Origin of the sequence: Streptomyces sp. NPDC016640, assembly GCF_043076215.1 — a bacterium.
GTDB lineage: Bacteria > Actinomycetota > Actinomycetes > Streptomycetales > Streptomycetaceae > Streptomyces.
The window spans coordinates 339,985-397,655 of record NZ_JBIBRG010000005.1; the positions used below are offsets into that span (position 1 = coordinate 339,985).

The window sequence follows — 57,671 nt, forward strand, 5'->3', positions numbered from 1 at the left end:
AGGCGCAGAAGCGGGAACTGCTGCGCAAGCTGCAGGAGAAGCAGCAGGAGAAGCAGCAGGAACGGGACGAGGGGCCGGAATCGCGGCTCGGTTAGCCGGACGGGGGCGGCCAGGCGTCGCCCCAGTCGGTGTCGCGGGCCTCGCGGTACAGGTCGCCGTGGCGTTTGGTGACGGTGGCGCGCCGCAGGGACGGGTCCGCCTCGCAGAGGTCGAGGAGGACCTGTCCCTTGCGGATCTGCGGCTTGCGGACGACCCGGGAGGGGGCCGGGGCGACCGGGAGGCGGGTGGCTGCGACGTAGGCGAACTTCTCGTCCTCGTGGGCGAGGGAGCCGCCCTTGACCTGGCGGTGCAGCGAGGAACGGCTGACCCGCGCGGCGAAGTGGCACCAGTCGGTGCCGGGCACGATGGGGCAGGCGGCGCTGTGCGGGCAGGGGGCGGCGACGTGGAAGCCGGCGCGGACCAGGCGGTCGCGGGCCTCGATGACGCGGGCGTAGCCGTCGGGGGTGCCCGGTTCCACGATCACCACGGCCTGTGCCGCCTCCGCGGCGGCTTCGACGAGGGCGGCGCGGTCGGGGGCGGTCAGCTCGTTGAGGACGTAGGAGACCGTGACGAGGTCGGTGCCGGGGAGGGTGAGCGCCGGTCCGATGCGGGAGCGCTGCCAGCGGGCGTCCTTCAGGGCGGGGTGCGCGGCGGCGAGTTCCCGGCCGACGGCGAGCGCGGGTTCGGCCCAGTCGAGGACGGTCACGGGCCGCTCCCCGCCCCAGGTCGCGCTGACCGCCCAGGCCGCCGCGCCGGTGCCGCCGCCGACGTCCACGTGGTCGCCGGGCGCCCAGCCGGGCACCGCGTCCGCGAACGCCGCCAGCGCCGACCGCACCGCCTGGAACGTCGCGGGCATGCGGTACGCGGCGTACGCGGCCACGTCGGCCCGGTCCCGCAGGATCGGGGCCCCGGTCGGGGTGGCGCCCCGGTAGGCGGCGATCAGCCGCTCGACGGCCCCCGCGGCCTGTCGCGGCGGGAGCCCGTCGAGCAGCCCGGCGAGGGCGGAGCGCAGGATCTCGGCGGCGGACAGGCGCTCGGGGGGCAGGGGGGCGGGGGCGTTCACCTCACGATTCTCTCAGGTCCGCCGGGCCGCCCGGTCCCGGTGCCCGGATCGCCCGCACCGCCCGGGCCAGCCGGGTGGCCGCCTGCGCCCGCGGCGTGTGGTCGGGGTCGGGGCGGCGGGGGTGGACCGTGTTGGCCAGCAGGACCAGGTAGGTGTCCGTGGCCCGGTCCAGGACCAGGGACGTACCGGTGAACCCGGTGTGGCCCGCGGCTCCGCGTCCGGCCAGTTCGCCCATGAAGTACGGCCGGTCCAGGGCGAATCCCAGCCCGGGCGGGGTGAGCAGCAGGTCCACGAAGTCGGGTCCGAGGATGCGGGCGGGCCCGTGCGAGCCGCCGGCCAGCAGGGTGCGGCAGAAGACCGCCAGGTCCCGGCCCGTGGAGAACAGGCCGGCGTGTCCGGCGACCCCGCCCAGCGCCCAGGCGTTCTCGTCGTGCACCTCGCCCCGCAGCATCCCCCGGTCGGCCTTGGCCCACGGCCGCCGCTGGTCCTCGGTGGCCGCCGCGTCCGGGTGCGGCCCGAAACCGGTCGCGGTCATGCCGAGCGGGCGGGTGATGCCGTCGCGCACCAGGACGTCCAGCGGGCGGCCGGTGAGGCGCTCCAGGACGTGCTGGAGCAGCAGCATGTTCAGGTCGGAGTAGCGGTACGTGCCGGGCGCCCCGACGGGCCGCTCCGCGCGCAGCACGGCCAGCCGCTGCGCGTCGTCGGCGCAGTCGTACAGCGGGAGTTCGGGACGCAGTCCGGAGGTGTGGGTGAGCAGCTGGCGGACGGTGACGCCGTGCCGCCGCGCCGCCGTGAAGTCCGGCAGGTACGCGCCGACGCGCGCGTCGATGCCGAGCGTGCCCCGCTCGATCTGCTGCACCGCGGCCACCGAGGTGAACAGCTTGGTCAGGGACGCCAGGTCGAACGGGGTGTCCACGGTCATCGGCACGCGCTCGCCCGGCGGCAGTTCCACCGCGGTGTCCGAGACCTCGTCGTACGCCGCGTACCGCACGGCCCAGCCCGCCGCCTCCTGCACGGCGAGCACCGGGCCCCGGCCGGCGACCACGACGGCGCCCGCCGCCCAGGGGCGCCCGCCGCCGGTGCGGGCCCGGACCTCCCGGACCATGCGGCGCAGCTCCCCGGCGTCGAGCCCGGCCCGCTCCGGGGTTCCGGGGCGCAGTCTCGGCGCGCTCAGACGCCCCCTCCCTTCGTGCTCCCCGACCGGTTCCACGGGCGGCACATGCCCAGGAAGCAGGCCAGGGCCACCAGCGCGGAGGCCAGTTGGACGACGGCCATCGGAACGGCGGTGTCCTCCCCGGCGACGCCGACCAGCGGGGAGGCGATCGCGCCGACGAGGAAGGACGTCGTGCCGAGCAGGGCGGACGCGGAGCCGGCGGAGCGCCTGGTGCGCAGCAGGGCGAGGGTCTGGGTGTTGGGCATGGTGATGCCCATCGCGGACATCAGCACGAACAGCGCGGCGGCCACGGGCACGAGGCCGACCTCGCCGAACACGCCCAGCGACATCAGCAGCAGCACGGCCGCGGCGGCGACCACGACGGCGAGCCCGAGACCGAGCACCAGGTCGAGGCGGACCCGGCCGACCAGCACCTTGCCGTTGACCTGCCCCACGATCACCAGCCCGATCGAGTTCAGCCCGAACAGCAGGCTGAACGTCTGCGGGGAGGCTCCGTAGATCTCCTGGACGACGAACGGGGAGGCCGCGACGTAGGCGAACAGGGCCGCGAAGGTGAATCCGCCGGTGAGCATGTAGCCGGTGAAGGAGCGGTCGGCGAGCAGCCGGCGCATCGAGCCGAACGTCTCGCCGACGCCTCCGCCGTGCCGGTCGGCGGGGGCCAGCGTCTCCGGCAGCTTCGCCCAGACGACGGCCGTCAGCAGCACCCCGACGACGACGAGGACGGCGAACACGCCCCGCCAGTCCGTCACCCGCAGGACCTGCCCCCCGATGAGGGGTGCCACGATCGGCGCGACTCCGGAGATCAGCATGAGGGTGGAGAAGAAGCGGGCCATGGCCACGCCGTCGTACAGGTCGCGGGCGACCGCCCGGGCGATGACGATGCCGGCCGCGCCCGCGAGGCCCTGCGCCAGCCGGCAGGCGACGAGGAGTTCGACGGTGGGCGCGAACGCGCACAGCGCGGTGACGACGACATAGACCGCGAGGCCGACGAGCAGCGGACGGCGGCGTCCCCAGCGGTCGCTCATCGGCCCGACCACCAGCTGCCCGAGGGCCATGCCGGCCAGGCAGGCGGTGAGGGTGAGCTGCACGGTGGCGGCGGAGGCGTGCAGCGACTCGGTGACCTGCGGGAGGGCGGGGAGGTACATGTCCATCGCCAGCGGTGGCGTGGCGGTCAGGCCGCCCAGCACGAGGGTGACCAGCAGGCTGGTGCGGCGGGCACCCGCGCCGGGCGCCGGATGAGCCGTCCGCCCGCCCGCGGCGGCCGTGCCCGCTTCCGCGGCCGGGGACCCCGCGCGCGGGGCCGGGACGGCCGGGTCCGCCCCCGGGGGCGCCGTGGACCCGCCCGCCGCCGTCGAGTTCGGTATGGACGCCCTGCCCTCGGGCATGTGGCCCCTCCCTTTCCGTGTCTCCGGGTCCTTATGCTCTCAGCTCGTGCGGAGTGCTCGGCGTCGACGGCGATGTCATGGGAGCGCTTCCATGGACATCCATTCGCGATGTGACGAACGACACGAGCAAGGTGGGACGGATGACGGAGCAGAAGGTGCGCTGGGGAATCCTGGCGACCGGAGGGATCGCCGCGACGTTCGCGGCGGACCTCGTGGACCTGCCGGACGCGGAGGTCGTGGCGGTGGCGTCGCGGTCGCCGGAGCCGGCGAAGGCGTTCGCCGAGCGGTTCGGCATACCGCGCGCGTACGGCGACTGGGAGTCGCTGGCGGCGGACGAGGAGGTCGACGTCGTCTACGTCGCCACCCCGCACACGGCGCACCGCGCGGCGGCCGGGCTGATGCTCCGGGCCGGGCGGAACGTGCTGTGCGAGAAGCCGTTCACGCTGAACGCGCGTGAGGCGGCGGAGCTGGTCGCGCTGGCGCGGGACGGCGGGCGCTTCCTGATGGAGGCCATGTGGATGTACTGCCATCCCATGGTGCGGCGGCTGAAGGCGCTGGTCGACGACGGCGCGGTCGGCGAAGTGCGCAGTGTGCAGGCGGACTTCGGGCTCACGGGGCCGTTCCCGTCCTCGCACCGGCTGCGGGACCCCGCGCTGGGCGGGGGCGCGCTGCTGGACCTCGGGGTGTACCCGGTGTCGTTCACGCAGCTGCTGCTCGGGGAGCCGGCGGACGTCGTGGCGCGGGCGACGCTGTCGGAGGAGGGCGTGGACCTGCAGACGGGGGCGCTGCTCTCCTGGGACAACGGTGCGCTCGCCTCGGTGCACTGCTCCATCGTGGGCGGTACGGCGACCTCCGCGTCGATCACCGGGTCCGCGGGCCGGATCGACATCCCGTACGGCTTCTTCTTCCCGGACCGGTTCGTGCTGCACCGGGACGGCCGTGACGCCGAGGAGTTCACGGCCGACCCCGCGGACGGGCCCCGCAACAGCCTCAAGCACGAGGCCGCGGAGGTGATGCGGGCACTGCGGGCGGGCGAGACCGAGTCGCCGCTCGTCCCGCTCGAGGGCACCCTCGCCGTGATGCGGACGCTCGACGCGATCCGGGACCGCGTCGGCGTCCGCTACCCGGGCGAGGTGCGCTGAACGACCGCCGGGTGCCGGGGCCCGGGCCCCGGCACCCGGCGGTCGCACCGGTGACGGCGAAGCCGCTGGCGCCGGACGGGCGTCCGTACCGGAGCGCGGCGGGCCGGATCGCGGCGGACCCGCGCACGACCGCGGGCAGGCACTCCTCGTCGTCGGCCCTCCCCCCACTCCAGGGGCTGCCCCTGCCGGTCCTGCCACTCGCCGCCGATCGCCCAGCGGCCGGACCCGACGGCGCCGGCCTCGATACCGCTGCGTCCCGGTGTCCGTGCGGTCTCCATGCCGCGGACGCCAGGACTTCGAGCGCGCGAGGGCAAGCCGCGCGGGACCGCCCGCGGTTCACGGCGGGCCCGGAGTCCGCCCGGGCGTCCCCCCGGCACCGCCACGGCCCCGGGGGTCCGGTTCGCGTACGGAGGGGCCGCGGACGGGGCGCGGCGGGCCCGGCGAAGCCGCGTACGGCCGCCGCCGCCCCCGTCCGGCGCCGCGCGGAATGAGTCCGTTTCAGGGCGGGATGGGTCACCTTCTCACGCCACCGCGGTATCGACGAGTACCCCGAAACGTTCATCGGAGCGAAAACGTAGGACATATATCCGGTCCGGACAGCAACCGAAAAACGAGCCAAATTACGCGGCACACAACTCTCGTGAGCGAGAAAATGAACTTACCTCACGCCACTGGTCTACCCCTCTGAAAGTCACCCGAACAATTCTGAATTGCACGAAGGGCCGGATTCATTCCGATTGACCGATTGGACAGCATCTCCCACGACATCCCGGCCTCTACCACAGGAATCAGGGGTGACAATGGCGGCTCACCGGGCACATATGGCAACTAGTGGCCACCGCGACCACGCTACGCGCAGGTAACAGACCGGTCGGCAGGCAAACCGGAAGAGGAACCGCCGCTTCCAGCACCTCTTCTGCATCTTGCTGCCACGGACGCCACCGTAGGAACTGGATATCGTCGGTGAGTCGTGATTACCTACACCTGATTTCAGCCACACTGTGAGCACAATGCCTTCGGCCGATCCCCACAGTGCGATTCATTGCCAGGGAGGCGAGGTTCACAGGCGGCACACGAAATTTGATTTCCGGTTCAATTAATACGCCGAGCGGGGGCCGGCGGTGACGCCACGGCGTCACACAGCTGGGGCAACCAGGGCCGGTAACGCGCGGCAGAGGCAATGTGGAAACAAACATGGGGGCTCACGCGTGGCTGGCACTTTGTTCGATCTACCCACTGTCGGCGGCTTCGAGGACGACGTCCCCCCGGGTCACGCCGCCCGCCTGGAGCAGACCCTGCTGCAGGCCCGCGCCCTGATCGAGTCCACGGTGTCCTTGCACCGCAGGCGTCCGGCAACGGTGTCGGGCCTGACGCACATGGACGCGGAGGTGACCACCGAGACGCTCGAACGGCTCGTGCTGCGGGCCAAGCGCTCGGTGAACGTGGCGCTCGCCGGATCGGTCACCTTCGCGGAGTCCGCGCTGCGGTGCCTGACCGGGGTGCCCAGCGGGGTCACCGTACGGGTGCTGTGCAGTCCGGCCACCCTCGAGGTCGCGCCCGCGCGGCTGCGCGGTCTGCCCGCCGTGCGGGTCTTCCCGCACGAACTGTGCGGATTCGTCACGGTGGACGGGGCGTCCGCGTTCCTGCGGCTGGGCGCCCAGGGCGCGACGGACGACAGGGCCGCGGTCGTCACCGACCGCGCGGCGGTCAGCACCCTGCAACTGCTCTACGCCGGTGTGTGGGCACGCGGCCGCCGACTGGTCGACCATCCCGAACCGAGCCCCCGGCTGCGTTCCGATCTCACCCGCCGCATCCTGGAGCAGCTGCGGTCCGGGCGCACCGACGCCAACGCCGCGGGGGAACTGCAGGTGTCCCTGCGCACCTACCGGCGGCATGTCGCCGAGATCATGCGGGAACTCAACGCGTCGTCCCGTTTCCAGGCCGGCGTGCGCGCGGTCGAACTCGGGTTGCTGCCCAAGGGGACGTGAGCGCCCGGGCGCATGTGCCGCCCGTGGTCGTGGAACCGGCCCAAGGAACGGAACATCCAGCGAGAAATGGGGGCACGAGGTGTGCGGCCAATCGGGGGACGAGTTGGAGCATGCTCTCTTGCAGGTCAGAGAGTTGATTGAGTCAACCATGATCATCCATCGGGACCGCAGCCGGCGGGAGCAGCTCATCACGGCGCTCCCCGGCGGCTACGGACAACTCATCGGCGTCACACGGGAGCTGATGGGACAGGCCACCGGCACCATCGACATCCTGCGCTCCCGGATACCGGGCACCGGAAGCCAGCTGGAGCGGGTCGGGCTGCTGGAGGCCGACCTGCTGCACTTCGCGCGGGAGCGGGTCTCCGCGCGGTTGCTGGCCGGCCCCGACCTGGTCGGTGACTCCCTGGGCAGCTGGCTGCCCGACCCGCACCGGCAGCTGACGGTCCGGGTGGCCCGGCTGCCGCCTCTGCAGATGCTGATAGCCGACCGTGCGACCGCCCTGGTGGTGGTCGGTTCCCCCGCCGAGCGCCGGGCCTCCCTCATCAGGGCACCCGAGGTGCTGGGGGCCCTGTCCGCGCTCTTCGAGAGCATCTGGTCCAGTTCCGCTCCCCCGGACGAGCATCTCGCGTTCGGCGACCGCGACCGGGCGATCCTGGTCCGGCAGATCCTGGGCGCCATGCGGGCCGGGGTCACCGACGAGGTGGCCGCCCGCGAACTGACCGTCTCCGTCCGGACGTACCGGCGCTACGTCGCGGAGATCATGGCGCTGCTCGGTGCCAGCTCCCGCTTCCAGGCGGGGGTCCGGGCCGCGGAGCTGGGACTGCTGCCGCCCGGGCAGGACGGCGCGTACCGGGCGTGAGGTGCGCGCCGCAGCTTCCTGAAACGCGCGTTGCCCCGTCCGGGAAGGCACAGTTTGATGAAGTCTCAGGGAACGGGACCGTCCTCGCGGACGTCTCCCGTCACCGGAGGCTCCCCCGTCGCCGCCGGTCCGCAGGGACCCGCGCCGGTTGCTCCGGTGCGGGGCCCCGCGCCCTCGACGAAGTCCGTTGCGGAAGGTGGATCCATGGATCGGCAGCCGATCGGTCTGGTGTTTCCCGGTCAGGGAACGCAGCGTCAGGCAATGGGCGCGCCGTGGCGGGACACGCCGTCGTGGCGGATCACCGCGGAGATCTCCGAGGCCACCGGGGAGGACATCGCCGACCTGCTGCTCCACGCGACGACGGAGCAGCTCCGGCGCACCGACCTGGCGCAGTTGTCGGTGTTCTCGGTCGCGATGATGGCCCACGCCGAGGCGGTGCGCCGCGGGGCGTTCGACGGGCCCGTGGTCGCGTGCGCGGGTCACAGCCTGGGTGAGTACGCCGCCCTCACCGCGGCCGGGGCGTTCACCCTGCCCGCGGCGGCGGCCCTGGTCGCCGCGCGGGGCCGGGCCATGCGGGAGGCTTCCGGTGCGCGCGAGGGCACCATGGGCGTCCTGGTCGCGGCCCCGCTGGAGAGCGTGGAGCAACTGGCGTGCTCCGTACGGGAGGAGGGCGAGGACGTGTGGATCGCCAACGTCAACGCCCCCGGCCAGACCGTGGTCTCGGGATCGCCCGGGGGGGTCGGGCTGGTCGCGGACGGGGCCTCCTCGATCGGCGCCAAGTTCATCCGGCTGCAGGTCGGCGGCGCCTTCCACAGCCCCTACATGGCTCCCGCCGCCGAGACGCTCGCCGCCGCCCTGAAGGACACGGCGGCGGCACCCCGGCACCTTCCGGTGGTGGCCAACGTGGACGCGCGGCCCTACGACGGTGCCACCGGCTGGACGGAGCTCGGCACCCGCCAGCTCACCTCGCCGGTGCTGTGGGAGGAGAGCGTGCGCACGCTCACCGGTCCCCTCGGCTGCGGCCGGCTGGTCGAACTCGGGCCCGGGCGCACGCTGGCGGGACTGATCCGCCGTATCGAACCCGGCGTCGAGGTGGTGTCCGTGGACGGCCCCGCCGCCCTGGACTGACGACGAACCGCGAGAGCAGAAGAGACCCTGACACCACCATGGCACCTGTTTCCGACGGTACGCGGCCGCTGACGCCGGGGGGTACGGCGACGGCCGCCGCGCCCCGGGAGTGGATCAGCGGTATCGGCGTGCTCGACAAGGCGTCCGTGCTGCTGGAGCTCGTGGAGCAGGCGCCGGCGCCGTTGAGCGAACTCGTCGCCCGCAGCGGGCTGTCCCGGCCCACCGTGCACCGCATCGCGGTGGCGCTGGAGCGGCTCGGGTTGCTGACCCGGGACTTCCACGGGCGGTTCGCGCTCGGCCCGCGGCTCGGCAGCATGTCGGTCGAGGCGCGCTACGACCGGCTGGCGCAGGCGGCGGCCCCCGTGCTGGCCGATCTGCACGACCGCACGGGACTGGACGCCCGGGTCCTGCGGCGCCGCGGCCGGACGCAGACGTGTGTGGCGACCTGCGCGGACGGTGTCCCCGGGGCCGACGGCGCCGAGCGGGTGCCGGTCGGCATGTCGCGGCCGGCCGGCGCCGGGCCGGTCGCGCTGGTGCTGCTCGCCTGGCAGGAGCCGGAGGAGATCCGCGAGGGGCTGCGCGGCGCCCGGTTCACCGCCACCCATCTCGCCCAGGTCCGCCGTCGCGGCTGGGCCCGCGGGTCGGACGTCATGCAGCCCGGCGACATCGCGTACGCCGTGCCGGTGCTGGCCGGGGACGACCGGGTGGTCGCCGCGCTGTCGGTGTCGGGTCCACCGCACCGGATGGACGCGATCCCGGGCCGCTGGCTGGGGGCGACCGTGTTCGACTCGGCCGCCGCCCTGTCCGACGCCCTGCGCCGCGCCCACGCCCTGCCGTCCCGGCGTCCGCCCACCCGGGCCAGGACACCCCTGGCCGCCACGGAGCCCCTGCGCGCCACGGGAACCCACTGACCCACCGCCGCTTCCCTGGACGGCACCCCCGGACCCCGGCGATCGTCGGGGCCGACGGCTGCGGGCGCCCTCGTCCTCCGGGGATCACCCAGCGGCCGGGGCTTCGGCGGTGACGTCGGCCGGGCGCCCCCGGCTATGACGGGCGCCCGCCGAACTGCCAGTTGTGCACCTCGATGCCGGCGTACCGGTCCGGGGTCAGGATGGCGCGTGCCGTGTCCGGGTCCGGCGCCCGGGCCAGCGCCGCGGTGCCCAGCCAGGTGTCGCCGTCGTCGGACAGCAGCGGCCCGTAGGCGATCAGCTCGTTCGGGTCGGGCGGCACCGCGAGGTCGGCGGCCCGTCCCGTGCCGAGGCCGAGCACCAGGTACCGGTTGCCGCCGGTCCGGCCGCCGGGGAAGTCCCACATGGTGCGCCCCAGCGTGTTGCGCCACCGTCGCAGCAGCACGTCCCGGTAGACGCCGGCCTGGTAGTTCGGCTCCTCGAAGGCGAACGTGCGGGCAGCGGCGGGATCGGGCAGGTCGACGATGTGCACGCTTCCGGTGGGGGTGCCGCCGTCGTCGGCGAGGGTCGGGCCCCGGGCGATCATCTCCTTCGTGTACCGGTCCATGTAGGACCAGTGCTCCTCCCGCAGCTCGTGGCGCAGCGGCAGGGAGGCGGGCCGGTCGCGGTGGTAGCAGAGGAACTCCATGCCCAAGGATCTCTTGACGGAGGTGACCAGGTCGAGCCGCCGGGCCCCCGCGCCCCGTCCCGTCGCTCGTCGTCCCTGGCCCGCGTTCCCCGTGGCAGCTCCGGTCGCGGCGTACCGCTCCTCCATCACCAATGCGACCGGCGGGTGACCACGCTCATCGCGTGGCCCCCGCACGGCCGTTCGCGGGCCGTGCGCGGACCTCGTCCGCGCCGCCACCCGCCTGTGACCCCGGTCCGGCCGGTCCGGGGCGCGTCCCCGGGCGGGCGTGGCCGTCGGTGCGCGGGACGGGTCAGCGTGGGGACCTGGTGATGGTGAAGAGGACGCGGAGCACCAGCACCGAGCTGATCAGCAGGGCGTTGTAACCGAAGATGTCGAACAGCCGCAGCGAGTCGCCGACCCGGGGGCCGCCCCGGGTGGACAGCAGCAGCATGCCCAGGACACCGGTGAGGGCGCCGAGGAAGGCGAGCAGCACGTCATGGACGATGCCGCGGATGAAGCGCCGGTCCCGTTCGTCCGCGAGCAGCCGTACGTTGATGCTGAGCCTGCCCTGTTCCAGCGCGCTGCTGATGCGTTCGGCCCGGCGCGGCAGCCGGAGCAGCATCGGCAGCACGGCGGCGGCCTCGTCGGCCAGGGAGCGGCTCAGCTGCCGCGGGGAGAGCCGGCGGGCCAGTTCGGTGGAGGCGAAGGCGCGCGCCTCCTCGACGAGGTCGAAGCCCGGCACGAGCCGGCCGAGGGCACCCTCCACGGTGGCCAGCGCGCGGAAGGCCGCGGCCACTTCGGGCGGCACGGTGAGGCCGTACTGCGCCACGAGCAGGAACAGGTCGGAGAACATCTCCCGGCCCGGGGGCCCCGCGGAGGAGAGGTGGCGGGCCGTGTAGCGGCCGAGGGCGCGGGTGAAGCGGTCCTCGTCGATCTCGTCGGGCCGCTCCACCAGGTCCAGCAGCGCGTCGGACAGCGCCTGCGGATCGTTGCGGTCGATCGCCATGAGCAGTTCGCGCAGGCTGTCGCGCAGCATCCGGTCGATGCGGCCGACCGAGCCGAAGTCCACCAGGCCGAGCCGGCCGTCGTCCAGGACGAGGACGTTGCCGGAGTGCGGGTCGGCGTGGAAGACGCCGCCGATCATGATCTGGCCCAGCAGGCAGTGGAACAGGTCGCGGGCGAGCCGCTCGCGGTCCAGGCCCCGGGCCTCGATGACGGCGTCGGCCCGGTTCAGGGTGACGCCGTCGAGCCATTCGACGACCAGCACCCGTTCGGTGCTCAGCTCCTGGTGGACCTCGGGCAGCAGGACCCGCGGGGCGGTTCCGGACGGCCCGCCGGTGCCGGCCGCGGGTTCGGCACCGGCGTCGGCGAGTGCCACGTTCGCGGCGACGGCCGCGGTGTTGCGGGCCTCGGTACGGAAGTCCAGCTCCTCGTGGAGCGAGTCGGCGAACCCCTGCACCAGTTCGCGGGAGCCGACCGTCCGGCCCCAGCTGGTGGTCCGCTCCAGCATGTCGCTGATCCGGAAGAGGATGTCGAGGTCGCGTTCGAGGACCTGCCGGGCCCCCGGCCGCTGCACCTTCACGGCCACTGCGCGCCCGTCCCGCAGCCGGGCCCGGTGCACCTGGGCCATGGAACCGGCCGCGAGCGGTTCGGGCCGGAACTCCGCGAACACCTTCTCCGGCGGCGCCTTCAGCTCCTCCGCCAGCACGCGTTCGATGTCGGGCCACGGTTCGGGGGCGACCTCGTGCTGCAACGCGCTCAGTTCGTCCACGAACACGTCGGGCAGCAGGTCGTAGCGGGACGACAGCACCTGTCCGAGCTTGACGAAGGTGGCTCCCGCCTCCTCCAGCGCCAGCCGCAGCGACCTGGCCAGCGCGGCCTGGTCCTGGGGGCTGGCGGTGCCGCGCCGGGACCGGCCGGTCAGGAAGCGGCCCAGCCCGTGCCGTACGGCGATCCTGCTGAGCTGGGTGTAGCGCCGGCTGCGCGCCAGCCTGCGGCGCACGGCGCCGGGCCAGCGCACCATGCCGCGCACCGAGCCGCCGGTGACCGCCGCCTCGGAGAGCACGAGGAAGAGCATCGCGCCGAGCAGCGCCGCCCCCAGCTGCACGGTCACCAGCGGGGTGCGGCTCGCCTGCGGGCCCATCGGCGTACCGACCACGCCCGCCGCCAGCAGTCCGGCGACGCCCGTGAGCAGGGCCCGGACCGCGCCGATGCGCAGTCCGAGCACTCTGCGGGCCAGTACGGCCATGATCATGGGGCCGAGCAGGGCGGTGGCCCCGGCGATCAACAGGAAGCTGCTCACGTCCGGCGTGCGGCCACGGGCTCCTGCCCCGTCGGCTCGGGGTCGGCCTGCGCCCCGGGACCGGGGCCGACACGCCCGGGCCACCAGGTGCGGTGTCCGAGCAGGGTGGTGACCGCGGGCACCAGCAGTACGGCCATCACGAACGCGGTGAGCAGGATGCCGAAGGCCACGGCGAAGCCCATCTGGCGGAGCATGGAGTTCTGGGCCAGCAGCAGGACGCCGAAGGTGCCGGCGAGGATGACGGCCGCCGTGCCGATGGTGGACGTGGAGTGCGTGATCGCCTGGCGGACGGCCTGTGCCGGGGTGCTGCCGCGCTCGACCTCCTCCCGCAGCCGCGCCACCATCAGGATGTTGTAGTCGGTGCCGATGGCGACGACGAACAGGTAGACGATCACCGGCAGGGTGAAGGGCAGGCCCGACTCGCCGGCGACGTTCTGGAAGAGGAGCACGGTCGCGCCCAGCGTCGCGGCGAAGCCCAGTCCGACCGCGACCATGAGGTACAGGGGCGCGACGACGCTGCGCAGCAGCAGGCCGAGGATCACCATGATGGCCACGCCGGCGGCCGGGAAGACCACGGAGTAGTCGCGGTTGGTGGCGTGCTGGATGTCGGCGAGCACGGCGGAGGTGCCGCCGACGAGGGCGCGGGTGCCGTCGGGCGCCGCGTCGTGGGCCGCGTCGCGCAGCGGTCCGGCCAGCAGGTCGACGGCCCGGTCGCTGTCCGGCTTGTGGGCCAGCACCACACCGAACTTGGCGATGTCGCCCTTGGGCGCGACGACCGGGGGCACCACCGTGCCGAAGTCGGCGGCGGCCAGCTTCTCGGCGTAGGCGTCGATCCGGCCCCGGTCGAGCTTGCCGCCGTCCTCGGCCTCCAGGAACACCCAGGTCGGGTCGGTCTGCCCGGCCGCGAAGCCGCGCTCCAGTTCCTTCGCCGCCTGGACCGACTCCAGGTCCTTCGGCAGCGAACTGCTGCTGTCGAAAACGGTGTTGAGGCTGAGGACGCCGGCCGCGAGCGCGGCGAGCAGTCCGCCGGAGACGGCGGCGACGAGGCCGGGACGGCGCGCGGTGAGGGATCCGGCGCGGGCCGCGAGCGTGTGCTTGGGCTCCTTGCTCCACGCCTTGGACGGCCAGAAGGCCTTGGTGCCCAGCAGGGAGAAGACCGCCGGTACGAGCGTCAGCGAGGCGACGAGGGTGACGCCGACGGAGATGGCCAGCGCCGGGCCGAGCGCCTTCAGCATGCCGAGGCTGGACAGCAGCAGGGCGAGGAAGGCGACGATGACGGCGCCGGCGGCGGAGGCGATGGTCTCCCCGACCCGGGTGACGGCCTCGGTCATGGCCTCCTTGGGCGCCTGTCCCTTGCGCAGGAACTCCCGGTAGCGGAAGAGGAGGAACAGGAGGTAGTCGGTGCCGACGCCGAAGAGCACCACGATCAGGATGGATCCGATCGAGGCGTCCGCCTGGAATCCGCCGGCCTCGGAGGCGATGGAGATCAGGCCGGTCGCCAGCACGAAGACGAGGGCGATGACGAGGACCGGCAGGACGGCGATCAGCGGACTGCGGAAGATGGCGGCCAGCAGCACGATGAGCAGGACCAGCGTCGCCATCATGATCATGGCGTCGGTGTCGCCGGAGGACTCCTTGGTGTCCAGCGCCGTCGCCGCCGAACCGGTGATCCCCATGTGCAGCGCGGTGCCCTCGAGGAGCGGCCCGGCCTTCTCGCGCATCTCGCCGACCGACTCCATCAGGGTCTCGTCGTAGGGGTTCTCGGTCGTCGCGAGGATGCTCGCCAGGGCGATCTCACCGTTGGCGGACACGGCCTGCGGGCCCGTCCGCACGGCGCCGATCTTCTCCAGGCCCGCCTTCTCCAGACCGGCGGCGACCTTCTTCACGTCCGCGAGGTCGGTGTCGGTGAGCCGGCCGTTGTCGTCACGGCGGAAGACGATGACGGACGCGGGCTGTTCCTCCTGCGGGAACGCCTGCTTCTGGAGCTCCCCTGCCCGCACCGACTCGTAGTGCGAGGGGAGGAATTCGGCCTGGTCGCTGACCGGCTGCAGGGGCGGCGCCAGGGACGCCACGCCTATCGCCGCGATCACCCACGCCAGTATGGTCAGCCAGGGGTGTTTGACGGCGGACCGTCCGACCCGTCCGAACATGGGGGGAGGCTCCTTCTCAAGGGGTGCATGGGCGCACCGATTGTCGTTCGCGCGCGTTCCCCGCCGTCGGTTCGCGGCGTGAAACTGGCATCAAGCTGCCGGGCGCCGGAGCGGAATTCCGACGCGCCTTCCGATTCGCCGTCCCTCCTTTTCCGGCCGGTCCCCGCCGCGGAGCGCGGTGCGGCGCGGGCCGGTGCGCCGGCATGACACCTTCATGCCAATCCCGTTGTCGCCCTTGGGGTGGACTGCAATGGTTGCGGTCGGAAACACCGGAGGCCGTCGGCCCGTGCTTCCGCTCCCGCAGGCCGCCCCGACAGGATGAGTTCTCCTCGTGACCGCAGAACAGCTGTACGAGGTCCCGATGACTGCCGCGCCGGACGGCGAGGGCCCCTACGCGGTCGCGCTGCTCGGCCGGCTCGGTCCCGACGCGCCGGAGTTCCAGGCCCGGTTGGGCCGGGCGCTGGCCGGTGCGGAGCGCCTGCTGCGGGAGAGCACGCGTGACGCGTCCGACCCCCGGGTGCGGGCGCTCACCGGCCACCTGGCGGCCACCGGCGGCAAGCGGATGCGGCCCCTTCTGGTGCTGCTCGCCGCGGAGTTCGGGGACCCCGGCAGTGCGGGCGTGGACCGTGCGGCCGTCGTCGCCGAGCTGGTCCACCTGGCCTCGCTCTACCACGACGACGTGGTCGACCGTGCCGCCACCCGGCACGGCGCCGCCAGCGCCAACGCCCTGTGGGGCAACCGGATGGCCGCGATGGGCGGGAACTGGCTGCTGGCCCGGGCCGCCCGGATGTCCGCCGATCTGGTTCCGGCGGCGCTCACCCTCAACGCCCGTACGGCCAACCGGATCGTGGCCGGCCAGCTGCGCGAACTCGCCGGCCCCCGGCCGGGCGAGGACTGCGTCGCCCACTACTTCCGGGTCACCGCCGGCAAGACCGCCGCGCTGCTGTCCATGTCGCTGGGGGTCGGCGCCTTCCAGTCCGGCGCGTCGCCGGAGGTCGCCGGCCGTCTCGTCGAGTACGGCGAACAGCTCGGCCTCGCCTTCCAGATCGCCGACGACCTGCTCGACCTGCTCTCCCCCGAGGCGTGCAGCGGCAAGGCGCAGGGCATGGACCTGCTGGCCGGGGTGCCCAGCCTGCCGGTGCTGCTCGCCCGGGAGGGCACGGAGCCGTGCGACGCGGAGTTGCGCGAGCTGCTGGCGGCCGGGGCCGCCGCAGGGCCCGGCTGGCACCGTCGCGCCCTCGACCTGTTCGCCGTCTCCCGGGCCACGGCCCGTGCGCAGACGCTCATGCACCAGCGGCTGGCCCGGGCGCGGGAGGCGCTCGGCGTCCTGCCGCCGCTGCCCGCGCGCCGCACGCTCGACGCGCTCTGCGACTTCGTGGCCCTGCGCACCGGGTGACCCGCGGGGCCGGCCCGCCACTGTGAGGAGACGCCGTGTCAGCTCCCGTGCTCGTGCTCGAAGGGCCGCTGGGCCCCGCGCTGTCCAAGCTGCTCGGCACCTGTCCGGGCCCGGAGGAGCCGGCCGTCGCCGCCGCCCTCCTCAGCCGCACCGCCCGGCGCACCGCGCCCCGGGCCCGTGCCGCGGGGCCCGCCCGCACCGCCGTGCCCGGCCCGGACCCGGGAGCGCCCGGCTCACGGGCCCACCCCCGCACACCGGGAGCACACGCGTGACGACTGCGGTGCGCCCGCTCCCGGCCGGGACGTAGGCGGACCCGGCACTCGCCCGGTCCGGGGGCCGTCCCCGGAGGCGGGGTGCGTACCCCCGCCCGGCCGGCCCTGCCCCGTCCACGGCCGGCGGGTCCGCCGTCGCGTGCCGTCGGGGGGCGGGCGCCGGGGCGGGGCCGTGGCGCCGGGGGCGGGAGCGCGCGGTCGGGGAGGTCGTCGGCCGCACCGGTCGGGAGCCGTCCGGGAGGGTGCGGTGCCGGACGGTACGGCGGGTCCGGGACGGGGAGTCGCCGGTCGGCGGGAGGTGTCCGGGCCGCGGACGCAGCGGGCGGCCCGGACCGGCCTGGAGTGGGAGGTGTCCGGGCGGACCGGGACCGCGGACGCGCCGACGTGCGGGGAACGGGGCCGCTCGGCGCCGGCGGCGGCCGTCGTGGCCGTGGTCAGATCAGGCCCACCTGCATGGCGCGGGCACCCGCCTGGAAGCGGCTGCGCGCGTCGAGGGCGACCATGGCGGCCGCCACGTCGTTGCGGACGGTGCGCACGCTGCACCCGAGGCGGCGGGCTATGGCGTCGTCGGTGAGGCCCTCGGCCAGGAGGCGGAGGACGATCTCGGTGCGGGGCCTGCGGGTGGTCGCGGCGCCCGGGGTGCGCCGGAGCTGCCGTACCGCCGAGCCCCGCTCCCAGAGCCGCTCGGCCAGCGCGCACAGGGAGTCCAGTTCGGCGGTGGAACGCACCACCCGGGGTCCCTGGACCTCGTCGACCACCACGGCCGCCGCGCCGTCCATGATCATGGCGCAGACCGGCACCGAGTCGGCCATGCGCGGCGGGACGTCCTGCTGGGCCAGCCACTGCGCGTGGACCATGGCGGGGTGGGCGTGGAACACCGAGGCGGTCCACACGGCGCGCAGCCGCATGCCGCGCCGCAGTGCCGTGTCCACCAGGGGACGGGAGAAGGCGAACCCGCCCTCGACGTGGCGGGGGACGAGGAACACCACGTCCTGCTCCGCCTTGGCGACCATCCGCTCGATCACGGTGGACGCGTCGTTGCGGTGCCCCCGGCCGTCGGCGGACTCCTCGATCCGCTCGGCCGCCCGCTCGTGCAGGGCGATGAACCGGTCGATCTCGACCGGGCGGGGCTGCGGGGAGCGCCCCTCGTGCATCGACCGGGCCAGCAGGGCCGGCAGGGCGATGCACGGCTCGACCGCGCGGAAGGTGGCGGGATCGTCCGCCGAGACGGCGGCGAGTCCCTCCGCCCGCAGTGTGTCCAACGCTCGTACGACCTCGGACGCCGGCCACTTCATGACCTGCGCCAGGTCCCGCGTCTGCCAGTTCGTCCGCCGGAGCAGCCTCCGGTAGAGGAGCTCCGAACGTTCGTCGAGACCGATTCCGGATTGCGCCACATCAACCTCTCGGAAGGTGTCTTCCCAGGGGCAGGTTCTGCCCACTCACGGGTTAAACCTAGACAGGCCAAGAACGGCTTGGAGTGTTCGGACGTCGGTTCGACAGCTTGGTGCCACCGGGACGGGACATCCCGCCCACTGCGCGGGGGCAGGGGGCGGGATGAGGGCACTACCGGTCATCCGGTCCGTGGCCGGGACCGGTTCTCAGGGGGTCACATCACCCGGAACGAGCGCTTCGAGATCGGTGCGCACACGCACACCAGGGCCAGGCACACCGCGACGGTGGTGAGCAGTTCCATCACGGTGACGTTCCCGGCGACCATGGCGCGCACGGCGTCGTTGGCGTACGAGATCGGGTTGGCCTGGGCGATCACCCGCAGCCCGGTCGGCATCGACTCCGGCGGCACGAAGGCGTTGGAGGCGAACAGCAGCGGGAAGGTGAGCAGCGTGGTGATCATGCGCAGCACGTCGCCGTTGCGCATCAGCGCGGCCATCATGATGAAGATCCAGCTCATGGACCAGCCGACGAGCAGGCTCATGAGGATCGCGCCCAGCACGCCGAGGACCCCGCCGGGGGGCGAGAACCCGAAGATGACGGCGGCCAGCACGGCCACGGCGATCAGCTGGTAGAGCGAGCGGGCCGCGTCGGCGAAGCTGCGCGCCAGCAGCACGCTGAACCGGTTGATGGGCAGGGTGTGGAAGCGGGTGATGACCTCGTTGCGCAGGTCGTTGATGAGTCCGTTGCCCGCCTGGGCGCCGGCGGCGACCGCGGTGATGATCATGATGGCGGGGGCGAGGCCGTCGATGTAGGCCATTTCCTTGGACATGCCCGGGGCGTCGCCGAGCACCTTCAGCACGCCGGCGAACATCAGCAGCATGACGAGGGGTTCGACGAAGGTGACGATGATCACGCCGGCGTTCATGTAGGGCCGCAGCGAGCGCCCGGTGAGCGCGACGGTCTGCGAGATCAGGTTGCTGGTGCCCCACTGCGCGGTCACGGCGTCCCGCCGCCCGGGCGGTGTCCGCCTCGGGGTGGCCTCGGCCTCGAGGACCGTCATCTCTGTACTCCTTCTACGGTGGGAATGATCGGGACGGTCACGCGGGCACCGGCGTTCCGGCGGACTCGTGGGTGAGCCTCAGGTAGACGTCGTCGAGGGTCGGTTCGGAGAAGCCGAGCTCGGCTATCTCGGTGTGCGCGTCGTTCAGCGTGCGCACCACGACGGCCAGGTCCGCGGAGGCGGTCACGGGGACGCCGAGGGCGTTCCCGGCGTCCGGGGAGGTGCCCGCGCGGAAGCCCGCGGCCTCCAGGGCGCGCAGGGCGGCCGGCACCTGCGACTCCCCCGACAGCGTCACGGTCACCATGCGCTGGCCGACGGCCGCCTTGAGCTCGGCGGGAGTGCCCTCGGCCACCACGGACCCCTTGGAGAGCAGGGTGATCCGCTCGCAGAGCTGGTCGGCCTCCTCCAGGTACTGCGTGGTGAGCAGCACCGAGACGCCGTCCTCGGCCAGCCGATTGATGATCTCCCACACACCGATCCGGGAGGTGGGGTCCAGTCCGGTCGTCGGCTCGTCGAGGAAGATGACCTGCGGCGAACCGACGAGGCTCGCCCCGATGTCCAGCCTCCTGCGCATGCCGCCCGAGTACTGGGTGGCCGGACGCTTGGCCGCCTCGGTCAGGTCGAAGAGCTCCAGCAGTTCGTCCGCCCGGGCGCGGGCCTGACGCCTGCTCGCACCGAGCAGACGGGCGATCAGGGTCAGGTTCTCGCGCCCGGAGAGCTGTTCGTCCACGGAGGCGAACTGTCCGGTCAGCCCGATGCACCGGCGTACCTGCTGCGCGTCGGCGGACACGTCGAGGCCGCAGATCCGGGCGGTGCCGGTGGTCGGTTCGAGGAGGGTGGAGAGGATGTGGACCAGGGTCGTCTTGCCGGCGCCGTTGTGGCCGAGCAAGCCGTGGATCGAACCCTCGGGAACCGAGACGTTCACACCGTTCAGCGCGACGACATCACCGAACGACTTTGTTACGTCGATTGCCTCAATCATAGGTCTGGCCACGTGCTTGGCCTCCGTTGCTCTCTCCGGCGGCCCGGTGGCAGGCCATGGTTCGGATATGTTCTGGGGAATTTCGTCAACCGCTGCCTCGTGATGCTAGGGCGGTATCAGAACGGAGACGGGGCGCCTGCAGGTTGCTGAAGTGCGGCGGCCACGGAATCCGGTTCGGTGATCCGGGCGGTGCGCGGTCGCGCCATCCGCAGATAATCCTCTGTGGCGAGGGCCATCGACACATCCAGCCGGGCCGCGTTGAAGAACAGGGTGTCGCTGCGCAGCAGGTCCTCTTCGACGATCAGCTCGAGGTCGGGACGGAAGGAGAACGGGATGATCGAGCCGCTGACCGAGCCGGCCAGCCGCTCGGCGGTCTCCCGGTCGGCGAATCCCGCCTTGCGTCCGCCGGTGCACTCGGCGACCCGGGCCAGGTCCAGACGCCGGTCGCCCGGTATGACGGCGAGGACGTAGCGGCAGGTCCGCTTGGTCGGCCGTACCGCGACCACCAGGCATTTGGCGCTCTGTTCCAGCGCGTGCCCGCGCAGTGCGCTGGCCTCCTCGGTGCGGCCCTCGGGAGCGTGCTCGATCAGCCGGTAGGAGGCGCCGTGCCGGTCGGCCAGCGCGCGCAGCCGCAGGTGGGTCTCCGCGGTCATCAGACCGTCAGGCCGCCGTCGATCTGGAGGACCGAACCGGTGATGTAGGCGGCCCGCTCGCTCGCCAGGAAGGCGACGAGGTCCGCCACTTCCTCGGCCTGTCCGAATCGGCGCAGCGGAATGTTCTTCGCCGCGTCTTTCTTGACCTTCTCCGCCAGTTCGGCGGTCATATCGGTCTCGATGAAGCCCGGCGCCACCACATTGGTGCGGATGTTGTAACGACCGACTTCTTTGGCGAGTGCCTTGGAGAATCCGATGATGCCCGCCTTGGAGGCGGAGTAGTTGGCCTGGGTGGCGTTTCCGTAGACACCGGCGATGGAGGAGATATTGATGATCGTTCCGGATTTGCGCTTCATCATTTCGAATATCACGGCGCGGCACACGTGGTAGACACCGTCGAGGTTGGTGTCCAGGACGCTGTGCCAGTCCTCGTCGGACATGAGGACCAGCGGGTTGTCCCGGGTGATGCCGGCCGAGCTGACCGCCACCTCGACCGGGCCCAGTTCGGACTCCGTGCGGGTGACCCAGTCGCGGACCGAGGCGGCGTCGGTCACGTCGGCGCGTACGGCGAGGGCCCGGTGGCCGAGTTCGCCCGCCTCCTTCTCCAGCTCCAGCGCGGCCTGCTCGTTGGACTGGTAGCAGAAGGAGACGTCGTATCCCTCGGCCGCGAGCCGCAGGACCACGGCGCGGCCGATCCCGCGCGAGCCGCCGCTGACCAGGGCGACCGGCGCTGTGTTCTCCGTCATGACACTCCGTAGGTTGTCGGGGCGGCCCGGGCGGGCCGGTTGGTGCGGGCGCGGTGCGGGTGGCGGGCGGCTCAGGGAGCGGGCGGCGCGAGGGCCTCGCCGGGGCGGAAGGCCATGGTGATCTGCCCGACGGTCAGCAGCGGTTCGCCGCCGATCGTGCTCTCGCCGGCGAAGATCATCGTGTCGTTCACGGCGCGTTCCAGCCGGGCGTGGTGCTCCACGGTGTCGCCGGGGAACGCCTGCCGGTGGAACTCGATGCCGCTCATGGAGCCGAACAGCATGACCTGTCCCCGGGCCACCGGGCCGGCCAGGCGGGTGGCGAGGATGCCCGCCGTCTGGGTCCACGACTCGATCAGCAGGAAGTCGGGGTAGGCGAGTTCGTCGTCGGCGGGCGACGGGCCGAGCCGCGCGTACCAGGGCTCGTTGAGGGTGACGGCCTTGAGGGACCGTATGTGGTCGTCGCCGGTGCCCAGGACCCGGTCGACCAGCAGCATGGGATAGCGGTGCGGCAGCGTGGCGCGCACGCCGGCGGCGGTCAGCACGGCGTCTCCTCCTGCCGGTAGCGCAGACGGACGGAGGCGGCGGGGCCGCGGTCCGTCGCCACCTTGGCGGCGCAGCGCCAGCCCTCGCCGCGCGGTGACCAGGTGATGTCGACGGTCAGTTCGTCGCCGGGGTGGACCGCGGCCAGGAACCGGGTGGACTCCACCGCGGCCAGCCGCAGTTCACCGGTCCCGGGCGGCGGGGCGGTCTCCGCGGCCCGGCGCACGCACTCCATCACGCAGACGCCGGGGAAGATCGGGAAGTGCGGGTAGTGCCCGGCGAAGACGGGCTCGCTGTCGGTGATCGCCACCGCGAAGCCGGCCGTCCAGGACCCGGAGTCCGGGTCGTGGGCGGGTTCGCGCACCGGGCGGGCGGTGGCCAGGACGGTGCCGGTCACGAACGCTCCAGCAGTTTGCGGCGGACCACCTCGTAGGCGCTGTCCAGGGTCCGCACCTCGCTCATCTCCGCCTCGGCGAACTTGACTCCGTAGGTGCGTTCCAGCACGACGACCACTTCCAGGGCCATCAGGGAGTCGACGCCCAGCGTCTGCACGAAGTCGGTGTCGTCCCGGACGTCGGTGACGTCCGCGTCGATGGTCTCGGCGAGCAGCTGCCGCAGTTGTTCCCGGTCGAGACCGGCGACCGCGTCGATCGGCATGTCTTTGCTTCCTTCTTCCGTGGTCCGGGGCGGGCGTTGCGTCAGCGCGCCGACAGGCGCAGCGCGGCACAGGCGACGACGCCGTTGTCGTCCACCGAGGAGACGAGGGCGACGGCGCCGTCGGGTACCTCCGGCTGCTCGGCGACGGCCAGCAGCGTTCCGATCTGGAAGGCCGCGGAGGCCGCCGCGGTGTCCCCGACGGTGCTCATGGCCGGGGCCCGGTCGAGCACCCGCGCGCCGAAGCGGGCGGTGAGCACCTCGCGTTCGCGGGTGCCGGCGGACCCGGCGAGGCCGGATGCGGAGACCGCCCACACGTCCTCGCGGTCCACTCCGCCGCGCCGCAGCACGCCGTCGATGCAGGCGGCGAGCGCCTCCCCGGGATCGTCGTCGAAGTACACCCGCGACTGGACGGCCAGCACCTCGGCCAGGGCGCGGTCCGCCGCGTCCGCCGGACCGGCCGCCTCCAGCATGAACATGGCGCATCCCTCGCCCAGCAGGGCGTCCTTCGCGTCCTCGCCGCGCCGGTGGTGCTCCAGCCAGGCGCGGGCGCTGGAGAACTCCTCGGCGGCGCCGTAGAGCACCGTGCGGGCACGGCCGGAGCCGAGCAGCCCGGCGGCGTAGCTCAGCGCGGACAGCCCCGCGACGCGGCCACCGGCGATCGTGGTGTTCGGGCCCTTGAGGCTGTGCCAGATGGCGCACTGGCCGGCGGCGCAGTTCATCACCGCGTTCGGCATCAGCGAGGGGTCGACGTAGAACGGCTTGTCGCCCTCCAGCGAGGCGCGGGTGAAGTCCATCATGCTCTGCGCGCTGCCGGTGGTGGTGCCCAGCACCAGGGCGGTCTCCTCGTCGGAGGCCGTGCGCCGGTCCCCGGAGTCGCGCAGCAGGTCGCGGACGGCGGTGACGGCCAGTCCGGTCACCCGGTCCATGGAGCGGGTGCCCTTCTTGCCCAGCACCTCGCGCAGTTCGAATCCGGGGATCAGACAGGCGTGGCTGTCCGGGGCCGCCCACTTCCCGGAGTCCAGCGGGGCGGAGGTGTCCTGTCCGGCCAGTACGCCGGCCACGAAGCTGTCCTTGCCGATGCCGTACGGCGACACCGCGGACCACGCGGTGATCACCGGCCGGGTCGCGGTCGCCGGCGCGCTCGCCGAAGGGGTCATGGTCGCATTCCGTTCTGCTCGGTGGTGCTCGATGTCCTGGGAAGGCCGGTGGGGCCGCTCAGACGGCGGCCGGCTGGACGCCCGCCGCCGCCGGCGGGCGCAGCACCAGCGTGGCGACGCCGTCGTCGGAGTCGGTGCCCGCCACCAGCCACATCGGTCCGTCGGCGCCCGCGTCGAGCGCGCCGACCGCCGCCGCGCACTGCACGACGCCGAGCGCACCGGACAACTCGCCCCACACCGAGGCGAGGTCGTGCACGGGCAGTCCCTTCGCCAGGGCCGGGGCGGCGGCCGCGGACGCGTACCAGGCGGCCGGCTCGGCCTCGACCTCGGCGAGTTCGGCGACGGTGCCGGCCACGTCCAGTCCCCTGGTGTGCGCGCCGATCACGGCGCGGACGGTGGCGCCCCGGGCCTCGGCGGCCTCGGCGCGCTCCAGCACCACGGCGGCGGCGCCGTCCGCCAGCGGGCCGCCGACGAGGCCGCGCGCGATCTCGTTGTCCGGTTCGACGCCCACCACGACGACGTGGTCGGCGCGGCCCGAGCGCAGCAGGGCGGCGCCCCAGCGGATCGCGTCGAGCCCGGAGGCGGGTCCGTTGCACAGCATCAGGTTGGGGCCCTTGAGCCCCCACCGGATGGCGATCTCGGAAGCGATGATGTTGCTGGAGGCGTTGGGGGTGTCCATGGGGCTGACGCCGTGGGTGCCCTCGTCGGCGATGGTCCTCACCACGCGGCAGACGGTGTCGACGTTGCCCAGGTTGGAGCTGACCAGCACGGCCGTGCGGGTGCCGTCGACGGTGAGTCCGCCGTCGACGAGCAGTCCGGCGTCGGTCAGCACGCGCTGGGCGGCGCACAGTCCGAGCTGGGTGGCGCGGTCCTTGTAGCGCAGGCCCTTCTTGCCCAGCACGGCGGCCGGTTCGACGGTGCCCTCCGGGCCCCGGGCCGTGGCCAGGGCGGCGGCGGAGTCGGCTCCCGGCAGGGCGACGCCGACTCCGGTGACGGTCATCATCATGATCCCTCGACAATCGCTACGGCGTTGACCCCGCCGAACCCGAATCCGTGCACCTGCGCCAGCGCCACCTCGTGCTTGGCCTCCTGGCCGCGCACCAGGCGCAGACCGGCCGCCTCCTCGATGGGCTGCTCCAGGTTGACCAGCGGGGGCACCTTGCCGGTGGCCATCACCTGCAGGGTGGTGACGAGGCTCAGCAGGCCCGCCGAGCCGCTGGTGTGGCCGGTCATCGGCTTGATGCCGGTCAGCACCGGGCGGCCGGCGGCCTCGCCGAACACCTCCCCGTAGGCGGTGATCTCGACCAGGTCGTTGAGCGGGGTACCGGTGCCGTGCAGCAGCACCAGGTCGATGTCCTCGGGACGGGTGCCCGCCAGCCGGTGCGCCTGCCGCATCGCCTCGGCGACCTGGACCGGGTCGGGGGCGGTGGGGTGCTTGGCGTCGCAGGTCATGCCGACGCCGCGCAGCCTGCCCCACAGCCGGCCGCCCGGCCAGCGCACGTCCTCCCCGCGCAGGACGACGGCCGCCGCGCCGTCGCCGAGGATGGTGCCCCGGCGGTTGACGTCGAGGGTGCGCAGCGCGGTCGGCGGGTTGGGCTGGACCCGGTCGGCCAGTCCGTGCATGGATTCGGTGATCGAGTCGACGCCCGCCACGATGACGGTGTCCGCCTCGCCCAGCGCCAGCAGGTCGGCACCGAGCGCGAGGGTGTACAGGGAGGCGGAGCAGGCGTTGGAGACGGTGAGGGTGTCGGCGGTGCCGAACCGTTCCCGCAGCGCGGTGCCGAAGTGCAGCCGGTCGGCGCCGAACGGCGCTCCGTCCCGCCACCACAGCTCGGCCGAGCGCAGCTCGCGCAGCCCGGTGCCGACGAGCACGGGGACGCCGGACAGGTCGTCACCGAGACCGGCGTCCGCGGCGGCCTGGCCGACGGCGTCCAGCAGGAACCCGGTGGCCCGCAGGGTGCGGTCGACGCCCTGCTCCGGCCGGTCGTCGATCTCGAACAGCTGCTTGCCGTTGTAGCGTTCGCCGTCGAATCCGCGCACCGGGCCGAGTCCGCCGCGGCCGGCGCAGAGGCTGGCGAAGATCTCGTCGGCGTCCCGGCCGACGCTGGCGACGGCGCCGACGCCGATGATGGGCATCCTCATCGGACACCGTCCTGGTACTTGCCGAGGACCACGATGGCGTTGTTGCCGCCGAAGGCGAGACCGTTGTTCTGCACGATCCTCAGGTCCGCCTCGACCGACTGGTTGGGCACGCAGTCGATCTCGCACTCGGGGTCGGTCTCGCGGTGGTTGATGGTCGGCGGGATGAAGCGGTGGTGGATCGACAGGGCACACGCGATGGCGGCCAGCGCGCTCGCGGCTCCCATGGTGTGTCCGAGCATGGACTTCAGGGAGACGGTGCGCGGCACGGTCTCGCCGTACACGTCGTGGATCGCCCGCGACTCGGTCACGTCGTTGGCCTTGGTGCCGGTGCCGTGGGCGGAGATCAGGTCGACCTCCTCCGCCTTGACGCCGGCGTTCTCCAGGGCGATCTCCATGCAGCGGGCGACGCTGGACTGGTTGGGGGCGACCTGGTGGTAGGCGTCGCAGTTCAGGCCGTAGCCGAGCACCTCGGCGTAGATGCGGGCGCCGCGGGCCCGGGCGGAAGCCAGGCTCTCCAGCATCAGGACGCCGGCGCCCTCACCGGTGAGGATGCCCTTGCGGTCGACGTCGAAGGGGCGGCACACGTCCGGGGCGATGGTGCCGAGCCGGTAGAAACCGGTGAAGGTCTTGCGGCACATGGCGTCGGCGCCGCCGCACAGGGCGTAGTCGGCCTCGCCGCTGCGGATGGCGTCGAAGCCCTGGCCGATCGCGTAGTTGCCGGCCGAGCAGGCGGTGGCGATGGTCACCGCCTCGACGTTGGACAGGCCCAGTTCCTGGGCGGCCGCGACGGAGAGGCGGTTGGGGTAGACGCGGCGGGCCACGGTGGGGTCCATGGCGGCCGGACCCGAGGCGACCTCGGTACCGACCAGGTGGTCGAGTTCGTAGGACTCCCCGTCGGTGGTGCCGATGGAGATCATGCCGCGCCGGGCGCGCAGGTCGTCCAGGTCGACGCCGGCGGCCTCCACGGCCATGCGGGCGGCGGCCACGGAGAACTGGGTGGCGCGGCCCAGGGTTTCGACGGGCAGGTTGTGGATCCACCGTTCCGGTTCGGCACCGGTGATCTCGCACCCGTTGGCGTGGGCGAAGCCCTCGGTGTCGAACAGGGTGATCGGCTTGGCGCCGCTGCGGCCGGCCCGCAGCCCTTCGGCGAACTCATCGGCGCCCACACCGATGCTGGAGAACACGCCGAACCCGGTCAGCACCACCCGGGTGGCCGCGTCGTCACGCGTCGCGTCGGAAACGTTCACTGACATCAATCTCCCTCGGTACGGCGTGGTCGCCTTGGATGAGGACGGGGGCCGGGGAGGCCGCCGGGCCGCGGAGGGCGGGCGGGGTGCCGCCCGCCCTCCGGTCGCCCGGCTTCCCGTGGTTACTTCTGGGCCGCGACGGCCTCGCCGACCACGGCGTAGACGCCGTCGAGGTTGACCATGCGCTCCAGCTCGGACTGCTCGATGGTGACCTTGAACTCCTTCTCCAGGCCCGCGAGGATCTCGATGGCGCGCAGCGAGTCGGCGCCGTGGTCCTCCTTGAAGAGGCTGCTGCCGGTCACCTCGTCCTCTTCCAGCTCCAGGACGTCGCAGACGATCTCCTTGATGCGGGCCTGGCTGTCGGTGTCGATGGCCGTGGTCATGTGATTCCCTCTGTTCTTCCGATGGTTCGGTGTGCTGGGTCGGTTGGTCCTGGCGGCCGGTGGCCGAGGCCGGAAGGGGCCGCACGTTTCTCGGGTGCGGACGCGTTCGCGTCCCGCGCGGGGTGTCCGCGGGTCGGGCGCGGGGTGCGTCCGGGTCGGGCGCGGGTGCGCGTGGTCAGGGGGCCGGCCGGCGCGTGGTCACTCGCGGGCGCCGGCGAGGCGGGTGGGCGGGAGCCGGAAGGGCCGGGGGCCGGTGGCGCGCCGGGCGGCGCCGCGGCAGACCTCCCTGGGGTCCCAGCCCTCGGGCCGTTCGGGCAGCAGGTCCGGGTCGCCGTACACGGTCCCGGCGCGGGCGGCGGCGAGCAGCGGCTCGCCGAGGATGTCGGCGGCGCAGCCGATCCCGCCGAGCATGACGCCCGCGATGCCGTTGCCGGCCTGGGTGCTGGCGCCGACGACGTGCAGGCCCTTGACGGCGGTCGCGGTGCCGGGGCGGGAGGTCCCGCCCCACTCCGCCATGCCGAAGGGGGTGCCGCCGGTGGAGAGCGTGTACCGCTCGTGGGTGAGCGGGGTGGCGGCCTCCAGGTGGGTGATGTGCGGACGCAGCGGCCCGAGGGCCTTCTCGGCGGCGTTCAGCGTGGCCTCGGTGAGTTCGCGCTTGCGCCGCAGATAGACCGGGTTGCGGCGGTAGTCGCCGCCGCCGGCCGGTCCCTCGTCGACGCCCCACCAGGCGTAGTCCGGCGGGCACAGCGTCATCACCTGGAGGTTGGCGTGGCCCGGCGGGCACAGCTCGCGGTTGCCGGGGTCCTTGAGCGAGGCGAAGGAGCAGAAGAGGAAGGGGACTTCACCCGTCTCGCCGCCGCTCACCCGCTCGAAGTAGCCGTCGATGTCGTCGGTGTCGTACCACCACAGGTTGGCGTTGGGCCGGTCCCGCAGGTCGGTGTCGAGGCCGAGGTAGAGCACCAGCCACGGCATGCCCATCTTCGCCCGCCGGGTGCGGGTGACGACCGACTTCTGGAAGTGTTCGGCGCCGACCAGCTCGAGCACGGTCCGCGGGTAGTCCGCGTTGGACACCACCAGGCCCGCGGTGACGGTCTCGCCGCTCTCCAGGTGGACGCCGGTGACCTCGCGGTCCTCGACGAGGATGCGGGCCACCCTGCTGCGGGTCCGGACCTGTCCCCCGTGGGCCTCGATCACCTCGACCAGGCCCGCGGCGAGCACCTGTCCGCCGCCGGCCGGGTAGTAGGCGCCGCGCAGGTAGTGGTCGGTGACGCTGGTGTGCCGCGCCACCGTGGCCTGCTTCGGGGTGAGCCCGTAGTTGGGGGCCTGGGCGGCGAGCACGGTGCGGGCCCGCGCCGACAGTCCGCAGTGCCGGAACAGGTCGTCCAGCGTCCGCCTGCCCCACTGCCGGATGGTGGCGGTGCGGGCGGCGATGTCCTGGGGTGCCCATCCGTGCGCCTCGAACAGCGCGGCGCGCTGCTCCTCGCCGAGCGCCGAGCAGACGTCGACGAACGTGTTCAGGCCGTCCGCCTCCTCGGGCATGGCGGCGGTGAGGCGCTGCCGGTACGCCTGCCATCCGGCGGGCATGTCGACGGACACGCCCGGCACCCGGATCAGGTCGAAGCCGTCCTGGTCCATCTCCAGGAAGTCCACCCGGTCACCGAGTCCGACGCCGGACAGGATGCTCGGGATGACTCCGCCGGGTGCGCAGTCGCCCAGGTAGTGGACGCCCACGTCGAACTCGTAGGCGCGGCGTCGCCGGAACACGTGGCTGTTGCCGCCCACGATCGAGAACTGCTCCAGTACCAGGACGCGCTTGCCCGAGGCGGCCAGGTACGCGGCGGCGGTGAGGCCGCCGAGACCGGCGCCGACCACCACGGCATCCCAGTCGGTGCCGCGCCCGCTGCCGTGCGCGTCGCTGTCCACAGTCGTCTCCTCGTCATGTGCCGTGGGGTGGGGTGCCCCGGCCGCCGCACCGGCCGGGGCGTCTGGGGAGCGTCGCTCCGGGGTCAGCCGCAGCCGCCGGCGTGGCCCTGGTCGCCGCCGGCCGCCAGCAGGTCGGCGTGGGTCGCCGGGTCGGGGACCTCGGCGGCCCCGGCGGGCCGAGCTCCGGCCTTCTCCTCGCCGAGGACGGCCCGGACGAAGGGCGCGACCCGGTCCACGCCCCAGAACTTGTCCCGGCCGTGGATGAAGAACGGCACGCCGAACAGGCCGTCGTGGGCGGACTCGGCGAGCAGGGCGGCGCCCCGCTTGCGCAGGTCGGGGTCCTGGGCCGCGGTGGAGAGCCGCCGGGCGTCCAGGCCGAGCCCGTCCGCGATGCCGGCGATCACCTCCGGGTCGGAGATGTTCTTGCCGTCCTGCCAGCGCGCCTGGTAGGCGGCGGCCACGAACTCCTTGCCGCGGCCCTCGTCGTCGGCGGCGATCCACGCCAGGTGGGCCACCTCCCAGCAGGGGTCGCGGTCGATGGGCCAGCTGATGTCGGTCAGCCCGCGCTCGGTGGCGAGCCGGCGGGTGTCCTGCAGGATGTAGAAGTTCTTCGCCCGGCTCATGGCGACGATGGGCAGGGTGACGCCCTCGTCGGCCAGCAGCCGTGCGGTCTCCTCGTCCGGCTCCCAGAACGGCAGCCAGTCGACGGCGTCGAGCACCTCGGGGTGGGAGTGCATCAGGTCGCGGTAGGCGAACCAGGAGTAGGGGCTGCGCAGGGAGAAGTACCAGCGCGGCCGGCGACGGGAAGCCATGGGGATCCTCCGGGCTGTCGGTTCGGGGTCACTCGCCGCGCAGGGCGCGCAGGACCTCGTCGTCGAAGACGGCCATCTGCCATTCGGAGTCCGGCGTCTCCTTGTGGCAGTAGCCGTGGGTGATCTCGCCGGTGGCGGTCTTGACGAGCTCGCCGTCCCGCACGACGTAGAAGTCCATGCGGGAGGTGTAGAGCATGTCCTTGAAGACGGACTCCACGGTGTAGACCGTGTACAGGTCCTCTTCCATGATCGCCTCGTCGGTGAAGCGCAGCTTGTTCTGCGTCACCACGGGGATCCAGCCGCGCTCGTCGAGCAGCCGCTTGATGCTGATGCCGCGGGAGGCGACGAAGAGGTGCTTGGCCTCCTCCATCTGGCGCAGGTAGCCCGACATCTGCATGCGCTCGGTGAAGTGGCAGTAGTAGTAGGGGATGCGCCACTTCCAGCCGATCGCGTTGTCGTCGCCGATGATCTCGGCGAGCACCGGGTCGGTCGTGGCGTCCTCGCCGCGGTGGAAGGCGCCGTACAGGTCGTCGGACGGAGTGGAGGCCAGCTCGGTGGACACCGCGGTGGCGAGCCGGTCGACCACGAAGCGCTCCAGCTCCGCGGGGAGCGGCGCGGGATCGGCGATGTTGGTGTCACGGCGCAGCAGTACGCGGAACTTGGAGGTGACGGCCTTCTTGGGGGCACCGTCGCGCTCCACGATGGCGGCCACCGCGAACACCATCTCGCGGTCGGTGTCCTTGGTCTTCGGGGTGACCTCGACGGTCACGTCGTCGTCCAGGGTGAGCACGGTGTGCAGCCGGGTGTCGACGCCGACCACGTCGAAGTTGACGCCGTGCACCAGGTACAGCTCGGTGGCGCCGAGGCCGACGGCCCGGAAGTGGTCGAGCACCGCCGCTTCGAGCAGGTAGTTGTCGCACTTGAAACCGATCGCGGTGTTGATGTTGCCGCCCTCGTAGGAGGGGCGCATCGTCACCGAACTCGGCTCCGTCAGCAGCTTTTTGATGTCGACATCGGTCAGGGTGGCCATCGATGTACTCCCGTACTCAGTTGACCGCCGCCGGGGGGCGCCCCGCCGGCAACGTGGTGAGGAATTGCTGGACAGCGAGCGAGAAGAGCTCTGGGCGCTCGGCCATCGGTGTGTGCGCGCAGCCGTCGATGCGGTCGATCGAGGCGTTGCCGAGCCGGGCCGCGAGGTCCGTGCCCTCGGCCGGTGGCGCGATCGGGTCCCGGTCGCCGATGACGACGTGGACGGGCAGGTCCACCAGGTGGACGGGCAGGAAGGGGGTGCGCAGATAGGCGTGCAGGTAGCGGACCACCCAGTGCGGGCCGAGCAGTTCGCAGGAGCGTTCGGCCATCTCGGCCCGCAGGTCCGCGGCCATCGGCTTGCGCGACCGGGCCGTGATGCCGTCCTCCGCGCCGAGCCTCAGCAGGTCGAGGAACCGGGGCAGTTCGCCCCAGGTGAAGTCCTCCGGCCGCTGCCGGTGGAACGGCGAGACCAGGACGGCGCCCTGGACACCGAGTTCCCCGCGCGGATCCCGGCCGGCCGCCGCCAGCTCGGCGAGCAGGGTGAGCAGCAGGACCGACGCGTAGGAGTGCGCGATCACCACGTCCACACCGCCGGGGACCCGCCGTACCGCCTCGGTGATCCAGGCGGTGTCGTCCCGCTCGGGCACCGCGAAGGTGCCGCCCGCCCGCCAGGGCAGGCCGGCGGTCCACAGTTCCAGGTCCGGCGGCCGGTGCGCGACGAAGGCGTCCCAGCAGCTCTCGCTGCTGCCGAGGCCGTGCAGCAGCAGCGCACGCCGGCCGGCTTCACCGGACGCGGACCGCTGCCGGAGCACGAGCGGCTCGGCATCGCCTTGTCGAAGCACCGGACATCCCTTTCCGAGGAAATGCGGGCAGCGGAGGATGTCGCCGGGCAGTGGAATTCATTCCGCCCGGCGGACTTCCGCCACGCTAACAACCGTTTCCGGGCCGCCAGACGGACGGCCGGTGATTTTGCAGCGATATGCAATCCGCTGCGGGGGCACGCTTTTCCGGCGCGCCGCACACTCAAATCATCCAGGAATTATGGCCCGTTGAAAGGGCCGTTTCAGCAAGCTGCGACTACAGATCCTTCCAGGCGGCGACGACGTCGTCCGCCCCGCCCCGCGCCGCCAGCGACCGCCGGGCCGCCACCAGGGCCTTCGGCCAGTTGACGGTCAGTACGGCGGCCAGGCGCGCACCGTTGCGGTAGGCGACGGCGAACCGGCGCCGCTCTCCCCCGGCCCGCACCACGGTGACCTCGTCGTCCGGGCCGGGCCGGCCGAGCAGGGTGATCTTGCCTCCGTACTGGTCGGACCAGACGAAGAACTCGTTGCGGTACGGCGCCGGTCGCGCCCCGGTGATGCTCCGGGCCACGGCCTCGGCCTGTTCCACGGCGCTGGTCCAGTGCTCCACGCGCACGTGCCGCCCCAGGAGCGGGTCGCGCCAGCGGGCGACGTCCCCGAGGGCGTACACCGTGCGGGCGGCGTCGGCCGCGCCGTACGCGTCGCACAGGACGCCGCCGTCGGCGTGCAGCGGGATGCCGGAGCCGGCCAGCCAGCCGGTGTTCGGGCGGACGCCGATGCCGACCACGACGGCGTCGGCGGGCAGGACGCGGCCGTCGGTGAGGGCCACGCCGGTGACCGAGGGCTCGCCGACGAGCGAGGCCACCGAGGTGCCGGTCAGCAGCCGGACGCCGTTGTCGGCGTGCAGCAGGGCGAGTTCGGCGGCCACCTCCTCGCCCAGCAGTGCGGACAGCGGTGCGGGCAGGGCCTCCACCACGGTCACCCCGATGCCGCGGGCGCGGGCCGTCGAGGCGACCTCGGCGCCGATGAAACCGCCGCCGACGACGACCAGCCGGCCGTGGCCGGTGCCGCCGACGCGGTCGAGGTCGGCCCGCAGGCCGTGGCAGTCCGCGAGGGTGCGCAGCGTGTGCACGCCCCGGCGCGGCATGCCGGGCAGCGGGCGGGGGGCGGCACCGCAGGCCAGCACCAGCCGGTCGTAGCCGAGCCGGGTGCCGTCGTCGAGGCGCAACGTGCGTCCGGCCGCGTCCAGTTCGGCGGCGGCGGCGACACGGCGGGCGGCGTCCCACTGGGCGGGGTCGCCGAGCGAGGCGCGTCCGGCGTCCCAGTCACCGGCGAGGATCTGCTTGGACAGGGGCGGACGGTCGTACGGGGCGTCCGGGTCGGGGTCGACCAGGGTGATCCCGCCGGTGTGGCCGGCCTTCCGCAGCCCCGCCGCGAGGCGGCTGCCGCCGACCGAGGCGCCGACGATCACCACATGGCCGGGGGACTCCACACGGTCGGCGGTCACGACACCGCTCCCTCGGCCACGGTGTCGGGGGCGTGGCCGGCCAGGGCGCGCGGGGTGCGCAGTTCCAGCACGTCCCGCAGCCCGAACGTCCAGCCCTCCTTGCGGGCCTTGTTGGCCAGCCGGGCGGCGCGGAGGCTGTTCCCGCCCCGGTCGAAGAAGTCGTCGTCGAGGTAGGCCGCGGGCAGGCCGAGGACCTCGGCGAACAGGGCGCACAGCCGTGCCTCGGCCGCGGTCCCGGGCGCGGCGCCGGTGGGCGCCGCCTCGGCCGGCGGTTCGGGGAGCGCGTCCTTGTCGAGCTTGCCGTTGGAGGTCAGGGGCAGTTCACCGACCACGACGAGGGCCGCCGGGACCATGTAGGGGGGCAGCACGCGGGCGACGGCCTCGCGCAGTTCCGCCGGGTCGGGGGCCGCGCCGTCCTCGGGGACCACGTAGCCCGCCAGGTACGGGTCGCCCGAGCGGTCCTCGCGGGCGATCACGGCCGCCTGCCGCACCCCGGGCCGGGCGGCCACCACCGAGGTGACCTCGCCGAGTTCGATGCGGTAGCCGCGGATCTTGACCTGGTCGTCCGTGCGGCCCAGGTACTCCAGGAGTCCGTCGGGCCGCATCCGCGCGATGTCGCCGGTGCGGTACATCCGTCCGCCGCCGGGCGCGGCCACGAACCGCTCCGCGGTCAGCGCGGGCCGGCCCAGGTAGCCGCGCGCGACCTGGCCGCCCGCGATGTACAGCTCGCCCTCGGTGCCGGGCGGGACCGGGTTCAGCCGCTCGTCCAGGACGTGCAGCCCGGTGCCCGGGGTCGGGCGGCCGATGGGGGTGGCGCCGGGCTCGACCGGGTCGTCGGGCCCGATGGAGAAGACGCAGCAGCCGACGGTCGCCTCGGTCGGGCCGTACTCGTTGACCACGGTCGCGCCCGGGTGGGTCTTCCGCCACCGCTCGACGACGTCACCGATCAGCATCTCGCCGCCGACGACCAGTTCCCCGGCCGGTGACAGGCTGCTCGGCAGCGCGGTCAGCAGCGGCAGGTGCGACGGGGTGGCCTTGACGAAGCCGGGCCGCCCGGGAGCCGTACCGGGCTCCGGCTCGCGGTCCAGCGATCCGACGCGCACCCGGCCGCCCAGCAGCAGCGGCCCGTACAGCGCGGTGACCGTGAGGTCGAACGCCACCGGGGAGTGCAGCAGCGCGCTCTCGGCCAGGCCCGGGTAGGCGGCGCAGGCGAAGTCCAGGTAGCGCAGGAGGGTGTCGTGCTGCACCGTCACGCCCTTGGGGCGGCCGGTGGAGCCGGAGGTGTAGATGACGTAGGCCAGGTTCCGCGCGGTGAGCGGGGCCGGCCGGTCGGCGTCGGTGGGGTCGTGGCCGGGGCCGCCGGCCGCCTCGGCGGCGGCGACCACGGCGGGGACCGGCAGGAGCCGCGGGCCGTCCTCGGCCCCCGCCGCGTCGTCCGCTACGAGCAGCAGCTCCATGCCGGTGTCCTCGACGATGTACGCCAGGCGTCCGGCGGGGCAGTCGCTGTCGACCGGTACGTAGGCCGCACCGGCCTTGAGCACGCCGAGCAGGGCCACCAGCAGGTCGGCGGACCGGGGGAGCCGGACCCCGACCACGTCCTCCGGGCCGATGCCGCGGCCCAGCAGATGGTGCGCGAGCAGGTTCGCCCGGCGGTTGAGCCCGGCGTAGTCCAGCTCCCGGCCGCCGTCGTGGACGGCGACGGCGTGCGGGGTGCGCGCCACCTGTGCCTGGAAGAGTTCGGGGAGGGACGGTTCAGCCATCATGTCTTCCTCTTGCGTCACTTGCGCTGCTTGCCTCACGTGCGGCTCCTGCCGCCATGTCGTCCCGGCTCACCCGGCGTCCCCCGCGGCCAGTTGGCGGATCGTCGGACGCAGGTACAGGTCGCGCATGGCCACCGTGCGGTCGCCGCGCCGGCGCAGGGCCGCGCCCACGCGCATCGCGAGCAGCGAATTGCCGCCCAGGTCGAAGAAGTTGTCGTCAGGACCGACCGGCACGCCGAGCACCTCCCGCCAGACGTCGAGCAGCACCTGCTCGAAGGTGTCACCGGCGGGTGTCCCGGCCGGCCCGGACGGGGTGGCGCGGGGGGCGGCGACGGCAGGGGCGGGGGCGGGGGTGAGGGCCGCCGGAGCGGGCGCCGGCAGCCGGCGGGTGTCGAGCTTGCCGTTGGTGGTGAGCGGCATCCGCTCGAGCGCGGTGACCGTCGACGGCACCATGTACTCGGGCAGGAACCGGCCGGCGCGCTGCCGCACGGAGGCGGTGTCGTCGCCCTCCATCACCACGTACGCGTCGAGCTGGGCGGTCGCCGCGTCGTCCGGGACGGCCCGGTTGAGCACCACGGCCGCCGCGGTCACCCGCGGATCGTCCAGCAGCACCGAGCGGATCTCGTCCAGTTCGATGCGGAAGCCGCGCAGCTTGACCTGGCTGTCCAGCCGGCCCAGGTGCTCCAGCCGGCCGTCGGGCAGCAGCCGGCCCTTGTCGCCGCTGCGGTACAGCCGCTCGCCGGTGCGCGCGTCGGTCAGGAACCGCTGCGCGGTCAGTTCGGGCTGGTTCAGGTAGTGGGCGGCGACGCCCGCGCCGCCGACGTAGATCTCTCCGGCGACCCCCGCGGGCAGCGGCCGGCCCTCGGGGTCGGCGACCCGGAGCCACCAGCCGGGCAGCGCGTGCCCGACCGACCTGGACCCGGCGAGCGCCTCGGCCCGGGTGACGGTCTGCGCGGTCACGTGCACCGTGGTCTCGGTGATGCCGTACATGTTGACCACCCGGCACGCGGTCTCCGGGTGCCGGTCGAACCAGGGCAGGAGCATCCGCGGGTCGAGTCCCTCACCGCCGAAGACGACCAGCCGTACCGGGGCGGGGTCCGCGCCGTCCCGCTCGACCTCCACCAGGTGGGCGAAGGCCGACGGGGTCTGGCTGAGCACCGTGACCCGTTCCTCGCGCAGCAGCCGGTGGAAGTCCTCCGGGGAACGCGACACCCAGTAGGGCACGACGACCAGCCGGCCCCCGGTGAGCAGACAGCCCCAGATCTCCCACACCGAGAAGTCGAACGCGCTGGAGTGGAAGAGCGTCCAGGTGTCGTCCTCGCCCAGCGCGAAGTCGTCGGTGGTGGCGGCCATCAGGCCGAGGACGTTGACGTGCGGGATGACGCAGCCCTTGGGGCGGCCGGTGGAGCCGGAGGTGTAGATGACGTACGCGGGGTCGTCCGCGCCGGTGTCCGACGGCGGGGGGCCGTCGCACTCCTCGGGGGCGTGCTCCGCGAGCGCGGCCGGGGACAGGACCCGGGCCGTGTCCCCGCCGGGGAAGCCGTCGCGGTCGGTGAGGACCGTGGTGAGTCCGGCGTCGGAGGTCGTGTAGGCCAGCCGGTCCTCGGGGTGGGCGGGGTCCATCGGCACGTAGGTGGCGCCCGCCTTGAGGACCGCGAGCAGGGTGACGACCAGCTCGGCGGAGCGCTCCAGGCACACCCCGACCCGGTCCCGGCCGGACACGCCCAGGGCGCGCAGGGCGTGCGCGAGCCGGTCGGCGCGGCGGTCGAGTTCGCCGTAGGTCAGCCGGGTGTCCTCGAAGCACACGGCGACGGCGTCCGGCCGGGCGGCGGCGACCGCGGCGATCGCGGTGTCGATCCGCCGCGGTGCGAAGGACGGCAGCGGTGCGGACCGCCGGTGCGCGGCCAGGCGCTCGGCGTCCTCCTCGTCCCAGGGGCGCACGTCGGCGACGAGGGTGTCCGGCGCCTCGGCGAGCGTGCGGTGCGCCCGGCTCACGTGCCGCAGGAGCCGGTCGGCGATGCCGGCGGACAGCGTGCGGGTGGAGTGCTCGCAGCGCAGCACCCGCGCGCCGGAGGCGTCACGGGCCACGGTGACGGTCACCGGGAAGGGCGGCAGCTGGAACGGCCGGTACTCGGCGAGGACCGCGCCGGGCAGGCCGGCGGCCGGGTCCCGGTCGGCGACGACCAGTCCCACGGTGGCCTCCGCCGGCCCGGCCTGCGCCGCACCGGCGGCGAGGCCGTCGCGGAGTTCCTTGTCTGCGGTGCCGAGGGTGCGCCCGCCGTCCGCCGCGACCGGTACCGGGGTGATCCGCTCGGCGGACGTGCCGGTTGCGGGCAGGAGCATCGCGAGCGCGGGCCGGCCGACGCCCTCGTAGCAGGCGAGGACGACGCCGAGGGCGGTGGCCCAGCTCTCGGCGTCCGCCTCCGGATGGTCCGCGGGCAGGGGCAGGACGCGGGTCACGGGGGTGTCCGGGCCGTGCGGCCGGCCGAGTCCCCAGTCCGGCCGCGCGGACGGCTCCCGCGGGCGGACGGCGTCGGGCGCGCACCCGGCGGCCGCGGGCCTGTCCGCGGTGGAGGCGAAGTCGCCCGGCTCCCCCAGCAGCCGGGCGGTGAACGCGTGCAGGGCGGCCGTGTCCAGGGCGGCCCGGTGGGCCACCACGATCAGGTCGGTGACGCCGTCGGCGTAGTGCAGCAGCACCGCCCGTACCGGGGCGTCCCGGTGGGCGGGCAGCGGGCGGGCGAGTTCGCGGGCCCGCCACCGCTCGGCGGCGGGCGCGTCGGAGCCGCACGGCACCCGCTCGGTCCACAGCCGTGCGGCGCCGGTGGAGGCGGCCGCCGGGCCGGTGGCGGCCGTCCCCGGCAGCGCGGCGGCCAGGGCGGCGAACCGCGCGGCCGGCGCGTCCGGTCCGTCCGCCGGCGGTGCGGCGGCGAGGCGCACGCGCAGCGCGTGGCACGCCGCGCCGGCCGGGGCGGCGGGCCGCTCGGGCGTGAGCGGTGCGACGGCGGCGGCGTCCTGTTCAGAGATCGACACGACTGGTCCCCTAGGCATGGTTGTGATGGCTCAGCGGGTGGTGAAGCCGCCGTCGACGGTCAGCACGGAGCCGGTCACCTGCCGGGACTCGTCGGAGGCCAGGTAGAGCGCGGCCCCCGCCACGTCCTCCGGCTCGATCAGCGCGTTCATCGGCTGCGACTGGACGAAGGTCTGCTCGTGCTCGCCGACCGGCAGCTCCAGCGACCTGGCGATCTCGGTGAGCATCCGGCCCTCGGCCCCGCTGTCGTCCCGGATCGATCCCGGGCACAGGGCGTTGACGCGGACCTTGAGCGGGGCGTAGTCCAGGGCGGTGGCCCTGGTCAGCCCGATCAGGCCGTGTTTGGAGGCGGTGTATCCGGCGAAGTGGCGGTAGCCCACCAGACCGGCGGTGGAGGCGACGTTGACGATGCTGCCGGAGCGCCGGGCGACCATGTGCGGGCCGACCAGCGAGATCATGCGCCAGGCGCCGGACAGGTTGACGTCGATCATCACCTGCCACTCGTCCTCGGTGATCTCGTGCGTCGTGCGGCCCGACGGCGCGACGATGCCCGCGTTGTTGACGAGGACGTCGATGGCGCCGAACCGGTCGAGCGTCTCGTCGACCGCCCGGCGCAGGGCGGCGCCGTCGCGGATGTCGGCGGCGGCCGTGAGCACGGCGGAGCCCTGCTCACGGCAGAGCCGCGCGGTGTGGTCCAGCTGGCTGACGGTGCCCAGCGGGTAGGGCACGCCGTCGACGTCGCCGCACACGTCGAGCAGGGCGAGGTCGGCGCCCTCCCGGCTGAACGCCAGCGCGCAGGCGCGGCCGACACCGCGCGCGGCTCCCGTCACGAGGACGGTCTTTCCTTGCAGGCGCACCAAGACTCCTTACACGTTGTGAGCAAACGGGGTGGACGGATCCGCCGGGCCCGTCGCGCCGGTTCAGGCGGGGCAGACGTCCGCGAGTACGTCCATCAGGCCTTCGGGGTTGTCGACCAGGTACATGTGGCCGCCCTCGACCTCCACGAACCGGAAGTCCCTGCTGGTGGCCTTGGACCACTCCATGGCCTGCTCGGTGGTCACCAGGGTGTCGGTGGTGCCGCGCACCGAGACGATCGGCACGGGCAGCGGCTCCGGGGAGGAGGGCACGTAGCTCTCGTGCATCTCCACGTCGGCGCGGAGCGTGGGCAGCAGCAGCTCCCGCATCTCCGGGTCCTCCAGGGCGTCGTGCCGGTAGCCGGCGAACTCCTTGACCCGGTCCAGGAACTCGTCGTCGCCGAGCCCGCTCGCCCCGTTCTCGCGCCGGGTCCACGGTCCGGGCGAGCCGCTGACCACGAGGGCGGCCAGCTCGACGCCGTCGGTCGCGGCCAGCCGGTGGGCGATCTCGTACGACAGCACCGCGCCCAGGCTGTGGCCGAACAGGACGACCGGGCCGGCGCCCCTGACCCGCTCCAGCACCTCGGGCAGCAGCCCGTCGGCGGCCACGACCGCGTCCTGGTACGGCTCCTCCGCGAAGCGCTGCTCGCGGCCGGGGAGCTGGACGGCCGCGAGGTCGAACCGGCCCCGGCCGAGCGGCACCCAGGGGCGGAAGACCGAGGCGCCGGCCCCGGCGAACGGCACGCAGAGCACGACCGTCTTCGACATGGTGATTCCCTTTTCTGTGCGAGTTGCTGTGCTGTGTCTCTGGGTTGCGGGTCAGGCGCCGGTTTCCGTACGGGGGGCGCGGGCGTCGTGCGGGTCGCGGGCGTCGCGGGACAGCTTCTTCGCCAGCACCGCCCCGATCTCGGCGAGCGGTTCGGGCCGCATCAGATCGTTGTGACCGACGGCGACGGTGTGGATCTCCAGACCGCCGTCGACGTGGTCCCGCCAGTGGTCGGGGTCGCCGGCCGGGTCGAGGGTCGCGGCGAACATCACCGCGCCGGCCCGGCAGCGCCCGGTGAGCGCGGCCCCGTCGAGGCGGAAGCTGTTCGCCATCACCCGCTGGAGCCGCCGCAGCTGATCCGCCGTCAGACCCGCCAGGTCGTTGCCGGTGGACCGCACCGCCGCCATGACCGTGTCGACGTCGACCGGGCCGTCGAGCCCGGCCGCGTCCAGGCCGGCCGCGGAGAGGACGCCCTCGAGGAACTCCCGCTCGGAGAAGCGCGCGCCGGTGTCGGCCGTGGTGCTCGGGTAGGCGTCCAGCAGGGCGAGCAGCTCCACCTCCTGCCCCGCGGCCTCCAGGCGCACGGCCATGGCGTGCGCGATCCGCCCGCCGAGCGACCAGCCGAGCAGCCGGTACGGGCCCTCCGGCCGGACCGCGCGGACGCGGGCCACGTAGTCGTCCGCCATCTCCTCCAGCGACGCCGGCAGCGGGTCGTCGCCCTCGAGCCCGACGGCCTGCAGGCCGTACAGTCCGACCTCGGCCGGCAGGTGTTCGGCGAGACCGGCGTAGGGCCAGCTGAGCCCGCCGAGCGGGTGCACGCAGAACAGCGGGGTGTCCGTGCCGCCGGGGCGCAGGGTCAGCAGCGGGGCGGTGGGGCCCGGCGCGCCGTCCCGGCCGAGGCGCCCGGCGAGGGTCGCCACGGTCGGCGCCTCGAAGATCGACACCACCGACATCTCCGCCCCGAGCCGGTCCCGGACGCGGCTGATGAGCTTGGTGGCGAGCAGCGAGTGGCCGCCGAGCTCGAAGAAGTTGTCGTCGATGTGGACCGTGTCGTGGCCGAGCAGTTCGGCGAAGATCTCGCAGAGGGCCGTCTCGGTCCCGTCGCGCGGCGCGCGGCCGGGCCCGCGGTCGAGCAGGCGCGGCGCCGGCAGCGCCTTCTTGTCGACCTTGCCGTTCGGGGTGACCGGCACGGCGTCGATGACCGCGTAGTGGGCGGGCACCATGTGGTCGGGCAGCAGGGCGGCGAGATGGTCCCGCAGCTCCTCCGGCTCCACGGGCGCGGCCGGGTCGGCGGCGGTGACGTACGCGGCGAGGCGGGTGTCGCCCGACGGGTCCCGGTGCGCGCTCACGACGGCGCTGCCGACGCGGGGGTGCCGGGTGAGGGCGTGCTCGATTTCGCCCGGCTCGATGCGCTGCCCGCGGATCTTCACCTGGTCGTCGGTACGGCCGAGGAACTCGATGACCCCGTCCCGGGTGATCCGGGCGACGTCCCCGGTGCGGTAGAGCCGGGAGCCGGGCGGACCGTACGGGTCGGCCACGAACCGTTCCGCCGTCAGGTCGGGCCGGCCGAGGTAGCCGTGCGCCAGCTGCACGCCGCCCAGGTACAGTTCGCCGCTGCTTCCGGGCGGGGCCGGGGTGAGGGCGGCGTCCAGCACGTAGGTGCGGGTGTTCCAGACGGGCCGGCCGATCGGCACGGACGCGGTGTCCGGGGCGGTGGCGCAGTCCCAGGCGGTGACGTCGACGGAGGCCTCGGTGGGGCCGTAGAGGTTGTGCAGTTCCACACCGCCGAGCACGGCCCGGAACCGGTCGCGCAGGCCGGCCGGCAGGGCTTCGCCGCTGCACAGCACGCGGCGCAGCCCGGTGCAGCGGGCCGCCTCCGGTTCGGCGAGGAACACCTCCAGCATCGACGGCACGAAGTGCACGGTGGTGATGGCCGCGTCCTGGAGGATCCGGGCCAGGTAGGCGGGGTCCCGGTGGCCTCCGGGGCGGGCGGCGACCTGGACCGAGCCGGTCACCAGCGGCCAGAAGAACTCCCAGACGGAGACGTCGAACCCGGACGGCGTCTTCTGCAGCACGCGGTCGTCGGGGCCGAGGCCGTAGGCGTCCTGCATCCACAGCAGCCGGTTCACGATGCCCCGGTGGGGCACGACGACGCCCTTGGGGCGGCCGGTGGAGCCGGAGGTGTAGATGACGTAGGCGGGCGACTGCGGCAGCGGCCCGGGCAGCGCCCCCAGCGCGTCGGCGGGTACGGCCGCCAGTTCCCAGTCGGTGCCGAGGTCGTCCAGTACGACGAGGTGCCGGACGGTGCCCTTGACGCCCTCGGGCAGGGCGCGCAGCGCCTCCGCGGTGGTGACCAGGACGGCCGGGCGGGCGTCGCCGAGGATGTAGGCGATGCGCTCGGCCGGGTAGTCGGTCTCCACGGGCAGATAGGCGGCGCCCGCCTTGGTCGCGGCGAGCAGGGCCACGGTGAGGGCGGCCGAGCGGGGCACGGCGACGGCGACGACGTCGCCGCGGCGCACGCCGCGGGCGGCGAGCAGCGCGGCCAGCCGGGCGGAGCGCTCGTCGAGTTCGGCGTAGCTCAGTTCGGCGTCCTCGGCGAGGACCGCGGGCCGGTCCGGGGTGCGCGCCGCCTGCGCCGCGAAGAGCCCCGCGAGGGTCTCCGGCGCGAAGCCGGATGCCGTCGCGGCGGGCAGGTCGAGCGGGCGGGCGGTGTCGTTGAAGCCGGTGAGCAGCAGCTCCCGCTCGGCGGCGTCGAGGAGGTCGATCCGGGTGAGCGGCGTCGCCGGCTCGGCCACGCCGGTGGTGAGCAGCCGGGCGAGCCGTTCGCCGATGAGCCGCACGGTGCCGGCGTCGAACAGGTCGGTGCTGTACTCGATGGAGACGTCGATGCCGGCCGGGGCGCCGTCCAGGTCGGTGCGTTCGACGAAGTTGAAGCCGAGGTCGAACTTCGCGGCGGAGGTCTCGCCGTCGATCGGGCGGGCGGTCAGACCGGGCAGGTCCAGCGAGGCGACCGCGTTGTTCTGCAGCACGATCATCACCTGGAACAGCGGGTGCCGCGCCAGCGACCGCGCCGGCTGCACCGCGTGCACCAGCTGCTCGAACGGCAGGTCCTGATGCGCGTACGCCGCCAGGTCCGTCACCCGGACCCGCTCCACCAGATCCTTGAACCCCGGGTCCCCCGACACGTCGGTGCGCAGCACCAGCGTGTTCACGAAGAACCCGACCAGCTCGTCCAGCGCCGCGTCCGTACGGCCCGCGATCGCCGTCCCCAGCGGAACGTCCTCTCCCGCGCCCAGCCGGGACAGCAGCCCCGCCACACCGGCCTGCAGCACCATGAACAGGCTCGAGCGCGTCGAGCGCGCCAGGTCCGTCAGGTCCCGGTGCAGGCGGGCATCCAGCTCCACCGACACCAGACCGCCGCGGTACGACGCCACCGCCGGACGCGGCCGGTCCACCGGAAGGACCAGCTCGTCCGGCAGCCCTTCCAGCGCCTCGCGCCAGTAGGCCGACTGCTGTGCGATCGGCGAGTCCTCGTCCTCCTCGTCGCCGAGCACGTCCCGCTGCCACAGCGCGTAGTCCGCGTACTGCACCGGCAGCGGCTGCCAGTCGGGCGCGGTGCCCGCGAGGCGCGCGCGGTAGGCGGCGGCGAGGTCACGCCCCAGCGGGGCCTGCGACCAGCCGTCGCCCGCGATGTGGTGCATCACGACGCACAGCACGTGCTCGGACTCGGTGACCCGGAACAGCGACGCCCGCACCGGCAGGTCCGCCGCCAGGTCGAAGCCGGCCGCGGCGGCCGACGCCAGCGCCGGTTCCAGGGCCTCCTCGGTCACCTCGACGACCTCGAAGGGCACGGTGGCCTCCGCGGCCGGGACGATCCGCTGCCACGGTTCGCCGTCGGTCTCGGGGAACACGGTGCGCAGGGCCTCGTGCCGGGCGACCACGTCCTCGACCGCGGCGGCGAGCGCCGCCACGTCGAGCGAGCCGGAGAGCCGGACCGCCAGCGGGACGTTGTACGTCCCGCTCGGCCCCTCCATCCGGTTCAGGAACCACAGCCGCCGCTGGGCGAAGGCCAGGGGCACCCGCTCCGGGCGCTCCGCCACCGCGCGCACCGGCGGTCGTCCGCCCGTCGAGGAGTCGGCCACCCGCTCCGCGAGCGCGGCCACCGTCTGCGCGTCGAAGATGTCCCGGAAGGGCAGTTCGATGCCGAAGGTGGAACGGACCCGGCTGACCAGCCGGGTGGCGAGCAGGGAGTGGCCGCCCAGGTCGAAGAAGCTGTCGTCGATGCCGGTGACGGGCTTGCCGAGCAGGTCGGCGAAGAGTCCGCACAGGGTGCGCTCGATGTCGTTGCGCGGGGCGCGGGAGGTGCTGTGGTGGGGCTCGGGCAGCGCCTCGCGGTCGATCCGGCCGTCGGCGGTGCGCGGGAAGGCGTCGAGGGCCAGGTAGTGGGCGGGGACGGCGTACTCGGGGAGCACGGCCGCGGTGTGCGCGCGCAGCGTCTCGGCGTCCGCCGGGGCCGCCGGGTCGGCGGGCACGTGGTGGGCGACCAGCACGGTCGTGCCGGTGGGGCCCGGGCGGGCGGTCACGAGCGCGGCGCCCACGGCGGGGTGCCGGGTGAGGACGTGCTCGATCTCGGCGGGTTCGACGGGCCGGCCGCCGACGGTGATCCGGTCGTCGGTGCGCCCGAGGAGCTCGACCGTCCCGTCCCGGGTGATCCGGGCCAGGTCGCCGGTGCGGAAGAGCCGGGAGCCGGGCGGGCCGTACGGGTCGGCCACGAACCGTTCCGCCGTCAGGTCCGGGCGGCCGAGGTAGCCGTGCGCCACCTGCGCGCCGCCCACGTAGAGTTCGCCGGCGCTGCCGGCGGGCAGCGGGGCGAGGTGCGCGTCGAGGACGTGGACGCGGGTGTTGCGGACCGGCCGGCCCGCCGGCGGGTGGGCGACGGCCGTGCCGGTGGTGCCGTCCCAGGCCAGGGCGTCGGAGGACTCCGTGGGACCGTGCAGGACGTGCAGTTCCGCTCCGGCCGGCAGGGCCCGGAACCGGTCGGGCGGACCGACGGGCAGGGGCTCGCCGCCGCACAGCACGCGGCGCAGTCCGGTGCAGTGGGCGGCCTCCGGCTCGGCGAGGAACACCTCCAGCATCGACGGCGCGAAGTACACCGTGGTCACGCCGGCGCGGCGGATCAGCCGGGCCAGGTGGACCGGGTCGCGGTCGCGGCCGGGCCCGGCGACCACCTGGGCGGAGCCGGCGGCCAGCGGGGCGAACTGCTCCCAGACGCAGACGTCGAGGTCCTCGTGGGCCTTGTGCAGCACCCGGTCGTCGGGGCCGAGGCCGTAGGTGTCGCGCGTCCACAGCAGCCGGTTCACGACGCCCCGGTGGGGCACGAGGACGTTCCTCGCGCCGGGCGTGTGGATCAGGTAGGCGGGTGCGTCCGGCAGCGGCGCCGGCAGCTCGCGGACCGGGGCCGCGTGCACGGCCGCGGGGTCGTCGACCAGCACCGTCCGGGGCACGGTCGCGGGCAGCGCGCGGGCCGCGTCCCGCGTGGTGAGGACGGCGGCGGGCGCCACCTTGGCGAGGACGCGGGCGATCCGCTCGGCCGGGTCGTCCGGCCGGACCGGCAGGCAGACGGCGCCGGCCCGCAGCACCGCCAGGTGCCCGACGGTGAGGGCGGCCGAGCGGGGCACGGCGACGGCGACGACGTCGCCGCGGCGCACGCCGCGGGCGGCGAGCAGTCCGGCCAGCCGGGCGGAGCGCTCGTCGAGTTCGGCGTAGCTCAGTTCGGCGTCCTCGGCGAGGACCGCGGGCCGGTCCGGGGTGCGCGCCGCCTGCGCCGCGAAGAGCCCGACGAGGGTGTCGGAGGGTTCGGGTCCGTCGGCGTGCCCGATGCCGGGCCGGCCGGTCAGCAGCTGCTGCCACTCGCGCGGTTCGAGCAGGTCGAGCCGGCTCAGCGGCATGGCGGGGTCGGCGACGGCCAGCGTCAGCATGCGCATCAGACGCCTGCCGAGGGTGGCGACCGTGTCCTCGTCGAACAGGTCGGCGCTGTACTCGACCGTCACCTCGATACCGGCGGGCGCGCCCGTGGCGTCCTTGCGCTCGACGAAGTTGAAGCCGAGGTCGAACTTCGCCGCCCCGATCTCGCCGTCGATCGGGCGGGCGGTCAGACCGGGCAGGTCCAGCGAGGCGACCGCGTTGTTCTGCAGCACGATCATCACCTGGAACAGCGGGTGCCGCGCCAGCGACCGCGCCGGCTGCACCGCGTGCACCAGCTGCTCGAACGGCAGGTCCTGATGCGCGTACGCCGCCAGGTCCGTCACCCGGACCCGCTCCACCAGATCCTTGAACCCCGGGTCCCCCGACACGTCGGTGCGCAGCACCAGCGTGTTCACGAAGAACCCGACCAGCTCGTCCAGCGCCGCGTCCGTACGGCCCGCGATCGCCGTCCCCAGCGGAACGTCCTCTCCCGCGCCCAGCCGGGACAGCAGCCCCGCCACACCGGCCTGCAGCACCATGAACAGGCTCGAGCGCGTCGAGCGCGCCAGACCCACCAGGTCCCGGTGCAGGCGGGCACCCAGCTCCACCGACACCAGACCGCCGCGGTACGACGCCACCGCCGGACGCGCCCGGTCCACCGGAAGCCTCAGCTCGTCCGGGAGACCCTGCAACGCCTCCCGCCAGTACGCCAGTTGTCCCGCGATCGGCGAGTCCTCGTCCTCCTCGCCGCCGAGCACGTCCCGCTGCCACAGCGCGTAGTCCGCGTACTGCACCGGCAGCGGCTGCCAGTCGGGGGCCGCACCTGCGGTCCGCGCCCGGTAGGCCGCGCCCAGATCCCGCGCCAGCGGGGCCTGCGACCAGCCGTCGCCCGCGATGTGGTGCATCACGACGCACAGCACGTGCTCGGACTCGGTGACCCGGAACAGCGACGCCCGCACCGGCAGGTCCGCCGCCAGGTCGAAGCCGGCCGCGGCGGCCGACGCCAGCGCCCGCTTCAGACCTTCCTCGGTCACCTCGACGACCTCCAGCGGCAGGGCCACCCCGGCGACGGGCACCACCTCCTGCCAGGGCTCCCCGTCCACGTCCGGGAACACCGTGCGCAGCGACTCGTGCCGCCCCACGACGTCCACCAGGGCGTGCCGCAGCGCCGCCACGTCCAGGGCGCCGGACAGCCGGACCGCCAGCGGGATGTTGTACGTCCCGCTCGGCCCCTCCATCCGGTTCAGGAACCACAGCCGCCGCTGGGCGAACGACAACGGCACCCGCTCGGGACGCACCTCGGCCGCGCGCACCGGCGGACGTCCGCCCGCCGCCGAACCGGCCACCCGCTCCGCGAGCGCCGCCACCGTCTGCGCGTCGAACAGGGCACGCACCGGCAGTTCGATGTCGAAGACGCTGCGCACCCGGCTGACCAGCCGGGTGGCGAGCAGCGAATGGCCGCCCAGGTCGAAGAAGTTGTCGTCGATGGAGACCTGGGGCACGCCGAGGGCCTCGGCGAACAGCCCGCACAGGACCTCCTCGTGCGGTGTCCTCGGCGCCCGGCCCCCGCCGGAGACGACGGTCAGGTCGGACACCGACGGGCCGGCGCCCCCGGCGCTCTCCGCGGCGGCCGGCCACCCCTCGGGCACGGCGACCGCCGCCAGCGCGTCGGTCACCGCCGGCGTGTCGTCGTCGGCGACGCCCGTCAGCAGGCGTTCCAGCGCGTCCAGCAGAGCACCGGCGGCCTCGGGGGTGAACAGGCTCCCCTGATGACCGAGACGCAGTTGCAGGCGCTCGCCGGGTACGACGATCAGCGTCAGCGGGTAGTGCGTGGCGTCGTCGCCGGAGACGCCGGTCACGGTGAGACCGCCGATCGACGACTGCAGCGAGTCCGCGTCCACCGGGTAGCTCTCGAAGGCGACCAGGCTGTCGAAGAGGCGGCCGTGGCCCGCCGCGCGCTGGACCTCGGTCAGTCCGAGGTAGTGGTGGTCCAGGAGGGCGGACTGCTCGTCCTGGACCCGCAGCAGCAGGTCGCGCAGGGTCTCGCCGGCGGCGAGCCGGACGCGCACCGGCACCGTGTTGATGAACAGGCCGACCATCGTCTCGACGCCCTCGAGCTCGGGCGGGCGCCCGGAGACGGTCGCGCCGAAGACGACGTCCTCGGAGCCGGTGAGCCGGGACAGCAGCAGGCCCCAGGCGACCTGCACCGCGGTGTTGACGGTGATGCCCAGCCTGCGGGCGAGCGCGGTCAGGCGCGCGCTCGCTCCGGCGGGCAGGTCGGCGGTGACCCGGCCGGGCAGCGCCGCCACGGTGCCGTCGGCGTCGGGGGCGACCAGGGTGGGGCCGCGCAGGCCGTCGAGCGCGGACCGCCAGGCCGCCAGGCTCCGCTCCTTGTCCTGCTTGCGCAGCCACGCCAGGTACAGCTTGAAGGGGGCGGCGGGCGGCAGGGCGGAGGCGGCCCCGCGCGCGCCGTACAGCGCGAACAGTTCGCCGAGCACGATCGGCATGGACCAGCCGTCCAGCAGGATGTGGTGGCAGGCGAACATCAGCCGCCAGCCGTCCTCGGCCAGCCGCACCACGGTGAACCGCAGCAGCGGCGGGGCGGTGAGGTCGAAGCGCACGGCCCGCTCGGCCGCGTCCAGTGCGGTGAGCCGCGCCGTCCGTTCGTCCGCGCCGAGGCCGGACAGGTCGTGCACGACGACCGGGGTCTCGAACGCGCGCGGGACGACGCTGACCGGCCTGCTCAGGTTCTCCGAGAGGAACCCGGCCCGCAGGTTGCTCCGGCGGACCAGCAGAGCGCGTACCGCGTCGCGGAAGACGTCCAGGTCGAAGGGGCCCTCGAAGTCGATGGCCAGCCGGACGGTGTAGACGTCCAGGGCGTCCTGGTCGTAGGTCGCGTGGAAGAGCATCCCTTCCTGCAGTGGTGCCAGGGGAAGGATGTCCTCGAAGAGGTCGTTGCTGCTCACTGGGTCTTCCTCCATTCCGCTTCCAGCACCCCGAGGTCGTCGAGTTCGAGGTCGATCAGTGACAGGTCCGAGGGGGTGAGGCCGGCGGGCCGTTCCTCCGCCGCGTGGTCGGCGAGGGCGGTGAGCGCGCGGAACCAGCCCTCGGCCAGCCGGCGCGGTTCGTCGGGTTCCAGCAGGCGGCGTGGCCAGGTCCAGTTGGCGACCAGGCGCGGTCCGGCCGGTCCGTCCTCGACGACCACGTTGAGGGAGACCGCGTGCGGGGCCGGCATGTGCGGGTCGCCGCCGCCCAGTTCGCGCAGCACCTCGCCGTCGGCCGACATGCTCCAGTCGTCCCCGGCCGACTCGTCGGAGACCACCGTGCGGCCCAGGTAGTTGAAGCCGAACTGGGGCGGTTCGCAGGCGGCCAGCTCGTCGCGGGTACGCGGGTTGAGGTGGCGCAGCAGGCCGTATCCGACGCCCTCGTCGGGCATCTCGCGCAGGGTCTCCTTGACCCGGGAGAGCGCCTTGTGCAGGGCGGAGGAACTGGTGAACACCTGGCCCCAGGAGACCGGCCCGGGGTCGAGGCGCACCGGGGCGAGGCTGGTGAACCAGCCGACCGTGCGGGAGACGTCGAGGTCGTGGCCGGGCGGTATCTGCCGGCCGTGGCGTTCGACGTCCACCAGCACGGAGGTGCCGGCGCCGAGTCCGCGCCGCCTGCGCCAGTCGGCGACCGCGAGGGCGAACGCCGTCAGGAACACGTCCTCCACCGAGCAGCGGGCCGCGGCCGGTACGGCGGTCAGCAGCCGCTCGGTGACCTCTTCGGGCAGGGTGAGGGCGAGCGCGTCCTGGGTGCCCATGGTGTCGAGGGCCGGGTCGCGCTTCTCGGCGGTCACCGGCACGTCCTCGTCGCGCAGCTGGTCCGCCCACCAGGCGACCTGCGCGGCCCGGGCGGGCTGCACGGCCAGTTCGCCGAGCCACTGGGCCCAGCGCCGCCACGCCGTGCCGACCGGCTCCAGCGCGGCCTCGGTGCCGGACGCGGCGGCCTGCCAGGCGGCGGCCAGGTCGGGCACCAGGATCCGCCAGGACACCCCGTCGACCACCAGGTGGTGGGCGACGAGCAGCAGCCGGCCCGGGGCGTCCGCCCCGGCGTCGAACCAGACCACCCGCAGCATCTCGCCGTCCGCCGGCGCCAGTTCGCCGACGGCCCGCTCGGCGTGGTGCGCGATCGCGGCCCGCAGTTCCCCGGGCCCGGCGCCGGTGACGTCGACCCGGGTGACGCAGCCACCGGCGTCGACCGCGCCGCGCGCCCGTACCTCGTACGACCACTGGCCCGCCGTGTCCGACAGCCGCAGCCGCAGCGCGTCGTGGTGGTCGAGCACGGTGCCCACGGCGGTGGTCAGCGGCTCCCGGCCGAGCCCCGCGGGCACCCGCAGCAGCACCGACTGGTGGAAGCGTTCGGTGCGGCCGCCCAGTTCGCGCAGCCAGTGGGTCATCGGGGTGAGCGGCACCTCGCCGATGCCGGCGTCCGGGTCCTGCTCGGGCAGGTCGTCCACGCTGCGCGCGACGGCCGCGAGGCCCGCCACGGTCTTGTGCTCGAACACGTCCCGGGGCGTGATGACCAGGCCGCCCCTGCGGACCAGGCCGACCAGCTTGATGGAGACGATGCTGTCGCCGCCGAGTTCGAAGAAGCCGGTGTCGACGCCGACCTCCGACAGTCCCAGGACCTCGCGGAACGCCTCGGCGACGATCTTCTCCGCGTCGGTCGCCGCCGCCCGGCCGCCGTCGTCGCCGCCGAACTCGGGCGCGGGCAGCGCCGCGTGGTCCAGCTTGCCGTTCACGGTCAGCGGCAGCGCGTCCAGGACGACGACCGCCTGCGGCACCATGTACTCCGGCAGCCGCCCGGCCGCGTGGGCGCGTACGGCGTCGGGCGCGCAGTCGGCGCCGTCGTCCGGTACCGCGTAGGCGACCAGCTGCCGTACTCCGGGCCGGTCCTCGCGGACGACGACCGCGGCGGTGTCCACCCCGGGGCAGCCGGCCACCGCCGCCTCGACCTCGCCGAGTTCGATGCGGAAGCCGCGCAGCTTGACCTGGTCGTCCCGGCGGCCGACGAACTCCAGCGTGCCGTCGGCCCGCCACCGCACCACGTCGCCGGTGCGGTACAGCCGGGCGCCGGGCGCGCCGAACGGGTCGGCGACGAACCGCTCCGCCGTCAGCCCGGGGCGCGCCAGGTAGCCGCGCGCCAGTCCGGTGCCCGCCACGTACAGTTCGCCCGCGACGCCGACCGGGCACAGGTTGAGCGCGCCGTCCAGGACGTGGACCCGGGTGTTGGCGATGGGCCCGCCGATGGGCGGGGTGACGGTGCCGTCCACCGGGCCGGACGCCGTGGCGCACACGGTGGTCTCGGTGGGGCCGTAGGCGTTGACCACCCGGCGGCCGGGCGCCCAGCGGGCCACCAGCTCGCGGGGGACGGCCTCGCCGGCGAGCACCAGGGTCAGGCCGTCGGGCGCCGTCTCCGGGTCGGCGCCGGACAGGGCGGTCGGGGTCAGGGTGGCGTGGGTGACGGCCCGCTCGCGCAGGAAGGCGGTGAGGGCGTCGCCGAGGACCGGCCCGTCGGCGGGGGCCAGCACCAGGGTGGCGCCGTTGAGCAGCGCCATCACCGTCTCCCAGGCGGCGGCGTCGAAGCTGGGCGCGGCGAACTGCCCGACCCTGCTGTGTTCGCTCACGCCGAGGTGGCCGGCCTGCCAGGCGGCCAGGCTGCCCAGTCCCCGGTGCCCGACGACGACGCCCTTGGGGCGGCCGGTGGACCCGGAGGTGTAGATCACGTAGGCGGGGTGGTCGACGGAGAGCGGGGCCCGCCGGTCGGCGTCGGTGACCTCGGCCCCGGAGTGGCGGGCGAGTGCCTCGGCGACCCCGGGGCCGTCCAGGAAGACCGGCTCGGCGATCTGGTCCGGCAGCCGGTCCGCCAGCCCGGTGAGGGTGACCACGAGCACCGGGTCGCCGTCGGTGAGCATGTACTCGATGCGGTCGGCGGGGTGGTTCGGGTCGACCGGTACGTAGGCGGCGCCGGCGGTCATCACCGCGAGCAGGGCGGTGGTGAGGTCCAGGGACCGCGGCAGGACGAGCGCGACCCGGTCCTCCGGTCCCGCCCCGCGCTCGATGAGCAGCCGGGCGAGCCGGTTGACCCGGCCGGCGAGCGTGGCGTAGTCCACGGTGGCCGTGTCGGAGACGACCGCGGGCCGGGTGGCGTGGGCGGCGGCCCGCTCGGCGAACAGCTCCGCCACGGTGCCCACGGGCACCGTACGGGCGGTGTCGTTCCAGCCGGTGAGCAGCTGCTCGCGCTGTGCGGGCGGCAGGATCTCCAGCGCGCGCACCGGCCGGGCCGGGTCGGCGACGGCGGCCCGCAGCAGGGCCACCAGGTGTGCGGCGATGCGCTCCGCGCTGCTCCGGTCGAACAGGTCGGTCGCGTAGTTCAGCAGTCCGGAGATGCCGTCTCCGGCGCTGTCCTCGACCAGGGTGAGTTCCAGGTCCACCTTGGCGACCGGCAGCAGCATCTCGTGCGGGGTGACCCGCAGGCCGGGCAGTTCGACCTCGCGCAGGTCGTTGTTCTGGTAGGCCAGGATCACCTGGAACAGGGGGTTGTGGGACAGCGAGCGGTCGGCGCCGACCAGGTCGACCAGCCGCTCGAACGGCAGGTCCTGGTGGGCGTAGGCGCCCAGCGCGGCCGCCCGGGCCCTGCGCAGCAGTTCGACGAAACTCGGGTCGCCGGAGACGTCGGTGCGCAGCACCAGGGTGTTGACGAAGAATCCGATCAGGTCGTCGGCCGCCGCGTCGGTGCGGCCGGCGACCGGGGTGCCGATCGGGATGTCGTCGCCGGCGCCGAGCCGGGACAGCAGCGCGGCCAGGGCGGCCTGGAACACCATGAAGGGCGTGGTGTCGGTCTTCGCGGCGAGCGCCCGCAGCTGCTCGGTGAGCGCGGCGTCGACGCGCACCGGCACGGCGCCGCCCTCGTGGCCGGCGACCGCCGGGCGGGGCCGGTCCGTGGGGAGTTCCAGCTCCTGCGGGGCGCCGGCCAGACGCTCGCTCCAGTAGGCCAGCTGGGCCGCGGCCTGGCTGTCGTCGGCGTTCTCGTCGCCGAGCAGTTCGCGCTGCCAGAGCGCGTAGTCGGCGTACTGCACCGGCAGCGGCCGCCAGTCGGGGGCGGTGCCGTCGAGGCGGGCCCGGTAGGCCGTCGACAGGTCGCGGACCAGCGGCGCCTGGGACCAGCCGTCGCCGGCGATGTGGTGCACGACCACGCAGAACACGTGCTCGTCGGGGGCGAGCCGGAACAGCCACCCCCGCACCGGCAGGTCGACGGCGAGGTCGAAGCCGGCCGTGCCGGCCGCGTGCAGGGCGGCGGGCAGGCCGGCCCCGGCGACGTCGGAGACCTCGATGTCCACGAGGGCCCGCCCGGCGGGCAGGACCTGCTGCCAGGGTTCGCCGTCGGTGTCCGGGAACACGGTGCGCAGCGCCTCGTGCCGGGCGACCACGTCGTTGAACGCGGCGGTCAGCGCCGCCGTGTCCAGCGCGCCGGACAGGCGTACGGCGAACGGGATGTTGTAGGTGGCGCTCGGCCCCTCCATGCGGTTGAGGAACCAGAGCCTGCGCTGGGCGAAGGACAGCGGCACCCGCTCCGGGCGGTCCGCCGGGCGCAGCGCGGGCCGGGCCGCCGCCGGAGTGTCGGTGAGCCGGGCGGCGAGCGCGGCCACGGTCGGCTCCTCGAAGACCCGGCGGATGGGCAGTTCGACGCCGAGCACCGAGCGGACCCGGCTGACCAGGCGGGTGGCGAGCAGCGAATGCCCGCCCCGTTCGAAGAAGTTGTCGTGCACGGAGACCGACTCGAGGCCGAGCACCTCGGCGAACAGCCCGCACAGCAGCTCCTCGTGCGGGGTGCGCGGTCGTCTGGTCTCCTCCTCGGTGTGCTCGGGCGCGGGCAGCGCGCGGACGTCCAGCTTGCCGTTGGTGGTCAGCGGCAGCGCGTCCAGGACGACGACGGGCCGGGGCACCATGTAGTCGGGCAGCCGTTCGGCCGCCCAGGTCCGCAGTTCCCCGGTGTCCAGCAGGACGCCGGCGGCCGGGACGGCGTAGCCGACCAGCTGGCGCACTCCGGGCCGGTCCTCGCGGACGGTGACGGCGATCTGGCCGACGGCGGGGTGCCCGGCGAGCACGGCCTCGATCTCGCCCGGTTCGATGCGGAAGCCGCGCAGCTTCACCTGGTTGTCGCTCCGGCCCACGAACTCCAGCAGGCCGTCCTCGCGCCAGCGCACCACGTCGCCGGTGCGGTACAGCCGGGCGCCCGGCTCCCCGTACGGGTCGGCGACGAACCGCTCGGCGGTCAGGTCGGCGCGGCCGACGTAGCCGCGGGCCAGGCCGACGCCGGCGACGTACAGCTCGCCCGCGACGCCGGGCGGGCACAGCCGCAGGCCGCTGTCGAGGACGAGGACGCGCTTGCCGTCGAGGGGGCGGCCGATGGGCACCGGTTCCGGTACGGGTCCGCCCGCCGGCAGCCGGTGCGCGGCGGCCATGACGGTGACCTCGGTCGGTCCGTAGGCGTTGACGACCGTGATGTCCGGGCAGGCGTCCAGGACCTGGCGCACGGAGGCGGCGGGCAGCACCTCGCCGCCGGTCCACACCTCGCGCAGCGGCCGGAAGGTCTCGGGTGCCTCGGCGGCGATCAGCCGGAACAGGCCGGTGGTGAACAGGGTGGCGGTGATCCGGTCCTCGACGAGGGTGCGGCCGATGGTGGCGATGTCCGGTTCGCCGGGCGGGCCGACGACCAGGGTGGCGCCGTTCAGCAGCGGGATCCACATCTGGTAGGTCGAGGCGTCGAAGGCGTGCGCCGACTGGAGCAGCACCCGCTCCTGCGCGCCGGACGCGAACAGGCCGTCGGCGGCCAGGTCGCCGATGCCCCGGTGGGTGACGGCGACGCCCTTCGGGCGGCCGGTCGAGCCGGAGGTGTACATGATGTACGCGACGCGTCCGGCGCCGGGCGGCATCGGCACGCCGCCCTCGGGCAGCGGGTGGTGGGCGGGCAGGTCGCCCTGTTCCAGGATCAGCGAGATGCCGCTGTCGGCGAGGACGTGTTCGCGCCGGGCGGCGGGCCAGCGCCGGTCGAGCGGGACGTACACGGCGCCCGCGCGGATCACGCCCAGCACGGCGAGGACGTACTCGGCGGAGCGCTCCATGGAGATGCCGACGGGTTCCTCGTCGCGCACCCCGCGCTCGCGCAGCCAGGCGGCGATCCGCTCCACCCGGTCGGTCAGTTCCGCGTAGGTCAGCGAGAGGCCGCCGCACACCAGCGCCTCCCGGTCCGGGTTCTCGGCGGTGCGCAGCGCCAGCAGTTCCGGCAGGGTGCGGGCCTCGGCGGGGACGGGCGGCGGGCTCCACTCCCGCAGCAGCCGGGACCGTTCCCCGGCGTCCAGCACGTCGACCGCGCCGGCGGTCACGGACGGGTCGGCGACGAAGGACTCCAGGACGGCGGTCAGCGCGCGGCTGTACGCCTCCATGCGGGCCTCGTCGAACGCGTCGGCGCGGTAGGTGAAGCGCAGCTCCAGCTCGGTGCCGGGGATGACCATGAGGGCGAGCGGGTAGTGCGCGCCGTCGGTGGAGAACACCCCGGCGACCGAGAGCCCGCCGGGGAGGGTGAGCGCCGCCGGGTCGACGGGGAAGTTCTCCGTGACGGTGAGGGTGTCGAAGAGGTCGCCGTGCCCGGCCGCCCGCTGGATCTCCGCGAGCCCGAGGAACTGGTGTTCCATCAGGACGCGTTGCTCGTCCTGGAGCCGCCGGCACAGCGCGAGCAGCGTCTCGTCGTGCTCGAGGCGGACCCGTACCGGCACGGTGTTGAGGAACAGGCCGACCATGGTGTGCACGCCGGGGATCTCCGGCGGCCGGCCGGCGAGGGTCATGCCGAAGGTGACGTCGGTGCGGTCGGTCAGCCGGCCCAGCAGCAGCCCCCAGGCGGCCTGCACGACGGTGTTGAGGGTGAGGCCGAGTTCGCGCACCCGCCCGGTGAGCCGGTCGGTGCTCTCCTGCGACAGCCGGGCGCTGACCTTGCTGGGCAGCACGGCGGCGGAGCGGTCGTCGGGCAGGGCGGCCAGCAGGGTCGGCCCGTCGATCCCGTCGAGCGCCCGCCGCCAGGCGCGGCCGGCGGCGGCGCGGTCCCGCTTGGCGAGCCATCCCAGGTGGTAGCGGTACGGCGTCACCGGGGGCAGCGCCGCCGGGTCACCGCCGGCCGCGTACAGCTCGAACAGCTCCCGCACCAGGACCGGCGCCGACCAGCCGTCCAGCAGGATGTGGTGGTTGGTGACCAGCAGCCGGTGCCGCAGCGGCGCGGTGCGCACGACGGTGAACCGCAGCAGCGGCGGCCGGTGCAGGTCGAAACGGGCGGCCCGGTCCCGCTCGGTGACCTCGCGCAGCGCGGTGTCCCGCTCCGGCTCGGGCAGGCCGGTCAGGTCGACCTCCCGCCAGGGCGGCTCGGCCGTCACCGGGATGAACTGCAGGGGGCGTGCCCCGTCGTCCCGGAAGCCCGCGCGCAGGTTGCCGTGCCGCTGGAGCAGGGCCCGGGCGGCGGTGTGCAGGGCGGGGACGTCGAGCGGTCCGTCGATGTCCATGCCGAGCTGCATGACGTAGACGTCCGGTCCGTCCTGCTCGTCGTACTGCGCGTGGAAGAGCAGGCCTTCCTGCAGCGGGGTGAGCGGCAGCACGGCTTCCAGCGACGAGGGCTCGGTGCTCATTGACTAAACGCTCCAATTCGATGCGAACTCGTCCAGCTCGTCCTGGGTGACCAGGGGGATGTCCCACTCGCTGCCGGCCGCGGGGTCCGCCGGTCCGGTGTCGTCGGGCGTCCGCGTGGCCGCCGCGGCGATGGCCCGTACGGTGCGGTGGGCGAACACGTCCTGCGCGGTGAGCTCGAGCCCCGCGGCCCGGGCCTTGCTGACCAGCTGGATGGAGACGATGCTGTCGCCGCCCTGGCGGAAGAAGTCGTCGTCCGCGCCGACCCGGGCCAGCCCGAGCACCTCGGCGAAGATCCGGGCGACGGTCTCCTCCTCGGGGGTGGCGGGCGCCAGGTGCGAGGCGGAGGCGGCGGCGTCGGGGGCGGGCAGCGCCTTCTGGTCGAGCTTGCCGTTCGGGGTGACCGGCAGCGCGTCCAGGACGACCAGCGCGGCGGGCACCATGTAGTCGGGCAGGCGCGCGGCGAGCGCGTCGCGCACCGCGGTGACCAGGGCGCCGTCCTTGCGTCCGGCGAGCGGGTCGTTGGCGTACCGCTCGGGCGCCGGGCCGGGCAGGTACAGGTCCCGGTAGGCGGGCAGCGGTGCGCCGGCGTCACCGGCCGGCAGGAACACGGCGTCCAGCCGGCCGTCGGCCGCCCCGGACGTCCAGGTGAGCAGGGTCCGGTGGCCGCTGCGGGCGCCGATGTCGGTCAGCGCGCCCACGGCGATGCCGTCCGGCACCGGGACGCCGTCGATCTCGGCGACGGCGACCAGGTCGGCGGCGAGCCGCCCGTTGGGGATGCCGGTGACGCGCAGCGCGGCCGTCTCCGCCCGGCGCAGCCGCGCGGCCAGTCGGGCGAGGCCGCCGGCGGCGTCCCAGGCGAGGGTCGGCACCGAGGCGAGCGAGACCGTCTCCGAGGGGCGCTTGTGCAGCACCACGTCGTAGCGGTAGCGGCTCAGTTCGTTGTCGTACGCGCCCTGCTTGATCCGGACGTCGACGCCGCCGAAGCCGTCCAGGACGTCGGCGAGGGTGTCGAACAGGCCCGGGTCGACGAGCAGTTCGGTCTCCCGCTCGACCGCCCGGTCGACCGCGGCCCGCGCTTCGG

At 74.1% G+C, this 57,671-nt stretch carries 39 protein-coding genes (2 of these 39 only partly in view); 8 read left to right on the top strand and 31 right to left on the bottom strand.

Annotated elements, in window-relative coordinates:
- Positions 1–95 carry the 3' portion of a DUF6243 family protein gene (locus tag ACF07S_RS13610; RefSeq protein ID WP_391965298.1) on the top strand. Its footprint begins 118 nt before the window's first position, so the window shows 95 of its 213 coding nt (coding positions 119–213); its start codon lies beyond the left edge, outside the window; its stop codon occupies positions 93–95.
- Here the strand turns inward: ACF07S_RS13610 and ACF07S_RS13615 are convergent.
- From ACF07S_RS13615 to ACF07S_RS13625, 3 genes are read right to left on the bottom strand one after another with little or no spacing between them, the layout of a single operon-like run.
- On the bottom strand, positions 92–1,102 hold the full coding sequence (locus tag ACF07S_RS13615; RefSeq protein WP_391965299.1) for a small ribosomal subunit Rsm22 family protein: 1,011 nt from the start codon (positions 1,100–1,102) through the stop codon (positions 92–94). The genes ACF07S_RS13610 and ACF07S_RS13615 overlap by 4 nt on opposite strands.
- Position 1,103: 1 nt before the next feature.
- Positions 1,104–2,312: a serine hydrolase domain-containing protein gene (locus ACF07S_RS13620; protein ID WP_391974220.1), complete on the bottom strand. Its 1,209-nt coding sequence runs from the start codon at positions 2,310–2,312 to the stop codon at positions 1,104–1,106.
- The gene (locus ACF07S_RS13625; RefSeq protein WP_391974221.1) at positions 2,273–3,661 is read right to left on the bottom strand and encodes a multidrug effflux MFS transporter; all 1,389 of its coding nucleotides are present in this window, start codon (positions 3,659–3,661) and stop codon (positions 2,273–2,275) included. Before ACF07S_RS13625 ends, ACF07S_RS13620 begins: the two co-directional genes overlap by 40 nt.
- 140 nt (positions 3,662–3,801) lie before the next feature.
- On the opposite strand from ACF07S_RS13625, the gene ACF07S_RS13630 reads away from it, so the two are divergent.
- From ACF07S_RS13630 to ACF07S_RS13650, 5 genes are all read left to right on the top strand, one after another.
- Positions 3,802–4,803 (top strand): Gfo/Idh/MocA family protein, encoded by a 1,002-nt coding sequence (locus ACF07S_RS13630; protein WP_391965302.1) that lies wholly within the window; start codon positions 3,802–3,804, stop codon positions 4,801–4,803.
- 1,208 nt (positions 4,804–6,011) lie between these two features.
- On the top strand, positions 6,012–6,791 hold the full coding sequence (locus ACF07S_RS13635) for a DNA-binding response regulator (RefSeq protein ID WP_391965303.1): 780 nt from the start codon (positions 6,012–6,014) through the stop codon (positions 6,789–6,791).
- Positions 6,792–6,939: 148 nt separating this feature from the next.
- On the top strand, positions 6,940–7,650 hold the full coding sequence (locus ACF07S_RS13640) for a LuxR family transcriptional regulator (protein ID WP_391965304.1): 711 nt from the start codon (positions 6,940–6,942) through the stop codon (positions 7,648–7,650).
- A 204-nt stretch (positions 7,651–7,854) separates the two neighbouring features.
- Entirely contained in the window at positions 7,855–8,778 is a 924-nt protein-coding gene (locus tag ACF07S_RS13645) for an ACP S-malonyltransferase (protein ID WP_391965305.1), read from the top strand.
- 38 nt (positions 8,779–8,816) lie between these two features.
- Positions 8,817–9,689, top strand: coding sequence for an IclR family transcriptional regulator (locus tag ACF07S_RS13650; RefSeq protein WP_391965306.1), 873 nt, complete (start codon positions 8,817–8,819; stop codon positions 9,687–9,689).
- A 133-nt stretch (positions 9,690–9,822) separates the two neighbouring features.
- Here ACF07S_RS13650 and ACF07S_RS13655 read toward each other — a convergent pair whose 3' ends face one another.
- The 3 genes from ACF07S_RS13655 to ACF07S_RS13665 all read right to left on the bottom strand — a co-directional run bounded on the left by ACF07S_RS13655 (position 9,823) and on the right by ACF07S_RS13665 (position 14,805).
- Complete coding sequence (locus tag ACF07S_RS13655) at positions 9,823–10,374, bottom strand: YciI family protein (protein WP_391974222.1); 552 nt, start codon at positions 10,372–10,374, stop codon at positions 9,823–9,825.
- A gap of 289 nt (positions 10,375–10,663) precedes the next feature.
- Positions 10,664–12,655: an ABC1 kinase family protein gene (locus ACF07S_RS13660; RefSeq protein ID WP_391965308.1), complete on the bottom strand. Its 1,992-nt coding sequence runs from the start codon at positions 12,653–12,655 to the stop codon at positions 10,664–10,666.
- The gene (locus tag ACF07S_RS13665) at positions 12,652–14,805 is read right to left on the bottom strand and encodes an MMPL family transporter (protein WP_391965309.1); all 2,154 of its coding nucleotides are present in this window, start codon (positions 14,803–14,805) and stop codon (positions 12,652–12,654) included. Before ACF07S_RS13665 ends, ACF07S_RS13660 begins: the two co-directional genes overlap by 4 nt.
- A gap of 331 nt (positions 14,806–15,136) precedes the next feature.
- On the opposite strand from ACF07S_RS13665, the gene ACF07S_RS13670 reads away from it, so the two are divergent.
- Positions 15,137–16,201, top strand: coding sequence for a polyprenyl synthetase family protein (locus ACF07S_RS13670; protein ID WP_391965310.1), 1,065 nt, complete (start codon positions 15,137–15,139; stop codon positions 16,199–16,201).
- Positions 16,202–16,236: 35 nt separating this feature from the next.
- Positions 16,237–16,473, top strand: coding sequence for a hypothetical protein (locus tag ACF07S_RS13675; RefSeq protein ID WP_391965311.1), 237 nt, complete (start codon positions 16,237–16,239; stop codon positions 16,471–16,473).
- A 434-nt stretch (positions 16,474–16,907) separates the two neighbouring features.
- On the opposite strand, the gene ACF07S_RS13680 is transcribed toward ACF07S_RS13675, so the two are convergent.
- The 25 genes from ACF07S_RS13680 to ACF07S_RS13800 all read right to left on the bottom strand — a co-directional run.
- A complete protein-coding gene (locus ACF07S_RS13680) occupies positions 16,908–17,867 on the bottom strand; it encodes a helix-turn-helix domain-containing protein (RefSeq protein ID WP_391965312.1) in 960 nt (319 codons plus the stop codon).
- A 212-nt stretch (positions 17,868–18,079) separates the two neighbouring features.
- Complete coding sequence (locus ACF07S_RS13685; protein WP_391965313.1) at positions 18,080–18,925, bottom strand: ABC transporter permease; 846 nt, start codon at positions 18,923–18,925, stop codon at positions 18,080–18,082.
- Positions 18,926–18,962: 37 nt separating this feature from the next.
- The gene (locus ACF07S_RS13690; protein WP_391965314.1) at positions 18,963–19,907 is read right to left on the bottom strand and encodes an ATP-binding cassette domain-containing protein; all 945 of its coding nucleotides are present in this window, start codon (positions 19,905–19,907) and stop codon (positions 18,963–18,965) included.
- 116 nt (positions 19,908–20,023) lie between these two features.
- Positions 20,024–20,560, bottom strand: coding sequence for a YbaK/EbsC family protein (locus ACF07S_RS13695; protein WP_391974223.1), 537 nt, complete (start codon positions 20,558–20,560; stop codon positions 20,024–20,026).
- Complete coding sequence (fabG, locus tag ACF07S_RS13700; RefSeq protein WP_391965316.1) at positions 20,560–21,306, bottom strand: 3-oxoacyl-[acyl-carrier-protein] reductase; 747 nt, start codon at positions 21,304–21,306, stop codon at positions 20,560–20,562. Before fabG ends, ACF07S_RS13695 begins: the two co-directional genes overlap by 1 nt.
- Positions 21,307–21,377: 71 nt before the next feature.
- The gene (locus ACF07S_RS13705) at positions 21,378–21,848 is read right to left on the bottom strand and encodes a 3-hydroxyacyl-ACP dehydratase FabZ family protein (RefSeq protein ID WP_391965317.1); all 471 of its coding nucleotides are present in this window, start codon (positions 21,846–21,848) and stop codon (positions 21,378–21,380) included.
- Positions 21,842–22,243: a 3-hydroxyacyl-ACP dehydratase FabZ family protein gene (locus ACF07S_RS13710; RefSeq protein WP_391974224.1), complete on the bottom strand. Its 402-nt coding sequence runs from the start codon at positions 22,241–22,243 to the stop codon at positions 21,842–21,844. The genes ACF07S_RS13705 and ACF07S_RS13710 overlap by 7 nt, the downstream gene beginning before the upstream one ends.
- Complete coding sequence (locus tag ACF07S_RS13715) at positions 22,240–22,503, bottom strand: acyl carrier protein (RefSeq protein WP_391974225.1); 264 nt, start codon at positions 22,501–22,503, stop codon at positions 22,240–22,242. Before ACF07S_RS13715 ends, ACF07S_RS13710 begins: the two co-directional genes overlap by 4 nt.
- Before the next feature lie 41 nt (positions 22,504–22,544).
- Positions 22,545–23,660: a beta-ketoacyl synthase N-terminal-like domain-containing protein gene (locus ACF07S_RS13720; RefSeq protein WP_391965320.1), complete on the bottom strand. Its 1,116-nt coding sequence runs from the start codon at positions 23,658–23,660 to the stop codon at positions 22,545–22,547.
- Positions 23,661–23,718: 58 nt separating this feature from the next.
- On the bottom strand, positions 23,719–24,660 hold the full coding sequence (locus ACF07S_RS13725) for a beta-ketoacyl synthase N-terminal-like domain-containing protein (RefSeq protein ID WP_391965321.1): 942 nt from the start codon (positions 24,658–24,660) through the stop codon (positions 23,719–23,721).
- 2 nt (positions 24,661–24,662) lie between these two features.
- Positions 24,663–25,802, bottom strand: coding sequence for a beta-ketoacyl-[acyl-carrier-protein] synthase family protein (locus ACF07S_RS13730; RefSeq protein ID WP_391965322.1), 1,140 nt, complete (start codon positions 25,800–25,802; stop codon positions 24,663–24,665).
- The gene (locus ACF07S_RS13735; protein ID WP_391965323.1) at positions 25,799–27,055 is read right to left on the bottom strand and encodes a beta-ketoacyl-[acyl-carrier-protein] synthase family protein; all 1,257 of its coding nucleotides are present in this window, start codon (positions 27,053–27,055) and stop codon (positions 25,799–25,801) included. The genes ACF07S_RS13730 and ACF07S_RS13735 overlap by 4 nt, the downstream gene beginning before the upstream one ends.
- Before the next feature lie 116 nt (positions 27,056–27,171).
- Positions 27,172–27,432: an acyl carrier protein gene (locus ACF07S_RS13740; protein WP_391965324.1), complete on the bottom strand. Its 261-nt coding sequence runs from the start codon at positions 27,430–27,432 to the stop codon at positions 27,172–27,174.
- 198 nt (positions 27,433–27,630) lie between these two features.
- A complete protein-coding gene (locus ACF07S_RS13745; RefSeq protein WP_391965325.1) occupies positions 27,631–29,355 on the bottom strand; it encodes a phytoene desaturase family protein in 1,725 nt (574 codons plus the stop codon).
- 83 nt (positions 29,356–29,438) lie between these two features.
- Complete coding sequence (locus ACF07S_RS13750) at positions 29,439–30,167, bottom strand: 2-hydroxychromene-2-carboxylate isomerase (protein WP_391965326.1); 729 nt, start codon at positions 30,165–30,167, stop codon at positions 29,439–29,441.
- A 28-nt stretch (positions 30,168–30,195) separates the two neighbouring features.
- The gene (locus tag ACF07S_RS13755) at positions 30,196–31,197 is read right to left on the bottom strand and encodes a thioesterase family protein (RefSeq protein ID WP_391965327.1); all 1,002 of its coding nucleotides are present in this window, start codon (positions 31,195–31,197) and stop codon (positions 30,196–30,198) included.
- A gap of 16 nt (positions 31,198–31,213) precedes the next feature.
- Positions 31,214–32,038 carry an alpha/beta fold hydrolase gene (locus tag ACF07S_RS13760; protein WP_391974226.1) on the bottom strand — a complete coding sequence of 275 codons (825 nt, stop codon included), beginning with the start codon at positions 32,036–32,038 and terminating at the stop codon, positions 31,214–31,216.
- Positions 32,039–32,273: 235 nt separating this feature from the next.
- Positions 32,274–33,503, bottom strand: a complete 1,230-nt coding sequence (locus ACF07S_RS13765) for an NAD(P)/FAD-dependent oxidoreductase (protein WP_391974227.1) — start codon at positions 33,501–33,503, stop codon at positions 32,274–32,276.
- Positions 33,500–35,263 carry a non-ribosomal peptide synthetase gene (locus ACF07S_RS13770; protein WP_391974228.1) on the bottom strand — a complete coding sequence of 588 codons (1,764 nt, stop codon included), beginning with the start codon at positions 35,261–35,263 and terminating at the stop codon, positions 33,500–33,502. The genes ACF07S_RS13765 and ACF07S_RS13770 overlap by 4 nt, the downstream gene beginning before the upstream one ends.
- A gap of 69 nt (positions 35,264–35,332) precedes the next feature.
- Positions 35,333–38,293, bottom strand: coding sequence for a non-ribosomal peptide synthetase (locus tag ACF07S_RS13775; RefSeq protein ID WP_391974229.1), 2,961 nt, complete (start codon positions 38,291–38,293; stop codon positions 35,333–35,335).
- A 30-nt stretch (positions 38,294–38,323) separates the two neighbouring features.
- Complete coding sequence (locus ACF07S_RS13780; protein ID WP_391965332.1) at positions 38,324–39,148, bottom strand: mycofactocin-coupled SDR family oxidoreductase; 825 nt, start codon at positions 39,146–39,148, stop codon at positions 38,324–38,326.
- A 63-nt stretch (positions 39,149–39,211) separates the two neighbouring features.
- Entirely contained in the window at positions 39,212–39,913 is a 702-nt protein-coding gene (locus ACF07S_RS13785) for a thioesterase II family protein (RefSeq protein WP_391965333.1), read from the bottom strand.
- Positions 39,914–39,964: 51 nt separating this feature from the next.
- On the bottom strand, positions 39,965–48,841 hold the full coding sequence (locus ACF07S_RS13790; RefSeq protein WP_391974230.1) for an amino acid adenylation domain-containing protein: 8,877 nt from the start codon (positions 48,839–48,841) through the stop codon (positions 39,965–39,967).
- Entirely contained in the window at positions 48,838–56,589 is a 7,752-nt protein-coding gene (locus ACF07S_RS13795) for an amino acid adenylation domain-containing protein (protein ID WP_391974231.1), read from the bottom strand. The genes ACF07S_RS13790 and ACF07S_RS13795 overlap by 4 nt, the downstream gene beginning before the upstream one ends.
- 3 nt (positions 56,590–56,592) lie before the next feature.
- On the bottom strand, positions 56,593–57,671 hold the final stretch of the coding sequence (locus tag ACF07S_RS13800) for an amino acid adenylation domain-containing protein (protein ID WP_391974232.1). The gene runs 6,607 nt beyond the window's last position; the window shows 1,079 of its 7,686 coding nt (coding positions 6,608–7,686); the start codon falls outside the window, past its right edge; it ends in the stop codon at positions 56,593–56,595.

Excerpts from the sequence above, each read along its gene's own strand:
- ACF07S_RS13625 (WP_391974221.1), bottom strand. The coding sequence starts at position 3,661 with ATGCCCGAGGGCAGGGCGTCCATACCGAACTCGACGGCGGCGGGCGGG.
- ACF07S_RS13630 (WP_391965302.1), top strand. The coding sequence starts at position 3,802 with ATGACGGAGCAGAAGGTGCGCTGGGGAATCCTGGCGACCGGAGGGATC.
- ACF07S_RS13640 (WP_391965304.1), top strand. The coding sequence starts at position 6,940 with ATGATCATCCATCGGGACCGCAGCCGGCGGGAGCAGCTCATCACGGCG.
- ACF07S_RS13645 (WP_391965305.1), top strand. The coding sequence starts at position 7,855 with ATGGATCGGCAGCCGATCGGTCTGGTGTTTCCCGGTCAGGGAACGCAG.
- ACF07S_RS13650 (WP_391965306.1), top strand. The coding sequence starts at position 8,817 with ATGGCACCTGTTTCCGACGGTACGCGGCCGCTGACGCCGGGGGGTACG.
- ACF07S_RS13655 (WP_391974222.1), bottom strand. The coding sequence starts at position 10,374 with ATGGAGTTCCTCTGCTACCACCGCGACCGGCCCGCCTCCCTGCCGCTG.
- ACF07S_RS13665 (WP_391965309.1), bottom strand. The coding sequence starts at position 14,805 with ATGTTCGGACGGGTCGGACGGTCCGCCGTCAAACACCCCTGGCTGACC.
- ACF07S_RS13685 (WP_391965313.1), bottom strand. The coding sequence starts at position 18,925 with ATGACGGTCCTCGAGGCCGAGGCCACCCCGAGGCGGACACCGCCCGGG.
- ACF07S_RS13690 (WP_391965314.1), bottom strand. The coding sequence starts at position 19,907 with ATGATTGAGGCAATCGACGTAACAAAGTCGTTCGGTGATGTCGTCGCG.
- ACF07S_RS13695 (WP_391974223.1), bottom strand. The coding sequence starts at position 20,560 with ATGACCGCGGAGACCCACCTGCGGCTGCGCGCGCTGGCCGACCGGCAC.
- fabG (WP_391965316.1), bottom strand. The coding sequence starts at position 21,306 with ATGACGGAGAACACAGCGCCGGTCGCCCTGGTCAGCGGCGGCTCGCGC.
- ACF07S_RS13715 (WP_391974225.1), bottom strand. The coding sequence starts at position 22,503 with ATGCCGATCGACGCGGTCGCCGGTCTCGACCGGGAACAACTGCGGCAG.
- ACF07S_RS13720 (WP_391965320.1), bottom strand. The coding sequence starts at position 23,660 with ATGACCCCTTCGGCGAGCGCGCCGGCGACCGCGACCCGGCCGGTGATC.
- ACF07S_RS13725 (WP_391965321.1), bottom strand. The coding sequence starts at position 24,660 with ATGACCGTCACCGGAGTCGGCGTCGCCCTGCCGGGAGCCGACTCCGCC.
- ACF07S_RS13730 (WP_391965322.1), bottom strand. The coding sequence starts at position 25,802 with ATGAGGATGCCCATCATCGGCGTCGGCGCCGTCGCCAGCGTCGGCCGG.
- ACF07S_RS13735 (WP_391965323.1), bottom strand. The coding sequence starts at position 27,055 with ATGTCAGTGAACGTTTCCGACGCGACGCGTGACGACGCGGCCACCCGG.
- ACF07S_RS13740 (WP_391965324.1), bottom strand. The coding sequence starts at position 27,432 with ATGACCACGGCCATCGACACCGACAGCCAGGCCCGCATCAAGGAGATC.
- ACF07S_RS13750 (WP_391965326.1), bottom strand. The coding sequence starts at position 30,167 with ATGGCTTCCCGTCGCCGGCCGCGCTGGTACTTCTCCCTGCGCAGCCCC.
- ACF07S_RS13755 (WP_391965327.1), bottom strand. The coding sequence starts at position 31,197 with ATGGCCACCCTGACCGATGTCGACATCAAAAAGCTGCTGACGGAGCCG.
- ACF07S_RS13770 (WP_391974228.1), bottom strand. The coding sequence starts at position 35,263 with ATGGCTGAACCGTCCCTCCCCGAACTCTTCCAGGCACAGGTGGCGCGC.
- ACF07S_RS13785 (WP_391965333.1), bottom strand. The coding sequence starts at position 39,913 with ATGTCGAAGACGGTCGTGCTCTGCGTGCCGTTCGCCGGGGCCGGCGCC.
- ACF07S_RS13795 (WP_391974231.1), bottom strand. The coding sequence starts at position 56,589 with ATGAGCACCGAGCCCTCGTCGCTGGAAGCCGTGCTGCCGCTCACCCCG.